Genomic DNA, 57,671 nt, shown 5'->3' with positions numbered 1-57,671 from the left:
TTAGCTAAAGAAATAGAGTAGTACTATGCGTAGTATAATTGAAATAATGATAATTTCAGATAATATGATAAATAAAAAAAGGGCTTTGCAAAGCCCTTTTTTTATTTATACGATTTCGGCACTAAGACCAGCTTCTAGCAATTGTGTGCACTGCGGTTTTAAATCGTCATACACACCTGTTTTAACAGTGCATTTACCTTTGTAATGCACAATAATAGAACACTGCTCAGCTTGCTCAGGAGTATGTTCGCATATTTTTATAAGCATATTAATAACGTGGTCAAAGGTATTAACCTCATCATTATATAATACAATTTCATTGTTTAAAGAGGTACTTTCTTCTACTAATACCTCTTCTAGAACTTCTTCTTTTGTACTCATATTCAATTGTTTTTATTCTAACTGCTAATTTACATATTTTAGCGCAACCCAATTATTACGTTGGTGTTTTTTTGTCAACGTTAATCCTTTTTCGGTACATGATGCATCAATAAAAGGGATGTCTTCTTCATAAAAACCACTTAAAAACAATGTTCCGTTAGGGTTAAGACAGTCAACATATTGTTGCATATCGTTAAGTAATATATTACGATTTATATTGGCAATAATAATATCATACTTTTTTTCTTGCAGTAAAGCTGCATCTCCTTCATAAACGTTTATTTCTTTACAATTATTACGTTCGGCATTCTCTATAGAGTTCAGGTAACACCAGTTATCTATATCAATAGCATCAATAGGACTTGCGCCTTTCATTTCGGCAAGTATTGCTAATATAGCAGTACCACAACCCATATCAAGGGTTTTTTTACCTTTCATTTCAGTCTCTAATATGTGCTGTATCATCATAAAAGTAGTTTCATGATGCCCTGTACCAAAACTCATTTTAGGCTCTATAACAATATCATACTGTACATCTTTCTTTTCATGAAACGGTGCACGTACATAACAAGTATTATCTACCTCGATAGGTTCAAAATTCTTTTCCCACTCTTCATTCCAGTTTACTTGGTCAATTTCTTCAAAGGTATATTCAATTTTAAAATCATCCGATTCTAGTATTTGAATATCATTTAGAATGTTTTCATCCCAGAGCTCTTTTTGTATATAAGCCGAAACCCCAGCGTCAGTCTCTATAAAACTTTCAAAGGGTGTTTCGCCAAGCTGCGCAATAAGTATTTCAACTCCTGGTTCTTTTGGGGTCACAGTAAAGTGATACCCTATGTATATGTTAGACATATTTTTATTTTTTGCAAAGGTAGTATAAGCTTTGCAAAAAATAATATTAAGTTTGCGGCAAAGTAAACACAACATGAAGAAATCGTTAATAATTATCTTGTTTATCTGCTGCTTTTCGGCTAATGCACAGGTAACTATTGAAAGAACAAAAACAAATAATGATATTAAATTGTCAGCGTTACCCTACTATAGTTATGGTAAAGGTTTAGGACTTACATCGCCAGATAGTCTTTTTCAATTTAATATCCGTTTCCGTATGCAAAATAGAGCTACTTATATGCAAAATGACGGAGAAGAATCTGCTGTAGATGCACAAATACGCCGTTTACGATTGCGTTTTGATGGCTACGTGGGAGATCCTCGCTTCCTTTACGCTATACAACTTTCATTTGCTCCTGGTGATGTAGGGCAAGTTCATGAAGGAGATAATGTAAATATTATTCGAGATGCAGTTTTCTTTTATCGACCTAATAAGCATTGGAGTATTGGTTTCGGGCAAACAAAATTACCAGGAAATCGCCAACGTATAAACTCATCAGGTGCATTACAACTTACAGACAGAACTATAAATAATGCTCGTTTTACTATAGACAGAGATTTTGGTGTACAGCTACATAACTTTAATGAGTATGAAGATAAGTTTTCATACAACTTTAAAGCAGCTATAAGTATGGGAGAAGGACGTAACTCAACCAGAGAGCCTGATAACGGACTTGCGTATACAGGAAAAGCAGAGTTTTATCCTTTTGGAGTGTTTAAAAAGAATGGAACTTATTTTGAAGGGGACCTTGCCAAAGAGAGCACGCCTAAATTACTTATTTCAGGGGCTTATCAATTTAACAATAAGGCAAGAAGAACACGTGGGCAATTAGGTAATGATCTTTTTGAAAAGCGCGATATGCAGTCGTTACTACTCGATGCTATGGTAAAATATGCAGGATGGTCTTTTCAAACGGCATATATGCAACGAGTAGCAGATAATCCTGTTACTGTAAACCCCCTTGATGATACAGATATTGAATATGCCTATACAGGGCATGGTTTTGATTGGCAGTTGAGTTATTTATTGCCAAGCAATTATGAGTTAATAGGTAGGTTTTCTACTCAAAAAGTAGAAGATGAGATACATTATTATACACCAGATACTAATCAGTATAGCGTAGGGGTTACTAAGTATATATGGGAACACTCATTTAAAATGCAGTTAGAATTTAGTATTAACGATCTTTCTTATTACGATGGTACTTCGGGACAAGATTGGTACACAAGATTTCAAATAGAAATAGGGATATAAAGCAACAACTATATCGTTATATTTTTCCTAAATTTGCAATGGTTTAATTAAGAGACACACTATGTTACAGGCAGAAAGCACTATTGTTACCAGTTTAGAAAATTATTTTGATAAATTCAGACAACATATTATTGGTATAGACCAAGAGTTTGAATCGCCATACGGTAAGCAAAAAATTATATATACTGATTGGACTGCCAGTGGAAGGCTTTACCGCCCTATAGAAGAAAAGATAATTAACGATTTTGGTCCTTTTGTAGCCAATACACACACCGAAACTACAGTATCTGGTACTGCAATGACTAATGCCTATCATGAGGCACGCCATATTATAAAAAAACACGTAAATGCTGGTGCAGATGATATATTGATTACCGATGGTACAGGTATGACTGGAGTTATCAATAAATTTCAGCGTATACTAGGGCTTAAAGTTCCCGAAAACCTGAGAGCACACACTAATGTACCCGAAGAGAAAAAACCTGTGGTTTTTATAACCCACATGGAGCACCACTCTAACCAAACTTCTTGGCTTGAAACTATTGCTAAAGTAATTGTTATACCTGCCTGTCCCGAAGGGCTTATTTGTCTTGACAGCTTTACAGCATTATTAGAAGAATATAAAGATCATACTTTAAAGATAGCTTCGGTTACTTCATGTTCAAATGTTACGGGTATTAAAACACCATACCATCAAATTGCAAAATTAATGCATCAATATAATGGTGTGTGTTTTGTAGATTTTGCCTGTTCAGCACCCTATGTGGCTATAGATATGCACCCTGAAGATGAAGACGAATCACTTGATGCTGTCTTCTTCTCTCCGCACAAGTTTTTAGGAGGTCCTGGTACATCGGGCGTAATGGTGTTTAATAAAAAGCTATATAAAAATATGATACCTGACCATCCAGGTGGTGGTACAGTAAGTTGGACAAACCCTTGGGGAGAACATAAATATTTTGATAATATTGAAGAGCGCGAAGATGGCGGTACACCTGGTTTTCTTCAGGTTATAAAAACAGCATTAGCTATACGCTTGAAAGAGCAAATGGGTATAGATAATATACTGAAACGCGAAAAGGAAATTACAGATTACATTTTTGCCGAATTGGGCGAAATAGATAATATAAATATACTAGCCCCTCAACATCATAACAGGCTTGGTGTTATATCTTTTTTTATAGATAATTTACACTTTAATTTAGGAGTAAAATTACTTAATGATAAGTTTGGTATTCAAACCCGCGGTGGTTGCAGTTGTGCTGGTACATATGGGCATTACTTACTACATGTAGACCAAGAAAAATCGCACTACCTGACAAACAAAATAACAGAAGGCGACCTTATACAAAAACCAGGTTGGATAAGAATGTCAATTCATCCTACTACTACTAGCGAAGAAATAGCCTATGTATGCAAAAGCATAAAAGAACTTGCTGCAAACCACGAGCTGTGGGTAGAGGACTATAAATATAACAGGAATACTAACGAGTTTGTACATAAAAACGAATCACCCGATGCTGTAAGTAATAGTATTAAGCAGTGGTTTGAGTTATAGGAGCAGGGTCGTTTTTACGATGTTTAAAACGTTTATGTGTCCATAAGTAATACTCAGGAGCTTCAAGTATTTGTAGTTCTAAGAGGCGTATAAACTCGTCTGTAATTTCAAAGTTAGGTACTTCTTTAGGATTCTTATTAAAAGGAATAAATTCGGCTTTATAATAACCTCGCTTTATTTTGCTACCTTTTACAAACATGATATTCATATCTAGTTTTTTAGCAAGCATCTCGGCACCTACGTGTACAGGAACTTCCATGCCAAAGAAATTAGTCCAGTGGGTAGCACTTTGTAGTTTTGGCGATTGGTCACTTAAAAAACCATAATAGCCCAATACACGATCACGTTTGTGTCGTAGCATAGCAGGAATAGTACTTTTAGTATCTATAAGCTCACCTTCAAACCTGCCACGTATTTTTCGCACCAGTTTATCAAAGTATTTATTACGTATGGTTTTATATATACCAAAACCTTTATGGGTAGTAAGCGATTTATTCATTACTAAAAGCCATTCATAACTAGCATAGTGTCCGCATATAAGTGCTATACTCTTACCTTTTTTCTCAAATTCTTCTACAAGTTCTATATTGTCAAACGTAAAACGTTTTTTCATTTCTTTTTCAGAGATAGTCATGGTTTTTACCATTTCTACAAGGGTATCACAAAAGTGACTATAAAACTTTTGTTCTATTTTTCGTCGTTCAGTAACGCTTAGATGGGGTAAAGTAAGTTCAAGGTTTTTTCTTACAGTGTCTTTACGATAACCTATTATACGATAAATAAGAAGGTAAAGTATATCAGATAAAAAATATAGTATCCTGAAAGGAAGTATAGAAATTAAATAAAAGAGTGGATATAAAAGTATATAGGCTAATAATTGCATTATTCTTTTTTGCAAATATAGTTTTTATTATTAATTAATCTTTTGTTATGATTTTTCCTTATTGTATTAAACAATCATTAGTTAAATTTACACAAAAATTTATTAAATGGGTGATATAGATATCTTTTTATTGTTGTTAATTGGGGCAAATGCCATTGTGAGCTACAAAGGATTTAATGATATACTTTTTTTTAGAAAGTATGAGTTTCATATAGGTAGTATTAGAGCAGGGGAGCAGTACCGCATGATAACCAGTGCTTTTTTGCACGGCGACATGATGCACCTTATCTTTAATATGCTTACGCTTTACTTTTTTGCACCAATAGTTATATACCATTTTGGTATATTTCCTTTTATACTTATTTATTTTGGTAGCCTTATAGCGGGTAGCTTGCTAACGCTATATTTTCATAAAAATGATTATAACTATCGTGCCATTGGGGCATCGGGTGCGGTTATAGGGGTTTTATATTCGGCTATACTATTAAACCCAACTATGAAATTGTACTTGTTTTTTGCTATACCTATCCCAGCATACCTTTTTGGTATAGGTTATTTATTATACTCTATATATGGTATGAGGGCAAAGAACGACAACATAGGGCATACCGCCCATTTTGGCGGAGCTATAGCAGGTTATCTTATTACGCTTGCTCGCGAACCAGAGATGTTACAGAATAATACATTAATGGTTGTTTTACTAGCCGTGCCTATCGCGTTACTCTTTATTTTAGCACGATCAGGAAAGCTGTAAGGTAAAACTGGTATAACTTTTGAAATTCATACTAAAAACACTAAATAAAAAACACTATGAAAAAAATTGTATTAGCCTTACTTGTTGTAACAAGTACCTATATGGGGGCACAAACGGTAGCTCAAAATGCACCGAGACAAATAAACGTATCTGGCGAAGGTAAAATAATGGTCGTGCCTGATGAGGCAGTAATAACTGTTGGAGTGACTAATAGCGGAACAGACGCCGCCGAAGTAAAAAAAGAAAATAGCATTGTTATAGACAAGGTAATAAAGTTCCTTAAAAAAAGTAAAATCTCTGAAAAAGACTATCAAACACAAAGGGTATACCTTAATCGAAATCAAGATTATAAAACAAAAAAATATTCTTTTACAGCATCACAAACAATGACTATTCATTTAAAAGACTTGTCTAAATATGATGAAATCATGATGGGGTTAACAGATGTAGGGATTAATAACATACAAGGTATTCAGTTTAAAACATCAAAGCAAGAGCAGTATGAAAGCGAAGCGCGTATAAAAGCTGTAGCAGATACTAAAATGAAAGCAGAAGAGTATGTAAAGGCTACTGATATGTATTTGGGATATCCGTTGGTAATTAGCGATAATACTCAAAATAACTCATATCCAAGACCTATGTATGCTATGGAAATGAAATCGATGGCAGGAGATATGGCGCAAGAAACACTTGCCGTAGGAGAAATAACTATAACTGCTAATGTTAGTATCACTTATGAAATAGAGTATTATGATATTAAGAAAAGATTAGATAGATACAGAGAAGCTAGAGAAGAATAGAGGCTGACGTGATAGCATAAAAAAATCCTGAACTATTTAGTTCAGGATTTTTTTATGTGTTGTATTTGCTCTGTTAGCGTTAAAACGTATAAACTGCACCAATAAGATTACCATTAAACGTTAATGATAATGATGTTTTGAGCGGCTTTTTGTTATTGTACTTTTCATCATATTTTCGGTCTAAGTAAATGTCTATTGCTTCTACTACAAAAAAGCTTGTAGCCCAGCTTAAAAAAACATCACTAGCCCAGTGCGCATCGGCATAAATTCTAGAAGCTCCTGGCACGATACCTACAGCGTAGATGCCTGCTTTTATCCAAATATTTTCAAACTGTTTTGCTATTACATGGGCATTTGTAAATGTTAGTACACCGTGCCCTGAAGGAAAAGAACGATATTTTGCACTCCCTCCAAAGGGACGAAAATGATTTTTCCCTAAATCAGACCCTGGTCTCGCTCTACCAACGGCAGATTTTGTTAATTGCTGCAAAAAACCCGTTGTGGTTGCTGCAGATATTAAAAGTACGCCTGTACGTCTTAATTTTGGGTTTTTGCTAAATAACCCTGTTAGGTATACTGCTCCCGTAAAACCATAGTTGTTTTGTGGGCTACCTGCATACCATCCGTAATTCAATAGTACATTAGGAACATCTTTTTTATGGTTTAAAAATTCTCGACGAATATTGTCGTCTACAAGATACAAACCATAGGTACTTGCAGCAACTCCTCCTAGTTTTAAAAAATCGTCTCCTTGCCAATGTAATGGTCTTGTATAGGTATACCCAGCAGCCTTAAATACATTTCCCATATCATAAGTAAAGTCTTGCCATATCGTTTTATCAGAACGGTCAGGAACAACAACGTTATTTTGCGCTATTAATAAACTTGGGGTAATAACGAGAAGTATATATATATAAAGTAGTTTATTCATGTTTTGTAGTTATATAAAGAGCACAAAGGTAATATTTATATCTTCTAAAGTTTATTATATTAAAAAAGGGAATCATCTTTACGATAATTCCCTTTTTGTGGGGAGAGCAGGATTCGAACCTGCGAAGGTTTCCCAGCAGATTTACAGTCTGCCCTCGTTGGCCGCTTGAGTATCTCCCCAATTTTAGGCTGTAATACTAGTAGAAGTATTCCCTAAATGCGGATGCAAATATACAGTTGTTTTTTTATTAAACAAATATAAATTTGCCTATTTTAGTAACTATTTTGTAACTTATTGTAGGTTAAATAAATAAAAAATCTCCCAGAGGAGATTTTTTATTTATGTTATATAGCTTTAGAAAATTACTCTCCTAAAAGTTCTTTTACTTTAGCTTTTAGTTCTTCGCCTCTAAGGTCTTTAGCGACTATTTTTCCGCTAGCATCTAATATAAAAGTAGCTGGTATAGATTGTACACCATATTGCTTAGCAATAGGATCTTCCCAGAATTTTAAGTTAGATATATGGCTCCAAGTAAGGTTATCATCAGCAATAGCTTTTTTCCATGCATCTGCATCTTTATCTAAAGATACTCCAATGATGTTAAGCCCTTTTTCGTGTAACTCGTTATACATAGCCACTACACTAGGATTTTCTTTTCTACAAGGTCCACACCATGACGCCCAAAAGTCGATAATGGTAACTTTACCCATAGCATCTTTTAGAGATACTGTTTTACCCTCTGGGTTAGGAGCAGAAAATTCAGGAGCTATATTACCAACGCTAGCAGCAAACATATCGCCAATTTCTTTACCTTCTTTTGTGTTTTTCACCTCATCATCAAGACCATCATATAGCTCTTTTATTTGTGCATCATCAAGATTTCTAGAGTTCATTAATCGCGGAAATATTAAAGCGTTAATGTAAGCTTTAGGGTTGTTTTTAATGAAGTCAACAGTGCTTTTTTCCATGTCATCAGCAATAGCTTTATACTCATCATTAAGTCTTTTCATTGCTACTGTATCATTCTTTTGGGTAGCTTCCATCATTAAAGGAGTATTATCAGCTTTAAATTTAGAAATTTCCTGATTTTTAGCCTTCATTGTTTTAGAGTACTCATAAAGTTTTTCATTGTTATATGTACCACCTTGAATAGAGTTATCTAAAGTGTCCTTATTTATGGCTATAGTAATCTTTCCGTTTTCTAATATTAAACTAGCTTTTTGATCAGGTATTCCTTCAAAGCTAAGAAAATGTAATGATGGAGCAGAAACAGTATCTTTAAAAATAAACCTTCCATTTTCTACTTTTACTGTATCTACAGGTGTAAAGCCTGTATATCCGCCTTGTTTTTCAAGTATTACATTTTTACCATCCATAGAGGCATCTGCAATAGTACCTGTAATTTCATATTCGTTTTCTGCTGGTTTATCACAGGATACAAAGGCTGCTGATAGAGCAAGAAATAAAAGAATTTTTTTCATAATTATTATGTTATTTTAGTGCTGCAAAAGTATTCAAAAATCGGATTGTTGCAGCTTCACCCGAAAATTAATTTAAAGTTTTATATTTTAAGCAGGTTCTACTGTGTTAAGAGTAGTTTTTACAGCTGTATTTTTTATACCTCCAAATCCTTTTTCTACATTAATCATATTATGATATCCTCTACCTTTTAGTATAGATGCCATAATAACAGAGCGGTAACCACCAGCACAGTGTATGTAAAAATCTTCTTCCTTAGGTACTTCTGCTAGCTGTTCGTTAACAAAGTCTAAAGGTATATTTAGAGCATCTAGTATATGTCCATTATTATATTCGCTTGGTTTGCGAGAATCTACTACTGTTATTTTATGCTTTGCATAGTTCTCTGCAAAAACTTCAGGAGTTATAGAGCGAACATTGTCAGTTTCATAGCCTACTGTTGTCCATACTGCTATACCACCATTAAGGTAGCCCAATGTGTTATCGAAACCTACTCTCGCTAATCGTGTTATAGCTTCACTTTCTTTCCCTTCGGGCGTTACTAATAGTAAGGGTTGTTTAACATCGCGTATTAAAGCACCCACCCATGGGGCAAAGCCACCATTAAGTCCTATAAATATACTACCAGGTATATGTTGTGCAGCAAAATCTATTTCTGTTCTTACATCAAGTATAATAGCTACTGAAGTTTCTGCCATGTTTTTAAACTCTTGCGGGTTTAACGCAGTAAGCCCTTTGTTCATTACAGTATCAAGACTATCATAACCTTGTATGTTTAGCATTACATTTTGAGGGAAATAAGCAGGTGGTGCACCCAGCCCATCAAGAAGCTCTGCTGTAAATTCTTCTTTGGTCATATTTGCGCGTAACGCATAATTTGTTTTCTTCTGGTTGCCCAGTGTATCAGTTGTTTCTTTGCTCATATTCTTACCACAAGCACTCCCCGCGCCATGGCTAGGGTATACTATAATATCATCGGGTAATGGCATTATTTTATTTCGCAAAGAGTCATACAAGTGTGATGCTAGCATTTCTTGAGTAAGCTCTTCTGTAAGTGCTTGTGCAAGGTCAGGACGACCTACATCGCCAATAAATAGCGTGTCACCTGTTATTATGCCATGCATTTCATTATTTTCATTTATAAGTAGGTAGCAGGTACTCTCTAGTGTGTGACCAGGAGTATGTATTGCTCTTATAGTATAGTTACCAACTTTAAACTCTTGCCCATCGGTAGCAATAATCGCTTCAAAATTAGGCTGCGCCGTAGGTCCATAAACAATCTTTGCACCTGTTTTTTGTGCCAAATCAATATGCCCTGATACAAAATCGGCATGAAAGTGCGTTTCAAATATATATTTTATGGTAGCATTATCTTTAGTAGCCTTATCTATATAGGGCTGTACTTCTCTAAGTGGGTCAAATATGGCAACTTTGCCATTACTCTCCAAGTAGTATGCTGCTTGTGCTATACAGCCTGTATAAATTTGTTCCAGTTTCATTTTTAACTTATTAATTGTAATAACTACAAATATATCAAAATCTACGGTGTCAAAAAGCCAAATAGAGGACTCCTTGTGATATTATAGTTTATTTAACTAAAACCAATCTTTGTTTTGTAGTTATAATTAACTTGTTTTTTAGGCAAGAATACAAGGTTGTATTGTGTATTATGTATTTTAACTAAGGTTGTAATTGTTTAAATTGAGGCAATGATAATTTTAACGTAGTATTATTAAAAAATTGTCAACAGGATGTATTAAGTTATCGTAAACTTGCTATATATTTGTGTGCTTTTTCGAAAGCTAAAAAACAGTATATCAACATAAGGTTGTAACTCAATAATTATGGCAACAGCAGTTAAGCCCCGAGTGGGCATGTATGAAAATGTTAAAAACCAGTTTGAGAAAGCCGCAGAGCTTATGGGACTGGATGAAAGTGTAAAGAAAATTTTATCGATCACCAATAACGAAATTGTTGTGCATTTTCCGGTAAAAATGGATAATGGGACAGTAGAGGTATTTACAGGATATCGTGTACAACACAATAATGCTTTAGGACCTTATAAAGGTGGACTAAGGTATCACCCAACGGTAGATATTGATGCTGCAAGAGCATTGGCTACTTGGATGACATGGAAAACATCGTTAGCAGGACTTCCTTACGGAGGAGGTAAAGGAGGTATTCAAATTGACCCAAAACAATACTCTCTATCTGAATTAGAAAGAATAACTAGAAGGTTTACTTATGCTCTTGGCGATAATATAGGGCCAGAGCACGATATACCTGCACCAGATGTTAATACTAATGCACAGATGATGGCATGGATAGCCGACACATATATGTCGACTAAATCACCATCAGAACGTTCTAAAAACCAACACGTAGTTACAGGGAAACCTGTAGGTTCTGGCGGGCTTGAAGGACGTGATAGAGCTACAGGTTTTGGAGTAGTGGTAACGCTTGAGTCTTGGGCTAAAGTAAAAGGAGTTACTCTTGAGGGGAAAAAATATATAGTACAAGGTTTTGGTAATGTAGGATACTGGGCTGCTCACTTTATGCACAAAAATGGTGCTATATTGGTAGGAGTACAAGATGCTACAGGAACAATATATAACCCAGAGGGTATAGATCCTGAGTCTTTATTTAGATACCAAACAGAAAATGCTACTATAACAGGATATGCAGGCAGTCAAGATTATGCATCAGATGCCTTTTTTGGTATAGAGTGCGATGTAATTATACCTGCTGCATTGGGTAACCAAATAACAGATGAAAATGCATCTAGTATTAAAGCACAGGTTATTGCCGAAGGTGCAAATGGTCCTGTAGATACTGATGGCGAAATAATATTGCTTGAAAGAGGTATTGATATGATACCAGATATATTATGTAATTCTGGAGGAGTTATTGGTAGTTACTTTGAATGGTTACAAAATCGTAATGGTGAGATATGGAGTATGGACGATGTTGTAGTTAAGTTGAGAAAAAAACTTGAAGATGCTTTTAACAAAGTTGTTACTACATCAGTACAATATCAAACCGATTGGAGAACAGCTGCCTATATCCAAGCATTAACACGTATAGAGATGGCATATAAGCAAAGAGGTATTTTCCCTTAATAGTTTAGAGTTGGCTATAAACATAATCAAAAAAGGTATCCTAATATATAGGATACCTTTTTTGATTATATTTGTTAGTACATCATACTAAACTAAAAGATTATGAAAAAAATAATTGTTCTAGTAATGTTTTTAGTAGGAGCAGTATCTTATGCTCAAGAACTACCTAATGTCCTTTCTTTGGCTGTAAAAAAAGGAGTAGCTTATACACCGCAGGTTACCGTTAATTTTTCTTTTTATAATGATAACTTTACTAAAGTGTTTGGTTACTATAATTACACATCAGATAATTTTGATTATGGTGAGCGTAATGTATATATTGGTTATAATGATAGGCTTTATTATAATGATAATCGACCATTACTTATTAATATGCAACAGGCAGGTATTGACTTAAATAATATTAATTATAATGGATGTCCTAATAGGGTTACGCTATCTCTTTTTAAATAATAAAAAAACTGCCCTCAAAAGTATCTAACTTTTTGAGGGCAGTTTTTATAATTTTTTATTGTTTTTTTATTTTCCTCCCATAAAATCATCGCTGCCTTCTCCTTGTTGGCTGCCACGTTGTTCTTTATCATTTTTCTTAGTATTAAAACGATAAGTAAACGATAGGGTTACTTGTCTTTCTCTCCATTGCATCTCGGTGTAAGAATCTACCTGAGCTAGACTAGAGTTAAGTTTTCTTTTTCTAGAGTTAAATATATCACTTACGTTAAGGCTTATGGTAGCACGTTCTTTAAGGACATCTTTACTTATAGCAGTATTAGCCGAAAATATTCCTTTATAATCACTTTGTGCATTTTTTCTTGGACCTCTATAGTCGGCGTTAAGTTGCCAATCTATTTTAAGAGGTAGGTTTACCTTAGAGTTTATACGTGTAAACCAACTATAGTTTGTGTTATCAAAGTTTTGTGTTACTACATCCCCTTGAAAGTCAGTATAAGTATAATCGCCATCTATTTCATTTCTAAAAAAGTTGAAGTTGCTATTTAATCTCCACCATCTGTATGGGGTGTAATTAATGTTAAACTCAAAACCAAAACGATATTCTTTAGCAAGGTTAATAGGAGTAGTTAGTATAACGGGTGTTCTAATATCGGCGCCATCAACAACCTCGACAACCTCATTGTTTTCGTCAATAATATCAGCTCCACCTACTGTTTGTGTTACAAAATCGCCCGATTCTCTACGTACAAACTGGAAAGAATCATTGGTAACATTAATATATGCTGAGGTACTAAATGTAATTTTATCCCATTTTTTAAGAAAACCTAAATCAAAGGCATCCGTCATAGATGGGTTAAGGTCAGGATTACCTGTAAAGATGTTTATGTTACTAGCAAGACTTGAAAAAGGGTTAATAAAACGCCCTCTAGGTCTGTTAATACGACGGCTGTAGCTTATACTAGCGCTTGTACCTTCGATAAACTCATAAGTAAGGAAAGCACTCGGGAAAAAGTTATTATATTTTTTATTGTTATAATTATCATTACTAAGTAGGTTTACTTCTATATCAGAGTCTTCCCAGCGTAATCCTAGTAAGTAGGAGAATTTCCCAAATTTAGAACCATATTGCATGTATAATGCATGTACATTTTCTTTATATTCTAATAAACTAGTGTAGTTAGGGTCTATAATCCAAGCATTGCTCTCTAGTGTTTCTGTTTTAGCATTTGTAGTAAGATCTACAAAGCTACCACGATATCCAGCCTCAAACTGGCTTCCTTCACCAAAAGGCAATACATAGTCTGCTTGTACTAAGCCTCGTTTTTCATCTTCATCATTAAGGGTTCTTTGGTAGGTGTTGTCAATATCAGGGGTTGTAGTACCTAGTACAACATCGTCTATCTGTGCTGTTTCATAATCAGTACTTTTTGCAAAAGAGCCATTTATACTAAGCTCATGCCCGTCTTCATTAAATTTCTTTACAAGGTTGGTAGAGAACTGAATGTTTTTGTCTTCTTCGTCCTCTAGGTTAAAACGATAGCGTGTTTTATCATATGTACCATCTGCAGTATAATAATCATAATAAGTGTCGGTTGGGTTATCACCGTTACTGTTTCTAAGGCTAATAGAGTTAGTCCATGTAGTACTTTTATTAAGAAATAAGTCCATACCAAAACTAGCATTATAGCCTTTACGTTTTCTTTCGTTATCTCTTTTTTCATTTACAAAGCTAGCTGTATTACCATCTTCATCAAAATATTCAGCATCGGTAAAATAATTACCTGGGCTATTTCTATAGTTATATCCTAAGTTAGAAAAAAGATTATAATTATCGCTCCTGTAGTTAAGGTTAGCACTAATGCCATGATTGTCAGGAATACCTGTACTAGCTACTATAGAACCATTAAAGCCATTGGCTTTTCCTTTTCGCAATACAATATTTATAATACCTCCGCCACCTTCAGCATCATAACGCGCAGAAGGATTGGTTATCACCTCAACCTTTTCTACAGAGTCGGCAGGTAATACACGTAAAACTTCAGCTATATTACTACCAGCAAGGCTAGATGGTCGTCCGTCTATTAATATAGTAACACTTTCGTTACCTCTAAGACTTACATTACCCTCTACATCTACGGTTACTGATGGTACATTATCTAGTACGTCGCTTACGCTACCACCTTTCACAATCATGTCTTTACCTACATTATATACTCTTTTATCGAGCTTAATATCTACAGTAGAGCGTTCGGCAACAATTTCTACTTCGTTTAGTAGTGTAGCATCAGGAGCCATTGCTGTAACACCTAGATTTATATTACTACTTACTTCTTTATTACTTATTACACTTGATTCGAATGAAATAAAATCAAACTTTATATTATATGTACCAGGTGGTACATCTATATTATATTCACCATTTACATCGGTAAGTCCACCGTTTACAGTTACATTGTCAGTTGTTTGTATGGTTACTGTTGCAAATTCAAGCGGTTGCTTTGTTTCTTGTTCTATAATTTTTCCTGTTATTTTTACTTTTCCTTGTGCAAAGGTAAAGGCAGATGACAGTACAAAAAGCAGTACAAGTACGGTATGTAATTTTTTCATGAAATATATATCGGTATAAATTTAGTCTTTAAGACTACAAAAACTGTAGCGGGTTTAAAGAGTTAATCTTAAAAGTTTGTTAAAGTATTGATTTGATATTCTCAGCAGGACGGGCTATTACAGCTTTATCGCCATTTATTACTATAGGGCGCTCTATAAGACTGGGATGTTGTACCATTGCATCAATAATAGCATCATCAGTAAGTTCTTGCCCTTTATATTGTTCTTTCCAGATGGCTTCTTTTTGCCTTACAAGGTCTATCGGGTTGATAGCTAGTTTTTTAATGAGTGTTGTAAGTTCTTGTTTGCTTAATGGTTCATTCAGGTATTTTACAACAGTAAAGGGTTTGTCTTGTAGTTCCAGTAATTGCAGTCCCTCACGAGATTTACTACACCTTGGGTTATGGTATATAGTTATCATATTTCTTTTTTTGCAAAGAAAACTATTAATAATCAAAATAGAAGTATATTAGTCCAATTCTAAGATTTAATTAACGAATGTATATAAAAAAGGCATACTCAGAGAATTTTGATTTTGTAAAATATCTACCTATACCTATAGTTTTTTTAGGACTTATTGTGTTAAACTATGCGGCGATAGCATTACTAAATATAGATGTAGAAGAGTTATTGCGCGAAGAGATTGCTAAAAAAGGAGCTAACAGGGTATTTATAGAAACTCTGTTACCTATGGCTGTGCTTTTAGGAGTATTATTACTATGGGTAAAATATGTACAAAAACAAAGTATAACGAGCCTTACAACTGCTAGGGAAGAAGTAGACTGGAAACGTATTTGGTTTTCGTTTGGGCTTTGGGGAGGTATTACAGCACTATTGATAGGTATTGCCTATGTAACAGCACCTGAAAACTTTGTACTTAACTTTAAGCCTATCCCTTTTGCCATACTAGCTGTTACCGCTATATTGATGGTGCCTTTGCAAACGAGTTTTGAAGAATACTTTTTTAGAGGCTATTTAATGCAGGGTATAGGTGTAGCTACCAGAAGCAGGTTGATACCGCTTATTATTACATCAGTACTTTTTGGTGTGATGCATATAGCAAACCCCGAAGTAGGTAAAATTGGTTATATACTATTACTCTATTATATAGGGACAGGTTTTTTATTGGGTATCATGACATTAATGGATGATGGTATAGAATTAGCACTTGGTTTTCATGCGGCAAATAATCTTATATCGGCATTATTGGTAACTTCTGATTGGACTGCTTTCCAGACAGATTCTGTATTAAAAGATATGTCTGAACCATCGGCAGGATTTGACATATTAGTCCCCCTTCTTATACTATATCCAATTCTTTTATTTATCTTTAGTAGAAAATATGGCTGGAGTGGCTGGAAAGAAAAACTTACTGGGCGTATTCGATTAACCGAAGATTAACCAAAATAATGTAACTTATGAACGAACCAAATTATCATTTTGTACATAATAGTTTTAAATTAAATGGTTTTCATCTTACTGAAAATGATTTGTGCCGAATAGCCTATAGCTTTATTAAAGAAGGACAACCTTATGAAAGAGCTGTAGGCGATTTTATATTGGATTGGTTTGATAATAACAATTTTATTACCATGCAAACCTCGGGGACAACAGGTTTGCCAAAAATGATACAGGTAGATAAACAGGCAATGGTAAACTCGGCACTTGCCACAGGGTTATTTTTTGACCTTGACCCTAAAATACAAGTATTACACTGTTTACCTACAGCTTATGTGGCTGGTAAAATGATGCTAGTAAGAGCTTTTATTTTAGGATGGGAGCTAGACTTAGTAGAGCCAACTACAAACCCTTTAGAGCGTGGAGATAAAATATACAATTTTGCTGCTATGGTACCTTTGCAAGCAGAACATTCTTTAGATAAACTGCATAGAGTAAAGAAACTGATATTAGGAGGAGCTAAGGTAAACCAATCATTATCAGAACAATTGAAGCAAGTACCTACAAAAATATATGAAACGTATGGTATGACCGAAACCATAACCCATATTGCTGCAAAAAGAGTAGGAGAGGAAGCCTTTACTGTACTGCCCAATGTAAATATAAGTCAGGATGACAGGGAATGTCTTGTAATAGATCCTTATGTACTATGCGATGAACCTGTAGTTACTAATGATATTGTTACTATAGTAAACGATGAACAGTTTATATGGATGGGCAGGTATGACAATGTTATTAATAGCGGAGGTATAAAGCTTTTCCCCGAGCAGATAGAAGAAAAACTTTCAGGGCTTATAGAAGGGCGTTACTTTGTAAAAGGTGTGCCAGATGAAAAATTAGGCGAAAAACTTGTACTGGTTGTAGAAGGCAGTACGTATGAAATTGATAAAAAAGTATTTTCGAAACTAAGTAAGTTTGAAAAGCCTAAAGAAATATTATTTATAGAGAAATTTACCGAAACACCTTCGGGTAAAGTAATACGCGATAAAAGTATGGCAGTAGCTTAAAGCTTCTCTACTTTTATATAAAACCTATTTTTAAGAGCTTCAATATCCTTGAGGCTCTTAGCTTTTACATCAATAGCCTGCCAGTTATTAGTACCATTAAGTCTTACTTCATTTTTATGAGTTATAATATCAACGGGCATAATAAAATTTTTTACATCCGTTTCCCAACGGTATTCAGGGCTACCATTATTCATACGTAATTGCAGTACAGGAATATTGGTGTAATTTAAATATTGCTCAAAAATAGGTGTAAGGTTTATACCGCTTTCTCTATTAAAAAAGGTAACTACGTTTTCACCATTTATAATTTGCTTTTTATAGGTGTTAGAGAAATTTAATAACATAGCCCACCATTTATCATCATCGTTAACAATATGGCGTATAGTGTTCAGCATTAATGCACCTTTGTAATACATATCGCTAGAGCCTTCTCTGTTAACGCCAAAAATACCAATTACAGGTTTGTCGTTCTGCACGTTCCTGCGCTGCCCGTTAATGTACTTCATGGCTTTGTCATAGCCATAACGACACTCTACATATACGGTTTCTGAATAAGTGGTAAAACCTTCATGAATCCACATATCGGCAACATCTGTACTGGTAATACTATTGCCAAACCATTCGTGTCCGCTTTCGTGTATGGTAATAAAATCAAACAGCATCCCTATACCCGAATAGGATAAATCCATACCTCTATAGCCTTTTTTATAATTGTTTCCATAAGCAACAGCACTCTGGTGTTCCATACCCAAGTACGGAGTTTCTACCAGCTTGTAACCATCTTCATAAAAAGGATATTTCCCGAATTTAGCTTCAAAACATTCTATCATTGGTTTTACCTCTTCAAAATGCTTGCGTGCTTTTTCTTCATTATCTTTTAGTATATAATAGTCTAAATCTAGTCCGTTGAGGTTATCATGTATATGAGCATAGTCAGCAATATTTACTGTAATGTCATAATTGTTTATCGGGTTTTTTACCTCCCAGTCCCAGCGGGTATAACCATTACCTAAATCCTCGCTGCCTGTAAAACGTCCATTACTTACATTCATCAATCCATTCGGTACGGCTACTTTTATAGTAGCGCCATTATCAGGTTCATCCGTTTGATGGTCTTTTACAGGATACCATAGGCTTGCTCCCGTACCTTGCACCGCAACACCTACCCATGGCTTACCCTGATTGTCTTTACTGAAAACAAATCCGCCATCCCATGGGGCATTACGAGCCACTATAGGAGTACCACTATAATAAAAACGGACTTTCTCGGTATTGCCTTTTTTTAATTCTTTAGGGAATGTTATAAAAATAGCATCATTATCTCTTTTATATACTAGCTTTTTGGTATCATAAATAATGCTATCAACCTGCATATTTTCAAATAGGTCAAGCTGAATACGTTTTGTACTTTCAATCACTTTAAAGGTTATATTGTTATACCCACTAATGTATCTTTTATCAGGATTTACAGTTATGTTGAGGTCATAGCGTTGCACATCAAAGCTGGTGCGTTCAGATCGTAAACCGCCCTGTAAACTGTCGCGCCTTGTGATGGTTTGTGCATTTACAGTAAGTGCAAATGACAGAAGCAAAAATAAAGCACCGAATATCTTCATACTATTGTAACATTTAAATAAAAAACCTGCTGAAAGAATCAGCAGGTTAATATATGAAATTTTATTTTCTTGTAATTAAACCTGTATAACACCTAGGTTAAATTTCTTTTCAATAGGAGCATGGTCGGCAGCTTCTATCCCCATAGATATCCATTTACGAGTATCTAGTGGGTCAATAATGCCATCTGTCCATAGGCGTGATGCTGCATAGTATGGCGATACCTGGTCGTCATAACGGGCTTTTATTTTATCAAAAAGTTCTTTTTCTTTAGCTTCATCTACTTTTTCGCCTTTTGCTTTTAATGATGATGCTTCTATCTGCATTAATACTTTGGCTGCCTGTGTACCACCCATTACGGCAAGTTCGGCACTTGGCCATGCAAATATTAGTCGAGGGTCGTATGCCTTACCACACATAGCATAGTTTCCTGCCCCATAGGAGTTCCCTATTACAACGGTAAACTTAGGTACTACCGAGTTACTAACGGCATTTACCATTTTAGCACCGTCTTTTATAATACCGCCGTGTTCTGACTTGGAGCCTACCATAAATCCTGTAACATCTTGTAGGAATACAAGTGGTATTTTCTTTTGGTTACAGTTGGCTATAAAGCGTGTAGACTTATCGGCACTATCAGAATAGATAACACCACCAAATTGCATTTCTCCTTTTTTAGATTTTACCACTTTACGTTGGTTGGCTACAATACCTACTGCCCAGCCATCTATACGGGCATAGCCTGTAATAATGGTTTGTCCGTAACCAGCTTTATATTCTTCAAAATCACTATTATCTACTAAGCGTTTAATGATTTCCATCATGTCATACTGCTCGTTACGCGCCTTTGGTATAATACCATATATGTCTTTTTCTTCTAGAGCAGGTTTTTCGGCTTTTATACGATTGTAACCTGCCTTGTCATAATCACCTATTTTATCTACTATGTTTTTTATAGTATCGAGAGCGTCTTTATCGTCTTTAGCTTTATAGTCGGTTACTCCTGATATTTCGCAATGTGTAGTGGCACCGCCCAAAGCTTCGTTATCGATGCTTTCGCCAATGGCTGCTTTTACAAGGTAGCTACCAGCTAAGAAAATACTTCCTGTTTTATCTACTATAAGTGCTTCATCACTCATTATAGGTAAGTATGCACCACCTGCTACACAGCTACCCATTACAGCAGCTATTTGGGTTATACCCATACTACTCATTATGGCATTGTTACGGAAAATACGCCCAAAATGCTCCTTGTCAGGGAATATTTCATCTTGCATTGGTAAGTAAACTCCTGCGCTATCTACAAGATAGATGATAGGCAGTCTGTTTTCCATAGCTATTTCCTGAGCGCGTAGGTTTTTCTTCCCTGTTATCGGGAACCATGCACCGGCTTTTACAGTAGCATCATTAGCCACTACCATACATTGTTTACCTTTAATGTAGCCTATTTTTATCACTACACCACCTGATGGGCAGCCACCGTGTTCGGCATACATACCATCGCCAACAAAAGCTCCTATCTCTATACTCTTACTGTCTTTATCTAAAAGATAATCAATACGCTCGCGGGCTGTCATTTTGCCTTGTGCGTGCAGTTTTGCTATTCTTTTTTCGCCACCACCCAGTTTTACCTGCGTTAGTCTGCGTTTCATTTCAGACACTAAAAGTTTGTTATGATCTTCGTTTTTGTTGAAGTTAATATCCATGGTATAATGCTAAGTTTTATTGATACTGTACTATTGGAGCGCTAAAATACGAAATCGTTTGATATTTGATATGATATAGTAACTGTACTTACAAAAAATATATATTGGCTTGTTGTAAAAAAAAAGAGCAACACAAGTGTTGCTCTTTTTTGATATATAATTATGTGGTTAATTAAAATCCTAAGAAAATTAAAAGGTCTCTACGTATTGCTACATTTACTGTAGAAGCCAATATTAAAGATATTATTAAACCTATAGATGCAAATAAAAAGTCTTTACCTATCATTCGCATTGCTTTTGTTTTGTGTTTTTTACCTTTTTTAAGTCGTGCAAGGTTTATGGCAATTTCACGTCCGCCTATAAGTCCTAAGAAAACCCATGTAGTACTCATAGGTACAGTACTAATAAATAGCTTGTAAATAAGTATAAGCGCATAGGTGAAATCGATAAGTGTTGCAGCTCTTATATCAGAGATACGTGCTTTTTCACTTACTACTTTCTGAATTTTATCTCCTCTAAGGTAAAATAGCAATCCAAGTCCTAAGAATATTATTAAACTAAAAGCAACAAACTGCCCTGTGCCAAGTCTACGAGGTAAGAACACTGCTATATTAGCACCATCTTGCATTACCCATACTGACCATAGTAAACCACTTACTAACCATTGACCTACTACCCACATAGGATGTATTTTTCGGCTTTTAAACTTTTTACGGATATACTCATACCCAAAGTACCATACTATTAATGATGCTATAAAGGCTATAAAGTAGCCCGATACACTTTTGCCTATCATTGATACAATACCACTCGATGAGGAGCTAAAGACACTTAGCATTAAAAATGTAGTAGATACAGGCATTCTTAATCGCGTAAGTATAAGTAGCACTAAAGGTGCCATAAGCATGAAAAACGAGAAGTTTTCTGGATGAGGAAATTTACTATTTCCGTCAGAGTCTAAAAGACGTTGATAAGTAACATCTCCATCATAAATAACCCAGCTTATGGTAACTGTTATTAAAAATAAGGATCCAACATAAATCCAGAGCAAATACCATTTTTTGTCTTTGTTACTTTCTATAAATGTTCCTAAAGACTGTATACTATCATTAGACACTGTTGCATAGGCTGCAATAAGAAAACCAATCCACATTGCTATTTGTGGTTGCCCATAAAATACTGCGCTAAGTATAAAAACAATTAATATTAAAATTAAAAAATACTTTTCATTAGAAAGTCTACCAAGTAGACTAGGGGAAGGAATTGATTTTTTTTTGTGTTTCATTTTTATTAATGGAGGTTTAAACGCACTGCAAAAGTATACTACAATGCTTTTTATACCTTAAAATCATACTTTAATTAATTGTTAAGCGATGCAAATATTGTAAAATATTCTGGTTTTTTCTATTAAGGTTCATATAAACTGCTATTTAGTGTTTTGTTAAGTAACATGAATTTACTTTTCGGCTTTATTTTTTCTTTAAACAACACTATTTAGGTAACCTTTAGTTTAATATTATTTAACCATTTGATAACATTGCATAGTTACCTTTGCCACCATAAAATAACGTAAATGTCTATAAATAACATATTTCAATTTCTTGTTCCGAAAGACAAGAAATTTTTCCCATTATTTGAGCAAGCAACCCAAAATTTAGTGTTACTGGCAGAGAAAATGCACGAAGCAGTAAACACACCAAAAGAAGATAGAGAAGCGTTTTTGATGGAGATAGAACGTCTTGAAAGCGTAATAGAAGGCATTGCTCATCAAACTAATCTTGAGCTTAGTCGTAATTTTATAACTCCTTTTGATAGAGAAGATATACATGCACTTATATCGGCTATAGATAACGTGGCAGATTATATGTATGGTGCAGCAAACAGGATGCGTTTGTATCAGGTAGAAAAAATTACCAAGTCAATAAGAAAAATGACAGAGATAAATCTTGAAGCATGTCAACTTATTCAACTTGCTGTTGCCGACTTAAAAGGTATGAATAACCTAAAGGGGATAGCTGATATATGTAAGCGAATATATAAGCTAGAAAGTAAATCGGATAATGTATTTGATAAAGCAGTAGCTGATATTTTTGAAAATGAAACAGATGCTATAAATGTCATTAAATATAAAGAAGTGCTTGCAGCCCTTGAAACAGCAACCGATAAATGTAAGGGTGTAGCCAATGTTTTAGAGTCTATAGCTGTAAAGCATTCATAAAAACCACTTTTCAACCCGTTATTCATGACGTTACTTATAATAATTATATTTTTAGCCCTTGCTTTCGATTTCATTAATGGTTTTCATGATGCGGCTAACTCTATAGCGACTATAGTTGCCACAAAAGTACTTACTCCTTTTCAGGCAGTACTTTGGGCTGCTTTTTTTAATTTCTTGGCTTACTTTATTTCGCGATATTGGATAGGTGAGTTTAAGATTGGTAATACCATTGCAAAAACTGTTAGTGAAGATTTTATAACGCTCGAAGTTATTTTAGCAGGTATTATAGCCGCTATTACATGGAATCTTCTTACTTGGAAACTAGGTATTCCATCTTCATCCTCACATACACTTATAGGTGGTTTTATGGGAGCAGCATTAGCACATGCTTTTACTGTTGATGGAGCTGACTTGAACACTGTAGTAAATTATGCTAAAGTAATACCTATTATACTGTTTATATTTATGGCGCCATTAATAGGTATGATAGTCGCCTATTTTATAACAGTATTGATATTAAATATCTGCCGAAAGGCGAACCCGTCTAAAGCTGACAAATGGTTTAAAAGATTACAACTAGTATCATCAGCACTGTTTAGCCTTGGGCATGGTGCTAACGATGCACAAAAGGTTATGGGGATTATTGGAGCTGCTGTTATATATTATCATACACAAATAGACCCAATGGTAGAATATAAAACTGCTGCCGACCCGTTTAAATATTTTGTAGAACATTGGGGGTGGGTACCGTTTACCAGTTTTGCAATGATCGCGCTAGGTACTATGAGTGGCGGTTGGAAGATTGTAAAAACTATGGGTACTAAAATTACCAAAGTAACATCTTTAGAGGGGGTTGCTGCCGAAACAGCAGGGGCTATCACGCTATATACTGCCGAGCATTTTGGTATTCCTGTATCTACTACACATACTATTACTGGTTCTATAATAGGAGTTGGTATTACTAAAAGGGTATCTGCTGTACGTTGGGGGGTAACCATTAGCCTGCTTTGGGCATGGATACTAACCATACCAGTATCGGCAATAATTGCAGCACTACTGTACTATATAATATCTCTTTTCTAGATAAAGTTTTACTTCACATAAATTAAGCTTCCCGATATATCATCGGGAAGTTTTTGTTTATAGATACTATAATTGCTATTTGTTTAACTACTTGTTTGTTTTTTTGTTAAAATATCATTTTTAGCTTTCTAAAAAAGTAATATTATTATAATTAAACGCAAGGTTGACCGATTTGTGCTATTGATTGACCGATTTATGCTATTCTATAACGTTGTAGCTAACTAAATTTGAATAAACAAACAAGTTAAAGACAATAATTATGAGTAATTTAGTTAAAAGACCGGAGTTTAAAGATAAGTATGATAATTTCATTGGAGGTAAATTTGTGCCCCCTGTAAAAGGAGAATATTTTGATAATGTATCGCCAATAGATGGTAAGGTATTTGCCAAGGCAGCTCGTTCTACTAAAGAAGATATAGATTTAGCACTAGATGCTGCGCATAAGGCTTTTGAAACATGGGGAAAAGCATCGGCAGCTTATAGAAGTAATGTTTTAAATAAAATTGCAGATGTAATAGAAGCCAACTTAGATTATCTTGCAGCAGTAGAAACTATAGATAATGGTAAAGCAGTAAGAGAAACTCTTGCAGCCGATTTACCTTTATGCATAGACCACTTTCGTTATTTTGCAGGAGTAATTCGTGCCGATGAAGGTACTATCTCTGAGCATGACGAAAATACTGTAAGTATAGCATTGCATGAACCTATTGGGGTTGTAGGACAAATTATCCCTTGGAACTTCCCGTTACTTATGGCTACCTGGAAAATAGCACCTGCCATTGCTGCTGGTAACTGTACCATAGTAAAAGCAGCCGAGCAAACGCCTGTGTCTATTATGATACTTATGGACTTAATAAAAGATGTAGTTCCTGCGGGTGTAATTAACGTAGTAAACGGCTTTGGTATAGAAGCAGGTAAACCACTAGCAACATCACCTAGAATTGCTAAAGTATCTTTTACAGGAGAGACAACTACAGGTCGCTTAATTATGCAATATGCTGCCGAAAATATCATACCATCTACAATGGAACTTGGTGGTAAATCGCCAAATATTTTCTTTAAATCGGTAGCAGATGCAGATGATGACTTTTTTGATAAAGCTGTTGAAGGTGCGGTAATGTTTGCGCTTAATCAAGGAGAAGTTTGTACTTGTCCATCACGAATTTTAGTGCATGAAGATATCTATGATAAATTCATGGAGCGTGTTGTAGCCCGTACCGAAGCTATAAAAATTGGAAACCCATTAGATTCCACTGTAGCAATGGGCGCACAGGCAAGTAATGACCAATATGAAAAAATACAATCGTACCTAAAAATAGGAAAAGAAGAAGGTGCAGAGTTGCTAACAGGTGGCGATGTCAATAAATTAGAAGGCGAACTTGGCGGAGGTTATTATATTCAGCCAACTATTTTTAAAGGACATAACAAAATGAGAATATTTCAGGAAGAAATATTTGGTCCTGTAGTATGTGTAACCACTTTTAAAACAGTAGAAGAAGCTATAGAGATAGCTAATGATACACTTTATGGTTTAGGAGCAGGGGTATGGACACGCGACGCTCATGAGCTATACCAGGTGCCACGCGCTATACAAGCAGGTAGGGTATGGGTAAATAATTATCATGCTTATCCTGCACATGCACCGTTTGGAGGATATAAAAAATCTGGTTTTGGTAGAGAGAATCATAAAATGATGTTAGAACATTACAGACAGACTAAAAACATGCTAATATCATATGATAAAAAGAAATTAGGCTTCTTCTAATATATTTTGTCTGACAAAGCTGTCCTGAAAGGGACAGCTTATTTTTTTATATCTTTAATACAATCTAAATCAATAAATTATGTTACCTAAAACGATGAAAGCTGCGGTAATTCGCGAATTTGGCAAACCATTACAAATAGAAGAAGTAGCAGTAAAGAGACCTGGTAAAAACCAAATATTAGTAAAAGTTATAGCTAGTGGTGTGTGTCATACCGATTTGCATGCTGTAGAGGGCGATTGGCCAGTAAAGCCTAAAATGCCACTTATACCAGGGCACGAAGGTGTGGGTTATGTAGTAGCTGTAGGACCAGATGTTAATAATGTAAAGGAGGGCGATGCTGTGGGTGTACCTTGGTTATACAGTACTTGTGGTTGTTGCGACTATTGTATAACAGGTTGGGAAACGTTATGTGAAACGCAAGAAAACGGTGGCTATAGTGTAGATGGCGGTTTTGCCGAATATGTAATTGCTGATGCACGCTATGTAGGGCATTTACCTTCAAACGTTAACTTTCTAGAAATGGCACCTATACTTTGTGCAGGAGTTACGGTATATAAAGGACTTAAAGAAACTGAAACCAAACCGGGCGAATGGGTTGCTATTTCTGGCATAGGTGGGTTAGGTCATGTGGCGGTACAGTATGCTAAGGCTATGGGTATGCATGTAGCTGCTATTGACGTAGCTGATGATAAACTAGACTTAGCTAAAAGACTCGGCGCAGACTTGGTAGTAAACGCCAAAGAACAAAATCCAGGCGAGTATCTTAAAAAAGAAACTGGAGGTATGCATGGTGCTCTGGTTACTGCTGTTTCACCAATTGCATTTAAACAAGGACTTGAAACATTAAGGCGAAAAGGTACTATGGCATTAAACGGTTTGCCTCCGGGTAATTTTGATCTGTCTATATTCGATACCGTGCTAAATCGTATAACTATTAGAGGTTCTATTGTAGGAACGCGAAAAGACCTTCAGGAAGCAATACAATTTGCTGTTGAAGGTAAGGTAAAAGCTAATGTTACTGCTGCTAAACTAGACGATATAAATGATGTGTTTGATAAAATGAAAAAAGGACAAATAGATGGGCGTATGGTGTTACAAATAGCAGATAAGTAAAAACACTATTTAAATAATACAGCCGTTGGTTTCAACTTGTGATATACTGAGACCTGCGGCTTTTTTTAAATTTTTAATACTAAAAAATAATAGATGTATAAAAGAGTAGATGTAACAGATAAAGCAATAGAACTAATAAACGAACTTAAAGAAAGACATGGTGAGTTAATGTTTCATCAAAGTGGTGGATGTTGCGACGGGTCGCAACCCATGTGCTTTTCGAAAGGAGAATTTAAAATAGGAGATAGCGATGTATGTTTAGGAGATGTAGAAGGATGTGAATTTTGGATGAGTCGCGACCAGTTTGAATATTGGAAACACACGCACTTAACTTTAAATGCTACTCAGGGCAGGGGAGCAAGTTTTTCGTTAGAGATACCTACAGGCAAAAGATTTATAATAGAATCGCGACTTTTTACTGAGGTAGAACAGGATAACTTAGAGCCTTTACGATTTAAAGAGAATTAAAATATTTATTAAAAATTTTTTATGTCTGAATTTTCAAGCCATTTAGGTGTGTTAAATGTTTTAGCGTGAGGGTGTTGTTGGAAAATATGACGAAGGATTCTCATTGAGTTGTAGCCTTTTTTAACTAGATCAATACGCTTTTGGGTATAATTTTTGTCATATTTATTTTCTATTATCTTATGTGCAGGGCTTTGACGTTCTTTTCTTATATCTTTAAAAATCTTAAAAAGATTCTTTAAATCATTATCGTTACTTGATTTAAATTGACTTGAAATCCATTCTTCAAAAAGCCTGATTGTTCCTTTAGGTTTTCTCTCAACAATTCCGTTTCCTAATTCTTCTAAATCAAACAACTCAACTTTATTTTTAAAAAAATCTTTATTTAGATTTTCAGACATCATTTTGTCTAAAAGCAACACAAAATCAGAATAATTTTTAGATGTAGGGCTTAAAAAATATGTAAACTCTCGCAGACGTTTTTCTTCATTAAATTTTTTTAATAATAATGGTTTACTAAATATAAACTGACTTAAGTCATAAAGGCAGTTTAGTTCACCAATAAAACCATTAAAAATTGAGTATGAAGTATTCCAATTACCTAAAACTATATTGTCATGATATTCCTTGAGTACCTTACAAGCACCTCCTATTTCTTTAGTTTTCCAATATGTTTGATGATCAGGTGTTAAGTCTTTTAAATACCTTAAATAAACAGCTATTATTCTGTCATTATTCGTGCCAAATGCTAATCCAAATGTATTTAAAAAAATTTGATCTTCCTCTCTTAAATGAGGGGTGTCTTGTTCATCATGAGTATGAATTATGCTACCAGAATAATCTTCAAATTTGAAGTCATATCTCGGGTCAGTAATGTAACGATCCAAAACATCCATTTCAAAAAATACAGGTTCTAAATGAGGCTCTGCTAAAGCCAATCTTTTTGAGTACTCCGCCCTTTCAAAATCCTTTAAATCCCTATTTTTAACTAAATACTCTTTTGAGGGATATAAGCATATTGGAAATTCAGTATTTTCACTTTCAATGGTAAAATCTCCAAATTTTGAATAAGAAATTTCGATTAATTTTGCATCTTCTAGAATCTGAATTTGTATGTTTTGTGGATAATGTTGAAACCCAATTATATTCGGGTTTGTACTTGACTGTATAGATACTTTATCTTCATTCACTAATTCTTTTATAGTTTCGATGGAGCTTATGTAATCAATATTTAAGTTTTTAGAAATTTTCCTTAAAGGAATTCCATTGAAATCATTAGAGTCTATGAAAAAATTATAGACTATATCTAATATATTTTTTTTCAAAGCTTAGTTGTTGATGTTAAGTATTTGATATTGCTTTGGTGTAATACCTTCGTGTTTTTTAAATATCCTGATAAAATAATTACAATCATCAAACCCAGCAAGAAAACATACTTCGTTTACCTGCATACTTGGGTTTTTTAATAGTTGTTTCGCTTGTTTTATTTTTTCATTTAAAATAAACTCTATGGGACTCATACCCAACTCTCTTTTAAAATACCTGTAAAAGGATGTAGTACTCATACAGGCTTTATTACTGAGTTCTTTTAGTGTAATAGTACGGGTTATATTTTTCCTGATATATTCAGCAATATAATGTATAGGACTATCAGTTACCATATCTTTTTCTTGATCTATAGCAATTACAGTTTGGGTTTGAATAATACGTACAATAAGTTCCTGTAAAGCTAAGTCGGCTAAAGCATCTTTAGTTACCGATGTGCTCATGCATTCACGTATGAGTTTATTTATAGTAGCGGCAAGCTCCGTGTTATTATAAAAGAAATAATTATCATGATTTAGTTTCCAATCTATACCTTCCTCTTTTGGGTATCGCTCATTTAAAAAATGTAGTGTTTCACTTATTTTATTATTATCTATAGCTAAGGCTAGGCATTGCGTAGGGTTTTTAGAAGATGCCTCAGGGAAATCTATTTTCATCTCTACATTTGAGGGTACAACTACCGTCTCTCCTGGTAAGTATTCAAAAGCGGGATCGTCAAAAAGGTGCATTACTTTTTTGCCACGCAGCATACTGGTTACGACTAAATCATTAAACTTTAAGGGAACTAATAATGATTCCTGGTAGGTTTCAAATAGGTTTAGTTCACAGTTGTCTAAAGAGTATACAGTACGGTTCTCAACAAGTGTTTTTAATGATTTTTCTCGAGATAATGCAGGAGTATGCAATAACGCCTTATTATGGTTCATAATAGTAACTTAATTAGGGTATTAAGTTAACAATTATTAACCTCTTAAAGAAATTTTGAGACGTAATTTATAAAGAACTAGGATAGGTAGCAAGCCTTACCCTAGTATTCATGATGCATTATAGCCTCATCCTTTTTATAAGCTATAGGTAATGATATGATAAACGAAGTACCTTTATCTTTACCATCACTTATTGCGCTTATAGTACCGTTGTGCAACTCTATAAAGGATTTTGATATTGATAGTCCTAGTCCGCTTGAAGTTTCTTTTCCAGTAGGCTTAGAGCTAAGTTTTGCAAACTTGGTAAATAATTTTTTCATATCATCGTCATCAAGTCCTTGCCCTTCATCGCGAACTTCTATTTCTACTACTTCATCAATTTTTCGAGCCATTATACTAATAGTAGCTCCTTTGTATGAATATTTTATGGCATTACTTACTAAATTGTGCATCACATCAGATATTTTAGCCTTATCAGCATTAATAGTAGGCAGATTGCATTCGCAATTTAGTTCTATTGATTGTCTTTTTCTACTAGCAAGTAACTCGAAGTTATTCAGTGTTTTAGTAAATACTTCATTTAGATCTACTGGTTCTATAGCTAGTATTACGTCACTGTTTTCTTCTTCTTCAGATTGTTTTAAAAGATCGGCAAGTTTACTTTGTATTCTAGAAACAGACGATTTTATCATTGTCGTCATTTTATCTTTCTTACTAATATCTTTAATAAGTATATCATTTGCTAAGTTTATAGAAGCAAGCGGATTTTTAATTTCATGTAACGCAATATTCATTAAGTTTATTTGCGACTTAATACCTTTATTATAGCGTAGCTTATTTTCTAGTTTATCGATTATGATTCTAGATAAAGTCTTTAACATTCCCAATTGTTCTTCTGTAGTTTCTCTTGGTATAGAGTCTACTACGCATATAGTACCCATATTATGTCCTTCAGGCGACTTTAAAGGTGCGCCTGCATAAAAACGTATACCTCCTTTTTCACTAACATAGGGGGTTTCCATTAAATGCGGATGTTTGTAAGTGTCATTAAACACGGTAACTTTATCGTGTAATATGGCAAGGCTGCAAAGACTATGTTTGCGGTCTACTTCGTTAAACGGAAGACTGCTTAGGTTTGATTTAAAAAACACCCTTTCTTCATCTACAAATGAGATAAAGGCATTAGGAACACCAAATATTTGCGATGCTAGCAAAGCAATATTATCGAAAGTGTCTTCGGAGTGCGTGTCTAGTATTTGATACTCACGCAGCTTTTCAAGTCGTCGAGACTCGGTTTCCGGAATAAAATTTAGTGTGCCTAAAATCATTTAGTTTAGAGATAGATTTTTTAGTGAGATACTATGTTTAGTAAACCTTGTACCAAAATACAATATTTTTTAACATTAAAAACATTTATGTTAAAAAGAACACCCTAAAAACATTGTCTAAAAAAATTATAATTGCTTTTAGGATGTCTACTGTATTTAAGTTTAATAGTATATAAAAGTTTTATTCTTCTTCTTTTTGCCCCATCATCATGAGGTATGCTTTTAGGAATTCGTCAATGTTTCCATTCATGATACCCTCTACATCGCTGCTTTCGTGGTGCGATCGTACATCTTTAACTAATTTATAAGGATGCATGACATAGTTACGAATTTGAGAACCCCATTCAATTTTCATTTTTCCTGCTTCTATTTCATCGCGTACTGCTTGTCGCTTTTTAAGCTCAATTTCATACAATTGCGATTTTAAAAGCTGCATTGCTTTTGTTTTATTATCTAGCTGTGAACGTGTTTCGGAGTTTTCGATAATAATACCCGTAGGGTGGTGGCGCAGCCTTACAGCTGTTTCTACTTTATTAACGTTTTGCCCACCAGCACCGCTAGATCTCATGGTTTCCCATGTAATGTCTGACGGGTTTATTTCAATTTCGATAGTATCATCTGCTAATGGATATACATATACTGATGCAAATGAGGTATGACGTTTTGCATTACTATCAAAAGGAGAGATACGCACCAAACGATGTACACCGTTTTCTCCTTTGAGGTACCCAAAAGAGTAATCGCCCTCAAACTCAAGTGTTACCGTTTTTATACCAGCAACCTCACCTGCCTGATAGTTAAGCTCTTTTATTTTATAGCCTTCTTTTTCGCCCCACATCATATACATACGCATAAGCATTGCAGCCCAGTCACAACTCTCTGTACCACCAGCACCCGCTGTTATTTGTACTACAGCACTCAGACTATCGCCTTCGTCAGATAGCATATTTTTAAACTCAAGAGCTTCTAGGTGAGTAATAGTTTGTTGGTATTGGTTATCAAGTTCTTCCTCGGTGGCGTCACCTTCACGAAAAAACTCGTACATAACTTGTAGCTCTTCGCCTAATGCGTTAGCTTTTTCATAATCGTCTACCCATTTTTTCTTAGAACGTAGTTCTCTTACAAGGCGTTCTGCTTCTTTAGTATTGTTCCAAAAATCGGGAGCAAAAGTTTTTTCTTCTTCGTTGGTAATTTCTATTAACTTCCTGTCGATGTCAAAGATACCTCCTCAGCGCACCAAGGCGCTCCATAATACCTTTAATTTGTTCGGTATTTGTCATAAATAATGTAGTTTTGTGGTTGCAAAAGTAAGCTATACTTTCGATACTATGGAAATAAATTTAGTAAGTGATACTGTAACCAAACCCAGCCATGAAATGCTACAGCAAATGTTTCGTGCAAAAGTGGGCGATGATGTTTATAAACAAGACCCTACAGTAAATGAGCTTGAAGAGGCTATTGCTGATTTGTTTGGTATGGAGGCTGCTTTATTCTTTCCGTCGGGCACTATGGCAAATCAAGTTGCTATAAAGTTACATACTAATCCTGGCGATCAATTAATTTGCGACAAATGGGCACACGTTTATAATTACGAAGGCGGCGGAGCTTCTTTTAATAGCGGAGTATCATGTTGCTTGCTTGATGGCGATAGGGGCATGATAACTGCTGAGCAAGTAGAAGTTGCTATAAACCCACCTGATTTTTACCATAGCCCGCTTACTAGTTTAGTATGTATTGAGAATACTACTAATAAAGGCGGTGGCGCTTGTTATGATATAGAAACACTTGCTGCTATAAAAGAGGTGTGTAGTAAGCATAACCTTGGCTATCATTTAGATGGTGCGCGACTTTGGAATGCATTAGTAGCCAAAAAACAACACCCTAAACAATTTGGAGAATTGTTCGATACTATATCGGTTTGTCTTTCTAAAGGGCTAGGTGCTCCTGTAGGTTCAGTGCTTATAGGTGATAAAGAAACAATGCATAGGGCTTTGCGCATCCGTAAAATACTGGGTGGCGGTATGCGTCAAGCAGGATATCTTGCAGCAGCAGGTTTATATGCACTACAACACAATGTAGGTAGGCTAGAAACCGACCATAAGAGAGCTAAACAACTAGGCGAAGTATTGCAGCAATGCGAATGGGTAGAAAAAGTAGAACCTGTAGAAACAAACGTGCTAATATTTTCTGTTAAATCACAGTATAGCGAAGCGGTTGTTATAGAAAAATTAAAACAAAAGAGCATCTTTATAAGCGGTATGGGTAAAGGCAAATTGCGTATTGTTACCCACCTAGATTATAAAGAGGTAATGCACCAATATGTAATGGAATCGTTGAGTAAACTCTCTTTTTAGATAATAGACATAAGCCATTAGCCAATAGTAGAAAGCACAACTGTCATTGCGAGGAGGCACGACGAAGCAATCTAAAAAAGATTGCTACGCTCCGTTTCACTGCGCTCGCAATGACAGTTATTTCTTCTTATAGCTTTTATAAACGATATTATCTAATGGCTTTTACCTAATATCTAATTAAGAAAACATATCCATTCCTGGTATGTTTGGCATACTTTCTTTAGTTACCGCACTAAGTTCGGCTTCGTTTACGGCTGTAGCTTTTTCTATAGCTTTATTCATTACAATCACAAGATAATCTTCTAGTTGCTCTTTGTCTTCTAGTAAACTATCGTCAATAGCTATAGTTTTAACTTGCCTGTTAGCAGTAAGTGTTACTTTTAGTAGCCCGTCGTTACTCTGTTCATCTACGAGTACCGTGTCTAGTCTTTTTTTAGTTTCTTCTATTTTTTGCTGGGTTTCTTTAATTTTACCCATCATGCCCATCATATCTCCAAACATTTTTACGAATTTTATTAATTAATATGCAGCAAAAATATTAAATTGCATGGTTATACACTAATCTAGTAAATAGAATGAAGAAAGTCTTACTTATAAGTTGTGTTTGTATTATTTTTGCCTGCAATCAGGAAAACAAAAATAAATCAATGACAGAAACACAAACGCCTCCAACGGCAGCCATTAAACCTAAGAAACTTGAAAAACATGGCGATGTACGTATTGACAATTATTATTGGCTTAATGAAAGAGAAGATCCTGAAGTAATAGACTACCTGAATAAAGAAAACGAGTACTATGAAAAGATGACTGAACATACTAAAGCGTTCAGAGAAGATCTTTTTACAGAAATGAAGAGTAGGATAAAAGAAGACGATTCATCTGTTCCTTACTACTATAATGGTTATTACTACATTACCCGCTACGAAAAAGGCAAAGATTATCCTATATATTCGCGTAAAAAAGGCAACCTTGATGCTAAAGAAGAAATAATGTTTGATTGTAACGAAATGGCAAAAGGACATTCATACTTTCAGCTTGGCGGTCTTAATGTAAGTGAAGATAATAAATGGGTAGCTTTTGGTGTAGATACCGTATCGCGCAGGCAATACACCATACAAGTAAAAAACTTACTTACTAACGAGATACAACCTGTAAAAATAGAAAACACTACAGGAGGATCTACTTGGGCAAACGATAATAAAACACTTTTTTATACTCGTAAAGACCCTGTTACCCTACGTTCAGAGAAAGTTTATAATCATAAGTTAGGCACATCAACAACTGATGATAAAATAATATATCATGAAGAAGATGATACCTTTTCTGTATTTGTGTACAAAGAAAAATCTAAAAAATATTTAGTTATAGGTAGTAGTAGTACACTTACTACCGAGTTTAGAACGCTTGATGCTAATAAGCCAGATGGTGATTTTAAAGTATTTCAGCCTAGAGTTAGAGGGTTAGAATATCACATTTCGCATTATGCCGATAAGTTTTATATTGTTACAAACAAAGATAAAGCGACTAACTTTAAGTTAATGGTTACTCCAGAGACCAATACAGGTATGGATAACTGGACAGATATGATACCCCACCGTAAGGATGTATTAGTAGAAGATATAGATATCTTTAAAGATTATTTGGTAATCTCTGAGCGTTCTAATGGTTTAAGTAAAATAAGAATACACCCTTGGAAAGGAGAGGAATATTACCTGCCTTTTGAGAGTGAAACTTACACGGCAGGTACATCGGCAAATCCTGATTTTAATACAGATGTATTACGTTACAGATATCAATCGTTAGCTACACCATCTTCAGTTATCGATTTCAATATGAAAACGCAAGAAAAAGAAGTTATGAAAGAGCAGGAAGTACTAGGTGGTACTTTTGACAAGAATAACTATGTAGAAGAGCGTGTTTGGGCTACTGCCGATGATGGTACAAAAGTGCCTATCTCTATGGTATATAGAAAAGGTATCGAGAAAGATGGTAGCAATCCGTTCCTATTATATGCTTACGGTTCGTATGGAGCATCTATGGATCCTTATTTTTCATCAGTAAGACTTAGTTTACTAGATAGAGGTTTTATTTATGCTATAGCCCACATAAGAGGAGGAGAAGACCTTGGGCGCGAATGGTATGAAGATGGTAAATTATTAAAAAAGAAAAATACATTTACTGATTTTATAGACTGTTCTAAATTTGTAATCGCCGAAGGTTACACTTCAAAAGAGCATTTGTATGCCGAAGGAGGCTCGGCAGGAGGATTGCTTATGGGGGTAGTTGTAAATATGGCTCCACAATTATATAATGGAGTTATAGCTCAAGTACCTTTTGTAGATGTTGTAACAACAATGTTAGATGATAGCATACCACTTACTACAGGAGAATATGACGAGTGGGGTAACCCTAACGAAAAAGAATCGTATGATTATATGAAATCATACTCTCCTTATGATAATGTAACTGCTCAAGACTACCCTAATATGTTGGTAACAACAGGGCTTCATGACTCACAGGTGCAATATTGGGAGCCTGCTAAATGGGTAGCTCGTTTAAGAGCGTTAAAAACAGATAATAATGTATTATTCCTCGATACTAACATGGAAGCAGGACATGGCGGAGCTTCAGGGCGATTTGAAGCCTTAAAAGAAGTTGCCAAAGAATATAGTTTTTTGTTAGATTTAGAAGGAATTAAAAAGTAATTAAAATTTTTTTGTTAGCTTTGCATGGTTTTGAGGTTACTAAAATTTATGCACAGTGTACCTTGATTAACTTATTTTTTATGAAAGAAGAAATAAAAGCCTATAATAATGTATTGGAATTAATTGGTAACACACCGCTGATTAAAATCAATAAAATTACAGAAGGATTAGAAGGGAATTTTTTTGCGAAAGTAGAAGCTTTTAATCCGGGCCATTCAACCAAAGACAGGATTGCATTATACATTATTGAGGAAGCCGAAAGAAGAGGCATCCTAAAACCGGGAGATACTATTATAGAGACTACCTCGGGCAATACTGGTTTTAGTGTGGCAATGGTAAGTATTATTAAAGGTTACGACTGCGTTTTGGCAGTAAGCTCTAAATCGTCGAGAGATAAAATTGATATGCTACGTGCTATGGGGGCAAAGGTTTATGTTTGCCCTGCAAACGTATCGGCAGATGACCCTCGCTCTTACTACAATGTAGCCAAAAGGCTTCATGAAGAGACTAAGGGATCTGTATATATCAATCAATATTTTAACGACCTTAATGTTGATGCTCATTACAATACTACTGGACCAGAAATATGGGAACAAACCAATGGGAAAATTACCCACCTTGTAGCCTGTAGTGGTACAGGAGGTACTATATCTGGAACAGCTAGGTTTTTAAAAGAAAAAAATCCTGATGTAAAAATCCTTGGTGTAGATGCTTTTGGTTCTGTACTTAAAAAATATCATGAAACTAAAGAGTTTGATAGCAAAGAAATTTATCCGTATAGAATAGAAGGTTTAGGAAAAAATCTTATACCTACGGCTACAGATTTTGATGTTATTGATAAGTTTATAAAGGTATCTGATGAAGATAGTGCACATGCTGCAAGATATATAGCTAAGACCGAAGGTCTTTTTGTAGGTTATACCAGTGGTGCAGTTTTACAAGCGGTAAGACAATATGCTGAAGAAGGAGAGTTTGACGCTACCAGTAATGTAATATTAATATTCCCAGATCACGGTTCACGCTATATGAGTAAAGTATTTAGTGACGAATGGATGAATGAACAAGGCTTTTTTGACAGTGTTAACCTTGAAGCTGCTCAAAAAATTGAATTTATAAAATAAAACACACACTTATCATCATACAAAACCATCCTGAAAAGGATGGTTTTTTGTTTTACTATAGTTAGTTTAGATTATTACTATATAAAAAAGAACCACCCAATTAGGTGGCTCTTAGCAAAGTGAAACATAAAATCAAAACAACTTAAACTCGCTCGATCTTATTTTTTGAATGATGATTATTTTTTGATTTACATTGTGTTTCTTTACATTTTAACCCATTTTATATCTCCGTATATTGATTTGATATAAATATTATTACCACCATCACTACCATACTGACCTATATAATGCGATTTGAAGTTTTTATCACTTTTTGAGGTATATTTAAAGCCTCCTTTGTCACCGTTTACATCTCCATATTCTAATAATAGCTCAAAATTAAAACTGTAATTAGGTGTATATTTAATTATTGCATCTGAATAGGAAGCATCAATGCTTATGTTTTTTACTGTTTTGTCTATGTTTATTACTACATCGCCATAGGCTACACTAATATCAATTAGTTTTTCTAGCTTTTTAATACTAAAATCGGAGTACTTAGATTTTCCGATAACATTTACTGACCTTCCTATCATTACATTTCCGTAGCCTGAACTATAATTAAGGTTTGTAACATTATCAATCTTAATATCAGAATATTCCCCCTTCAGTTCTATATTTTCACCTCTTTCTATACCTATATCAGAGTATTGAGTTTTTATACTACCTTCTTTTACATAGCCTATTTTAGAGTTATCGCAGTATTGTATATTTATAGAGTTATTGGTACTGTTTAATTCCTCAATATCAAGTATACCATATTGGCATTTAATCATTGTTTTACCATAAATTTTGCCTAGCGTTATCCCGCCATATATATTGGTTAGGTTTATACTGCCATTTTTAGGGATTTTTATAGTATAATTTATTTCCATACTAATACTACCACTATATCTACCTATTTTTGTTTCTGCTTTTACAGCACTTATAGTAGCCTCTAAGTCTACTTCTATACTGTTGAGTCTTTTGTCTACATTACTCTCTCTATTACCGCTAACAGTTATTACTACATCAATAGCAGTTTTGTTTTCATTCCAAGTAGTTACATAAATGTTTCCGTATTTGTTGTTTACAAACAATGCCGCATCAGCGTTTACACTATATGTTTTACTTATCTTTTTTTCTTTTTTGTATTTTCCTTTATGTTCTCCTGCTATCATAGCAATAGGTGCTATAAGTAACAGCAATACTACTTTAAGCGTTATTGTTTTCATAATGTCTATTTTTTATTTTCTGGGTGTTTTCTATTTGTGTTAATACTCTTTCTAAGAATGATATCCTTGTTTGTAAATTGGTTATCATTGCATGTATTATTTTTTTATTTTCACCTTTTTCTTTAAGCTCTAGTATCAGTTTATTATAGTCGCTTTCTAACAAATCCATCTGTACCATTGCGTCTTGTACTATTTTTTTTGTTTCGGGAGTACTTTCGCGCTCTATCTTTGTCATTTCACTTTTAATGATAGAAGCAAAGTAAAGTTGGGTTTCTTTTACCTCTGGTGATAGTTCGGCAGTTTTAGGCTCTTCGGGCTGATAGGTTACAAAAACACCAAGTAGTATGGCTATAGATGCTGCAATAGGTACAATTATTTTTGTCCATGCTATCGTTTTCTTCTTCTTAGGTTTATTTTCTAACCGTTGCATAAAACGTAGTTCATGTCCGTCTGCTGGTTTTTCAGTATCCCAATCATTCTTTAGTTGACTAAATAACTGTTCGAGATTATCTTTTTCGTTTTTCATTATACATTCAATTTTTTTAGCAGACTTTCTCGTGCTCTGCTTATTGTTGTGCGGCAGTTTCCTGCATTTATATTTAATATCTCACAAATCTCTTCTTGGTCGTAACCTTCTATATATAACAAGGTGAGTATTACTCTATAACTCTCTTTTAAATCGTTAATGGCTGTTTTTACCTGCCCTAATTTTATTGATGAAAAATCTAAGTCTTCATTGTATGTTTCAGTATCATCTTCTACTTTATAAAGTACTTGTTCTATAGGAGGCACAGCTTCTTTGTTTATTTTTTTATAACTGTCAAGGCTATGGTTAATCACTATTCGTTTTAGCCATGCTCCAAATGTTACTTCTCCTTTAAACGAATCTAATTTTGTAAAAGCTTTTAAAAATGCTTCTTGCATAATATCTTCTGCCCAATGACTGTCTTTAACAATACGTAGCGCAATGTTGTACATCGCCTTATAGTAAGCGTTATACACCTCATATTGTGCATTACTATTGCCTTTTTTGCAAAGAATAATAAGTTCATTTATTTCGGTAGTGGCGGTTATCAACTCTTAAGGTTTCTATTTATTATAATGACAGTATAGTATATAAAATGTTACAGTTTAGTATAAAAATAATTAAATTAATCGCTGTAAAACACAAAAAAAGCCGCCTTATAAGGGCAGCTTTATACTATTAAGATTTGTGGTCTAAGTATTATTCTTGCATAGAGTGATATACATTCATAACATCATCATCTTCCTCTATTTTTTCTAGTAGCTTTTCTACATCGGCAACTTGGTCTTCGTCAGTTAGTTCTTTAGTAACTTGTGGTATTCTGTCAAAACCAGAAGAAAGTATCTCTAATTCTCTGTTTTCTAATTCTTTTTGTATAGCACCAAAACTTTCAAAAGGGGCATACATTACAATACCGTCTTCATCTGCAAAAATTTCTTCTACACCAAAGTCTATCATTTCCAGTTCAAGTTCTTCTACATCTTGTCCTTCGGCAGGAATACGGAAATTACAGGTATGATCGAACATAAACTCTACAGAGCCTTGTGTACCCATTGTACCGTTACATTTATTAAAATAACTACGTATGTTGGCTACAGTACGATTATTATTATCAGTAGCAGTTTCTATAAGTATAGCAATACCGTGTGGTGCATAACCTTCAAATAGTACTTCTTTATAGTTTGCCGTGTCTTTATCAGATGCTTTTTTAATGGCACGCTCTACATTATCCTTAGGCATATTAGCAGCCTTCGCATTTTGTATTACAGCCCTAAGCCTAGCATTACTCTCAGGGTTTGGTCCACCTTCTTTAACTGCAATTACAATATCTTTTCCTATTCTTGTAAACGTTTTAGCCATTGCCGACCAACGTTTCATTTTCCTAGCTTTTCTAAATTCGAACGCTCTTCCCATAATTAATTTGTTTGCAGCACAAAAATAAACTTATTCATTGTTTTTTCAAAAACAATTGCGGTTGATTTTTGTAGTATTCTTAATGCTTTTTCATGTTTATAAGGTCATTTACTATATTTAGTCCCTCATATACATAACGGTCAGTTTTAAGTGATTTTTCTTTATATTCATTTATGCTTTTATGAAAATCATCAGTAGCTATAATTTCTTTAGATGAATTTGATATTGCATTTATATTAAAGTCATTTTCTTTGGTTGTAAGTAGGTTTATTTCACTCCACAATTCATCCATAGCATGTACATCGTCGAAAATAGCATCAAATGTTATAGGTAAAGGAGCTTTAACATCATCATATAAAGTATTTATACGTTTGTTGATAGCCTTTATTGCTATAAAAGAGGTATCTGTAGCTAATCTTTCCTTGCTCATAGCAATAACTTTATTTAATGCCATATCGGGCATTTGCCTAAATTTTAGTTTTACATTTAGGGTGTCATTTTTTATCGCAGTAGGATAGGTACTTTCTCTGGGTAAGAACTTTTCAAAAAAGTCAGGTAAAGGTACATCGGGTACAATACCGTTATATTGGCTGCTTTTTCCTGTAATACGGTAAAACTTATCTATAGTAACTTTTACAAAATCTTGGTTGTTTGATTTTGCATTCAATGGTAATATAGTTTGCATACTGGCTTTACCCATAGTAGTATTACCTACTATTACAGCTCTTTTGTAGTCTTGCATAACGCCTGCAAAAAACTCACTTGCCGAAGCCGAAAAGTTATTTACCACCACCACCATAGGACCATGGTATAACATACCACGATTATAATCTTTTATAATATTATTATAACCGTTTTTGTTTGACATTATACTAAGCGGACCAAAGTTAATGAACATTCCTGCCATATTTATTACCTCATCTATAGAGCCACCTCCATTATATTGTAAATCTATTATAAGCCCTTGTATATTTTGTTCTTTGAGTTTTAAGACCTCTTTAGCTACGTCTTCAGCACAACCTTTAAGATTAGTATTATCAAAAGCCGAATAAAAACTAGGTATTTTTATGTACCCAATAGGGTTAGTATCTCCCAGTATGTAACTATACACACTGTGATCTTCTGATTTCATTATTTGTTTTTCGAGTTCAACCGAGTAGATTGTTCCGTCTTTTTTACGCAATGTGATTTTTACGTTTTTATAATTGTCAGAGAAAACAATATCATTTATAGCTTCCATTACAGCACATGATACAGAATATGCTTTATCATTGGCAGTAAGTTCTAAAATTTGATCGCCTTTATCTATCTTATACGTTTTATAGGCAGGACCTCCTGGCACAACCTCTTCTATTATAATTTCTTCTTTCTCATTTCGACTTACATATAATCCTAAAGAGTATTTCTCTGAAGAGACACCTGATATGAAACTACTTTTTTCGCTATAATTAAAGTAAGTAGAGTGTGGGTCAAAATAATTGCAAAACACCGAAAAAAAGCGATTATACATACTATCATCAAAACCTTCGGTAGGCTCTAGTAGAGCATTTATTTTACATAAATAAGATTCTGTTATTTTATCTTTAGACTGTTTACCTAATTCTGGCAATAAGGTTTTTAAAGAGTCTTTATTTTTGCCCAGTTTAGCTACGTCTTCAAGTACATCGAAAATCATTTTTTTACGGAGATACTTTTTTATTTTACCAGCTTCTGTATTATAAGGATAAGCTTTTTTAGAATAAAATATAGTATCGGTAGTACTATAGGGGAGGTTAGAGGCTGTAAGTTCCTCTATCATTTTTTTGTTACGATTAAGTGCTTTTTTATAAGTAGTGATAAAATCGTCAAAAAAAGAACAGTCTTTATTTTTTAGATGATCGTCTAGCTTATATTTATGCAGTGCCAGCTTGTCATAATCTTCTTGTAAGAATAGTGTATGATTATCGTCAAGCTGTTCCATTACTGTATTAAAAACATAAACCGACAGACTATCGTCTATCGGTTTAGGGTCAAAATGCCGTGATTGCAGCACATTATTTACTTTAGAAAAAACATCACACGCTTTCTCATAATTTTGTGCTTTTGTGTTAAGCGAAAACAATAAAGCAAGTGCGATAAATTTTTTCATAGGCATTATTTTTTATAAAACGGAAGCTTCACCACTTTTGCGGGAATATCTTTCTTTCGTATTCTTATGTATATTTCGCTATCTACAGCAGTATATGCTACTGGTACATAGCCAAGACCTATACCTTTACTAAGTGAAGGCGACATAGTACCCGATGTTACTATTCCTATTACATTTCCATCTTTATCAGTAATTTCATAGTCATGTCTTGGTATTCCTCTTTCAGTTAACTCAAAAGCTACTAGTTTGCGGGTTACACCCTCTTCTTTTTGCTTTTTAAGCGCTTCGGCATTGGTAAAGTCTTTTGTAAATTTAGTTATCCAGCCTAGTCCTGCTTCTAGTGGCGATGTGGTATCGTTAATATCATTACCATACAAGCAAAAGCCCATTTCTAGACGTAGAGTGTCACGAGCAGCAAGTCCTACAGGTTTAATACCATAAGAAGCTCCTGCTTCAAAAACTTTCTTCCAAATTTGCTCTATTTCAGTGTTCTTGGCATAGATTTCAAAACCACCACTACCAGTATAACCTGTAGCCGAAATAATAACATGTTCTACACCTGCAAAATCTGCTACTTCAAAATGGTAGTATTTTATAGCTGCAAGATCTACAGATGTAAGCGATTGCATTGCCTCTACAGCTTTAGGACCTTGTATAGCTAGTAACGAATAATCTTCAGAGATATTACGCATTGTTGCATTCATATCATTTTTACTCGAAATCCAGTTCCAGTCTTTCTCTATATTCGAAGCATTTACCACAAGTAAATACTCATCGTCTTTAATACGATAGATAATAAGGTCATCTACAATTCCGCCATCTTCATTTGGCATACAAGAGTATTGTGCACGACCTACGGTAAGTACCGATGCATCATTACTCGCTATTTTTTGTATCAAGTTTAGCGCATTTGGTCCTGAAATTAGAAACTCACCCATGTGCGATACATCAAAAACACCAACACCGTTTCTTACGGTTTCGTGTTCAATAGTTACTCCTTCATATTGTACAGGCATATTATAACCTGCAAATGGTACCATTTTGGCACCTAGTGCTTCGTGAATGTGCGTAAGCGCAGTATTTTTCATTGCGTTTGTTTATAATTGAGTTTTATGATGCTAAATTATTGAAAAACTTACTTTAAAAATAATGAATAGCTGATAATATTTAATTATATCGGATAAAATCATATTTAAAATAGTGATATCCTGTTATTATATAATAATTTTATAGAATTAATACACACTTAATCATGAAAATTTTTGGAGCTTCCGAAGTTAGAAAAGCAGACGAAATTACGATACAAAATCAGCAAATAACCTCTACTGATTTAATGGAGCGTGCTGCTACGCAAGTATATTTATGGTTAAAGCAGGAGTTTCCTGATAAAGAAACGCTGTTTCATGTTTTTTGCGGGCAAGGTAATAATGGTGGTGACGGACTGGTAATAGCTAGACTACTGAAACAGGATAATTATAATGTAATGCTCAATATTGTAGAAAGCGCAGGGAAACCATCGGCAGATTTTTTAATAAATTTTGAGCGCGCAAAAGAAGTAGGTATAACTAATAACAATAAAGAAAATGACCAATACACAAAAGGCAAATTAGTTATTATAGATGCTATTTTTGGTATAGGGCTTACCCGTGAACCTGATGAAGCTGTGAAAATGATTATTAATCAAATTAATAATAGCTCGGCGACTGTAGTAGCGGTAGATGTACCTTCGGGAATGTTTTTGGACAAAAAAACCGAAATAGCAGTACAGGTAGATTATGTACTTACTTTTCAGTTTCCTAAACTCGCATTCTATTTATCGGATAATTATAAGTATTCTAAAACTATAAAAATACTAGATATTGGTTTAGATAAAGAGTTTTTAGACACTACTACATCACATTATCATCTTATTGATAGGGCAGAAGCCCTAAAAAGATACAAACCATTATTACCTTATGCACATAAAGGCACACAAGGACATGTGCTGATAATTGGGGGGAGTTATGGTAAAATAGGAGCGGTATGCCTTTCTACTAAAGCAGCGTTAAAAACAGGTTGCGGGCTGGTTACTGCTTATATACCTGAATGCGGATATGAAATAATGCAAAGCTACTTTCCTGAAGCGATGGTGTTGACAGATGGCGAGAGGGAGATAGAAAAAATAGATTATGATATAAAACCAAACGCCATTAGTATTGGTGTGGGAATAGGGCAAAATCCCAAAACACAAAAAGCACTACATAATTTTCTTAAAAAGAATACTATACCGTTAGTAATAGATGCCGATGCGCTCAATATGATTTCGGGGAATAAAGATTGGCTTACATTAATACCACAAAACACAATAGTAACGCCGCACCCGAAAGAACTGGAAAGACTACTAGGGAATTGGGAAGATGATTTTGATAAACTAGAAAAATTGAAGAGTTTTTCTAAAAAGCATAATGTTATTATAGTAGCTAAAGATGCCCGTACTCTTGTGGTACAAAGAGATGATGTTTATATAAATACAAGTGGTAATGCTGCTTTGGCAACAGGGGGGAGCGGCGATGTGTTGGCTGGTATTATTACCTCGCTTTTAGCACAAGGATACGCTCCTGTTTCTGCTGCTATTTTTGGCGTTTATTTGCATGGGTTAACTGCTGATGTAGCTGTTAAAGAAATTAGTGGCCAGTCATTTATAGCATCAGATATTATTAAATATCTCAGTAAAGCATATAATAATATTGTGCCGCAAGTCTAAATAAATGAAAAATTGCTAAAAAAGTTGTTTTTTAATTGAGGAATAGTGAATTTTGCCCCTTTAAACAACTCTTAAAATGGAAACCATACATTATATAAGCTCCGATATATTATCTCTTGAAAAAGTACAACACATCCTTTCTCAGGATATGAAACTAGCACTCTCTGAGGAAGCTAGAGTAAATATCCAGAAATGTCGTACCTATCTTGACAATAAAATGAAGGAGCATGATGAACCTATATATGGTATAAATACTGGATTCGGTTCGCTATGTGATGTAAAAATATCTAATGACGATCTTTCTAAACTGCAAGAAAATCTTGTAAAATCGCATGCCTGTGGTACCGGCGATGAAGTACCTGAAACCATTGTAAAAATAATGCTATTGCTAAAAATACAATCGTTGAGCTACGGTCATTCGGGTGTACAATTACAAACAGTAGAGCGATTAATTGAGTTTTATAACAATGATATACTTCCTGTAGTTTACACCTTAGGATCATTAGGCGCATCGGGTGATCTTGCCCCATTAGCACACCTTTCGCTACCATTATTAGGTGAAGGAGAGGTAAATGCCGATGGATTTCGTCAGCCAGCGCATAAAATACTCGAAAAAATGGGCTGGGAGCCTATAGTGCTGCAATCTAAAGAAGGTTTGGCTCTATTAAACGGTACACAGTTTATGGCAGCCTATGGTGTTTATGTATTACTAAAATCTATAAAATACTGCTATTTAGCCGATGTAATAGGAGCAATATCTTTAGAAGGATTTGATGGGCGTATAGCACCATTTAATGAGTTGATACACATGGTACGCCCGCACAAGGGACAAATAGTTACTGCAAGACGTTTTAATGAATTACTAGAAGATAGTGAAATTATTGCCCAGCATAAAAAACACGTACAAGACCCTTATTCTTTCCGTTGTATACCACAGGTACACGGAGCCACAAAAGACACTATAGACTATGTGAAAAAAGTGTTCCGTACAGAGATTAACTCAGTTACCGATAATCCAAATGTATTTGTGTCAAGTGACGAAATTATATCGGGTGGTAACTTTCATGGACAGCCTTTGGCGTTAACGCTAGACTTTTTAGGCATTGCCCTTGCAGAGCTAGGTAGTATATCTGAAAGACGTACATATCAGCTTATTTCAGGATTGCGTGGTTTACCGCCTTTCTTGGTAGCTAACCCAGGGCTAAACTCAGGGTTTATGATACCACAATATACTGCTGCAAGTATTGTAAGCCAAAACAAACAGCTGGCAACACCAGCAAGTGTAGATAGTATAGTATCATCTAACGGGCAGGAAGACCATGTGAGTATGGGGGCAAATGCAGCGACTAAAACGCTTAGAATTATAGAAAATTTAGAGCGTATATTGGCTATAGAGTTAATGAACGCTTCTCAAGCATTAGAGTTTAGGAGACCTTTAAGATCTAGTGTCTTTATAGAGATGTTTATAAAATCGTATCGCGAAGAAGTGCCGTTGGTAGAAGAGGATAGAATATTACATTATGATATAGAAAATACAATAGCTTTTCTTAACAATTTACAACTTGACGAAAGTATAACAGAATAAATAAAAAAGAGGGACTTAAAAATCCCTCTTTTTTTTACTATTAATTATAGCTTGTATTCGGACTTTAGTAATGAATAGATAACAGAATCTTCCATAACACCAGTAGTTTTATTTCGATAATGTTCTCGCAAATATCCTTCTTTTACAAAGCCTGATTTGTCTAATAGTTTTATAGATGCAGCATTGTTAGGGCTTGCCATAGCTTCAATTCTATACAGTTTCATAACATCAAAACCATATTGTAATACAGCGGGTAACACTTCACTCGTATAGCCTTTTTTTTTATGGCTGTCGTCAAAAAGCATGTAGCCAATTTCGGCTCTATTATGGTCAGTATACCAAGTATGGTAACCGCACCAGCCTATAACTGTATCTGTATCGGGTTGTAATAGAAAAAAATGTAGAAAAGACCTGTTATATGTTGTAACTCCTTTATTATAATTTTCTCTTTCTTTCTCAACCTCTGCATCGGTTTTAATCCCGAAAAAGGCTTTTATAGTAGCATTATCATAATTGTCATAAACGTAACTGTAAACCTCAGGGGTTACAATGCGTAGCTTTAGTCTTTTTGTACTGATTTCTTTAAACTTCATTTTCTAAATAATAAAATTCTGCATAGAGTATTTTAATCCTCTTCTTTTATTATAAAAACTTCATCTCTACGTTTAAACTTAGGGCTGTTTGCTACCCGTACAAGTTGTACATAAGAAGTATCTGTTTTAGGCGTTATTTGCACCGTCATAGTACCCAGTTTTAATATCTCTTTATTCTTTTTAATTGTAGCAGGAGTAGGGGTAACGGTATAGGTACAGCTATCAGTCCATTTTATGGCAAAATCATAAGATTTATCCTGTGTGTCTTCCATTTTTTCGATTTGCTTATTACCTTCACGGATAATAATGCATACACGATTGGTTTCTTTATCTGTAAACTTGAAAGTACCATTTTTAAAATCAGCGCAATTACTTTGACTGTATATTGATAAAGAACTTAAAAGTAAACATAAGAGTAGTGTAATTTTCAGTTTCATCAGCAATTTTTTTAATTTTTATATACTTTAATTTTATACAACCTACGCTATAGTAAGTAAAGGCAGTATAATTTTTATAAAAGATAAATTGAAATCAGCCCAGCAACGGAAGGTACAGTTTGTACATACAATATTGTTTTTTGTACGGTAGCAGCACCATACATTCCTGCTACGGCAACACAGCCCAAAAAGAAAGTTGCAACATTGATGCTCCAATCGCTATTTGTAATAAATAACGACCATATTAATCCAGCTGCTAAAAAACCATTGTATAGCCCCTGATTGGCAGCCATAGGTTTTGTTGCGGCAAATAATTCGGGCGGAAATTTTCTGAAAACCTTTTTAGCCTTTGTCATCCAGCCAAACATTTCTAGCCATAATATATAGATATGTACAATAGCTATGATGGCAATAATTATTTTAGATAACAAAGGCATAGGCTGTAATTATTTATTTTATCGCACCATCTTAAAGTTTTTCTCTATAGCACGTATCATTTCGGCAGCAATATCTTTTTCAGTAGCTCCTTCTATCCCTTCAAGTCCAGGAGAAGAGTTTACTTCAAGGAGTAAAGGTCCCTTTGCAGATCGTATAATATCTACACCAGCCACTTTAAGATTCATAGCTTTAGCTGCTTTTATGGCAATTCTTCTTTCTTCTACAGTAGCTTTTATTATAGATGCAGTACCCCCTAAGTGAATATTAGCTCTAAATTCGCCAGGCAATGCTTCTCGCTGAATAGAGGCTACTACTTTACCGTCTATAACAAAAAGGCGTATGTCTTTACCATCGGCCTCTTTTATAAATTCTTGTACTAATATGTTTGCATTAAGGCTTTTAAAAGCATTAATAACACTCTCGGCAGCTTTTTTAGTTTCAGCAAGTACTACGCCTTTACCCTGTGTGCCTTCTAATAGTTTTACGATAAGCGGAGAACCGCCTACCATTTTTATAAGGTCGTTAGTATCAAGAGGAGAATTGGCAAATCCTGTAGTAGGTATATCTATACCGTTATTTAACAGTAATTGTAATGAATACAGTTTATCACGCGATTGCGTTATTGCAGTAGCCGAGTTAAGACAATATACTTTTAATGCCTCAAAATGACGTGTAAGTGCACAACCATAAAACGTCATGCTAGGGCGAATTCTAGGTATAACAGCATCAAAATCATTCAATACTCTACCACCACGGTAATGAATCTCTGGAGTGTCGGCATCGAGTTTCATGTAACAGTATTTCAAGTTCAAGAAATGCATTTCATGCCCTCTTGCTTCTCCTGCCTCCATAATACGCTTATTGCTGTATAGCTCAGGGTTACTAGCAAGTAGCCCAATACGAAGCCCTGTACGAACCTCTTCGTTTTTCTCGTAATATTCTTTTAATTTTTCTGCCGTAGGCTGTCCTAATAAGTATTTTTGTTCAGGGTCAACCAATATGCGCCCACTCATAGCTTCGCGCCCTAATAGCATCCTGAAACCCATTGAGTCTCTATTTGTTAAAGTAAGCTCTACATCCCAACTTAATTCTCCTACTTTAATTTCAGATTTTATTACATAGCGTTTTTCACGGTAACCACTAGAGCTTTTTACAATACGCTTGTCTACTAGTGGAGCCTCGCAATGTATTACAGTTCGAGTATTACTCTGTATTGGGTTAACATCAAATTTGACCCAATCTTCTTCATTTTTTACAAACGGGACTATATTAATAGCATGCAGGGCAGAAGTCTTTGCTCCCGAATCAACACGCGCTTTAATAGTGGGTATATTAAGCTCAGGAAAAGCACACCACTCTTCACTCCCTACAATTACTTTATCTAACATTTTATATCAAGATTATTCAAACTAAAGTACTATTTTTTTTTATAGAAAAAAGGAAACATGATTTTTTTCTATAAAAATTATTAATTACTAAACATTAATAAAAAATCCTCGAAAACTATTGCCTTCGAGGATTTTTTGCTGTGATAGCTTAGTTGCTTATTATTCAGCAGGTTTTTCTGCTTTTTTTACTGTAACAACAAGTTCTTTTGCATCTTCATCAAGATCCATAAATATCTGGTCGCCACTAGCTATTTTAGATGTGATAATCTCTTCTGCTAATACATCTTCCACATATTTTTGTATGGCTCTTTTTAAAGGTCTTGCTCCATATTGCTTATCAAATCCTTTTTCGGCAATAAAGCTCGTTGCCTTTTCTGATAGCGTTATATTGTAGCCAAGACTTCTTATTCTATCATAAAGTTTTTCAAGCTCTATAGTGATAATAGAATCGATATCTTCTTTTTCAAGCGGATTAAATACTATAATATCATCTATCCTATTAATAAACTCAGGAGCAAAGGTTTTTTTCAATGCTGCTTCTATAACACCTTTGGCATAATCGCCAGCCTGTGCCTTTTTGGCAGATGTACCAAAACCTACACCTTGCCCAAAGTCTTTTAACTGTCTTGCACCAACGTTAGATGTCATTACTATAATAGTATTCCTAAAATCTATTTTTCTGCCAAGACTGTCTGTAAGATATCCATCGTCAAGTACTTGTAGTAACATGTTAAACACATCTGGGTGTGCTTTTTCTATTTCATCAAGTAATACTACACAATACGGTTTTCTTCTTACTTTTTCGGTAAGTTGTCCGCCTTCTTCATAACCTACATATCCTGGAGGTGCGCCCACAAGACGCGATATGGCAAATTTTTCCATATACTCACTCATATCAATACGTACTAACGCATCTTCAGAGTCAAAAAGTTCTTTGGCAAGTACTTTAGCTAACTGGGTTTTACCCACACCTGTTTGTCCTAAAAATATAAAAGAACCAATAGGTTTATTAGGGTCTTTAAGCCCTGCACGATTACGTTGTATTGATTTAGAAACCTTGTTTACAGCTTCATCTTGCCCAATAACTTTACCTTTTATAAGCTCAGGTAGTTTTGCTAGTTTGTTACTTTCTGTTTGTGCTATACGGTTTACAGGTATGCCTGTCATCATGCTTACTACATCGGCAACATTGTCTTCGGTAACGGTAACACGATTGTTTTTAGAGTCTTCTTCCCACTGCTCTTGTGCTATGGCAAGGTCTTTTTCAATGCGTTTTTCGTCATCACGAAGTTTAGCAGCTTCTTCATACTTCTGCTTTTTAACTACAGAGTTTTTTAGCTCACGTACTTCTTCAAGTTGTCTTTCAAGGTCAAGTATTTGTTTAGGAACATCAATATTAGTAATGTGCACCCTAGAGCCTGCCTCATCAAGCGCATCAATAGCTTTGTCTGGCAAGAAACGGTCACTCATATACCTGTTGGTTAGCTTTACACAAGCCTCTATAGCTTCGTCTGTATAAGTAACACTATGGTGGTCTTCATACTTGTTTTTAATATTATTAAGTATGGTAATTGTTTCTTCTACCGATGTAGGTTCAACAATTACTTTCTGGAAACGTCTTTCCAGTGCACCATCTTTCTCTATATACTGTCTATACTCATCTAGTGTAGTAGCACCAATACATTGAATTTCGCCTCTTGCTAATGCTGGTTTAAACATATTGCTGGCATCTAGCGAGCCTGTAGCACCACCTGCACCTACTATAGTATGTATTTCGTCTATAAAAAGAATTATGTCGTCATTCTTTTCTAGTTCGTTCATTACAGCCTTCATACGCTCTTCAAACTGCCCACGATATTTAGTACCTGCTACAAGACTAGCAAGGTCTAATGTTACTACACGCTTGTTAAAAAGAATACGAGATACTTTCTTTTGTATGATGCGTAGTGCAAGACCTTCGGCAATTGCCGATTTACCTACACCAGGTTCACCAATAAGTAATGGGTTATTCTTTTTACGTCTACTAAGTATTTGCGATACACGTTCAATTTCTTTTTCACGCCCAACTACAGGGTCTAATTTTCCTTCCTCGGCCATTTCTGTAAGGTCACGACCAAAGTTGTCTAATACAGGAGTTTTAGACTTTTTGTTTGTTTTTGAGCTAGAAGAAGGATTAGTAAACGAGCTTTCACGCATACTGTCATCCTGTCCTGCATCATCATTAAATGATTCTGCACGAGGCAGGTTTTCGAGATAATCTTCTTCGTTTGATGTCATATTGATAAATTCTTCTTTAACAGTTTCGTAATCAATTTTTAGTTTGTTTAGCAATTTGGTTGTAGGGTCATTTTCGTTACGCAGTATACATAGTAGTAAATGAGCCGTACTTATAGCTGTACTCTGGAAAACCTTAGCTTCTAGAAACGTAGTTCGCAGTGCTCTTTCTGCCTGTCGTGTTAAGTGCAGGTTTTTTTTATCATTGCGCTCCGCATTAGGATTTGCAGGGCTTAATATCTCTACTTTTCTGCGTAAATGATCCAAATCAACTGAAATACCGTTTAATATGGAGATAGCTTTGCCGTTGCCATCTCTCAGGATACCCAGCATTAAATGTTCCGTACCAATAAAGTCATGACCTAACCGTAAAGCCTCTTCTTTACTATAAGTAATTACGTCTTTAACTCTTGGTGAAAAATTGTCATCCATAGTATGCATTTGAATAATGTAAATATAAGTATTTACATAAGATTTTACAAAAACCGTACCTATACAAAGGTACTGTCATGCTAATTGACAAAAAAAACATCATAAATGAAAATATTTTATCATTACTTTATTAACTGTTTGAGGTATAATTAATGTTAATAAATCGATAAAAAATTTTAATTAAAGCCTTATGAATGCTAATAAAATTGCGTATATTGGCACGTTTTGTAATAATATAAAATCTTAATATAACTACTTATGGCTGAAGGAGAAAAGTTAATCCCAATTAACATTGAAGACGAAATGAAGTCAGCCTACATTGATTATTCAATGTCGGTAATTGTTTCAAGGGCGCTTCCTGATGTTAGAGATGGCTTGAAACCCGTACACAGAAGAGTACTTTACGGAATGAATGAATTAGGTGTTTACTCTAACCGTGCCCATAAAAAATCTGCAAGGATTGTGGGAGAGGTTTTAGGTAAATATCACCCACACGGCGATACATCTGTATATGATGCAATGGTGCGTATGGCACAAGAGTGGAGCTTACGTTATCTATTAGTAGATGGGCAAGGTAACTTTGGTTCTGTAGATGGCGACAGCCCTGCTGCTATGCGTTATACTGAAGCAAGGATGCGTAAAATATCAGAAGAAATAATGGCTGATATTGATAAAGAGACCGTAGACTTTCAATTGAATTTTGATGATACGTTATATGAGCCTACAGTAATGCCTACACGAGTTCCTACTTTACTTATAAACGGAGCATCGGGTATTGCAGTTGGTATGGCTACTAATATGCCACCACACAACCTTACAGAGGTTGTAGATGGTACATTGGCTTATATTGATAATAGCGATATTGAGATAGATGAACTGATGAATTATATTAAAGCCCCTGATTTCCCTACAGGTGGTGTAATATATGGTTATGACGGTGTTCGCGAAGCCTTTAAAACAGGTCGTGGAAGAGTTGTAATGCGTGCGAAGGTAAGCTTCGAGGAGGTAGATGGTAGAGAGTGTATCATAGTTACCGAAATACCTTATCAGGTAAATAAGGCAGAGATGATTAAGAAAACTGCCGAAATGGTTAATGAAAAGAGGATAGAAGGTATTGCTAATATTCGTGATGAGTCGGATAGAAAAGGTATGCGTATCGTTTATATTCTTAAGCGTGACGCTGTGCCTAATGTAGTACTTAATACATTATATAAATATACACAACTACAATCGTCATTTAGTGTAAATAACATTGCTTTGGTAAAAGGCAGACCGCAAATGCTTAACCTAAAAGACCTGATTCACTATTTTGTAGAACACAGGCATGATGTAGTTATAAGAAGAACGAAATTCGATCTTCGTAAAGCAGAAGAAAGAGCACATATATTAGAAGGGCTTATTATAGCTTCAGATAATATTGATGAGGTTATTCGTATCATTAGAGGTTCTAAAGATGGAGAAGAAGCTCGTGCTAACTTAATTGAGCGATTTAAACTTTCAGAAATTCAGGCACGTGCTATTGTAGAGATGCGTTTAAGGCAACTTACAGGGCTAGAGCAAGATAAGCTAAGAGCAGAATATGAAGAAATCATGAAATTGATTGCTGAATTGAAAGCTTTATTAGCAAGTAAAGAGCTTAGAATGGAGCTTATCAAAGAAGAACTTATCGAGATAAGAGATAAGTATGGTGATGAACGTCGTTCGGAGATAGAATATGCAGGAGGTGATGTAAGTATAGAAGACCTTATTGCTGATGAAAGTGTGGTAATTACTATTTCGCATGCAGGTTATATAAAACGTACACCACTTAGTGAGTACAAAACACAAAATAGGGGAGGCGTAGGACAAAAAGGTGTGGCTACCCGCGACCAAGATTTCTTAGAACACCTATTTGTAGCGACAAACCACCAGTATATGCTTTTCTTTACACAAAAAGGGAAATGTTTCTGGATGCGTGTTTACGAAATTCCAGAAGGAACTAAAACAAGTAAAGGACGTGCTATACAAAACCTTATTAATATAGAAAGTGATGATAAGGTAAAAGCATTTATTTGTACGCAAGATCTTAAAGACGAAGAGTATACTAATAGCCATTATGTAATTATGGCTACCAAGAAAGGTATAGTTAAGAAAACATTATTGGAGCAGTACTCTCGCCCAAGGCTTAACGGTATTAATGCAATAACCATTCGTGAGGATGATGAGTTACTAGAAGCAAAACTTACTACAGGTGAAAGCCAAGTAGTACTTGCAGTAAAATCGGGTAAACTAGTTCGTTTTGAAGAAGGTAAAACGCGACCTATGGGTCGTAACGCATCAGGTGTTCGAGGTATTACGTTACAAGATGATAACGATGAGGTAATTGGTATGGTATCTGTAAATGATATGAATAGCGAAATACTTGTGGTATCTGAAAAAGGATATGGTAAACGTTCTAGTCTTGAAGATTATAGAATAACCAATCGTGGAGGTAAAGGTGTAAAAACACTTAATATAACCGATAAAACAGGTGCTCTTGTATCAGTAAACAGCGTTACAGATACAGATGATTTAATGATTATAAATAAATCAGGTTTAACGATAAGAATGGAAGTTGCAGACCTTAGAGTAATGGGGCGCGCTACACAAGGAGTACGTCTTATAAATATAAAAGGAAACGACTCTATTGCTGCAGTTACTAAAGTGATGCGTGAGGAGGAAGCTGTAGAAGAGGCTGTTGGTGAAGCTTTAGAAGGAGAAGAAACCGATAATGACGTAACAGGAGCTATAGACCCTAATACTGAAAATACAGAAGAAACTAACGAAGAACAAGAATAATTTAAACACACAATTATGAAAAAATACCTAATAGCAGCATCTTTATTGCTTTCTGTAAGTGTTTTTGCTCAAAAAGACGAATTAAAGGCTTTAAGAAAGATGTCTCGCGATGTATTTCCTGAAGCAAAAGATTTTAACGACTATAAAAGTCAATTAAGTGCGCTAGAATCTAAAATTGGTGCAGCCGATGAGGAACAAAAGGCAGATTATTATTATTATAAAGGAGTTTATGGTCTTGCACAAATGAAAGCTAATAAAGCTAGTGCAAAGACATATCTTGATCCTACAATTGAGAGCTTTAATAAGGTAATAGAGTTGGAAAGTGGAATGAAGAAGAAGAAGCACTCAGAGCAAATAAATAATATGTTTTATCCTGAGTTGAGAAGTGAGCTGATAAATGCAGCATCAGCATTAGGTAAACAGCAAAAGTATAAAGAAGCTTATCCGTTATACGAGAAAGTATATAGAATAAGCTCGAAAGATACAGTATACTTATATAATGCTGCTGCTTATGCTGTAAATAGCCAGCAATACCCAAAAGCATTAGAGTATTATAAAGAACTACAACAAGTTGGTTTTACAGGAACTGTACTTAACTATACTGCTAAAAACCCTAAAGGTGAAGTAGAGTATTTTGGGGATAAAAAAGTAAGAGATCTTTATGTAGCTCAACAATCTTACACAGAGCCTGCTATATACCGTGAGGAGTCTAAAAAAGGTGATATTATTAAAAATATAGCTTTAATATATATTAACCAAGGAGAGAAAGAAAAAGGAATGGCAGCACTTGCAGAGGCTAAAAAAGCTAACCCTGATGATACTTCTCTTTTAATGGCTGAAGCACAGATTTATCTTGAAGCTAAAGATTATGAAAATTATAAAAAAGCAGTAACCCAAGTATTAAATCAAGGTTCTCAAGACCCTAATTTATATTTTAATTTAGGTGTTACGAGTTCTAAATCAGGACAAAATGAAGAGGCTACTTTATATTATAAAAAAGCCATAGAGCTTAAACCTGACTTTGTAGAGGCTTATCAAAACTTAGGGATATTACAGCTTGAAGGAGAAGATGCTATTGTTAAAGAGATGAACGATCTTGGTACATCTAGCAAAGAAATGAAGCGCTATGATGCTCTTAAAAAGCAAAGAGATGACATGTACAAGCAAGCAGTTATTTATCTTGAAAAAGCACATGAAATAAAGCCTGAAGATGAGAATATAAAAAATATATTAGGTACTTTATACCAAGGACTTGAAATGATGGATAAATACAAAGCACTAAAAGCAGAGTAATTATTTACATAAGTTATTTATACTAAAAATGCCCTTACAAATATTTGTAAGGGCATTTTTTATGATTGTAAATAATAAAGTTACCTTAATTGTGCACCTGCATTTTTTTCAAGGTTTGTTCTTATTTTATTCATACTCTTATCAATTTGCTCATCAGTAAGCGTTTTATTATTGTCTTGTAGTATAAAGCTAACAGCATAAGATTTTTTACCTTCAGGAAGATTTTTACCCTCATATACATCAAACAAGTTAATGTCTTTTAGTAAAGATTTTTCTGTTTGCCTTGCAATAGTATATATACTCTCAAAAGAAGTATTAGTATCTACCAATAGCGCCAAGTCACGACGAACTTCTGGAAATTTAGAAATTTCACTATACTTAATTTTTACAGACACAAGTTTAATAAGCGCTCCCCAATTAAAATCGGCAAAGAAAACCTCTTGTTTTATATCAAATTCTTTAAGAATACCTTTTTTAATAGTTCCCATTTCTACTATTACATCTTTACCTATCGTGTAAGCAAAGCCTTCAGCAAAAACATCATTAGTTAATGGTTGAGTTTGTGTTTTAGTTACACCAAGTCTTTGCAGTACCATATCCACCATACCTTTAAACATAAAGAAATCAGATGCTTTTTGTGGTTGTGTCCATGTTTCAGCTAAACGATTACCTGTTACAGTAAGCGTAAGGTGTTTGTTTTCATCATAACCTGATGGTAGCTTGTGGTACGTTTTTCCAAACTCAAATAATTTTAAGTCGGCACGTTTTCTATTAATGTTAAAAGACACAGCTTCTAATGCGCTAAATAGTAATGATTGTCTCATTACCGAAAGGTCGCTACTTAGCGGGTTTAGCATCATTACGTTAAATTCTTCTTTCAGGTTTTCAGAAAGCTTTACATACTCAGGGGTAGTAAGTGAGTTTGCCATCATTTCATTAAAACCTAATGCAACCAATTGATTAGCTACAATATTTTGCAGCTTATAATCTTCTGTACGCGTAGCGTTAGATATAGATGCGTTTAGCTTTTGAGTAAAACTAATG

At 34.7% G+C, this 57,671-nt stretch carries 48 protein-coding genes and 1 tRNA gene (1 of these 49 running past the window's edge); 20 read left to right on the top strand and 29 right to left on the bottom strand.

Features of this window, described 5'->3' with window-relative positions:
- Positions 1–105: 105 nt before the first annotated feature.
- Both DVK85_RS11700 and prmA read right to left on the bottom strand, forming a co-directional pair.
- Positions 106–381, bottom strand: a complete 276-nt coding sequence (locus DVK85_RS11700; RefSeq protein WP_114678613.1) for an ATP-dependent Clp protease adaptor ClpS — start codon at positions 379–381, stop codon at positions 106–108.
- 24 nt (positions 382–405) lie between these two features.
- On the bottom strand, positions 406–1,239 hold the full coding sequence (gene prmA / locus DVK85_RS11695) for a 50S ribosomal protein L11 methyltransferase (RefSeq protein WP_114678612.1): 834 nt from the start codon (positions 1,237–1,239) through the stop codon (positions 406–408).
- A 73-nt stretch (positions 1,240–1,312) separates the two neighbouring features.
- On the opposite strand from prmA, the gene DVK85_RS11690 reads away from it, so the two are divergent.
- Complete coding sequence (locus DVK85_RS11690; protein WP_114678611.1) at positions 1,313–2,533, top strand: porin; 1,221 nt, start codon at positions 1,313–1,315, stop codon at positions 2,531–2,533.
- Between the two features lie 61 nt (positions 2,534–2,594).
- Entirely contained in the window at positions 2,595–4,091 is a 1,497-nt protein-coding gene (locus tag DVK85_RS11685) for an aminotransferase class V-fold PLP-dependent enzyme (protein WP_114678610.1), read from the top strand.
- On the opposite strand, the gene DVK85_RS11680 is transcribed toward DVK85_RS11685, so the two are convergent.
- Positions 4,069–4,989 carry a lysophospholipid acyltransferase family protein gene (locus DVK85_RS11680; RefSeq protein WP_317048214.1) on the bottom strand — a complete coding sequence of 307 codons (921 nt, stop codon included), beginning with the start codon at positions 4,987–4,989 and terminating at the stop codon, positions 4,069–4,071. The two genes, DVK85_RS11685 and DVK85_RS11680, sit on opposite strands and share 23 nt — an antisense overlap.
- A gap of 91 nt (positions 4,990–5,080) precedes the next feature.
- Between DVK85_RS11680 and DVK85_RS11675 the strand changes: the two genes are divergently transcribed.
- Both DVK85_RS11675 and DVK85_RS11670 read left to right on the top strand, forming a co-directional pair.
- Positions 5,081–5,728: a rhomboid family intramembrane serine protease gene (locus tag DVK85_RS11675; RefSeq protein ID WP_394338154.1), complete on the top strand. Its 648-nt coding sequence runs from the start codon at positions 5,081–5,083 to the stop codon at positions 5,726–5,728.
- Between the two features lie 56 nt (positions 5,729–5,784).
- The gene (locus DVK85_RS11670; RefSeq protein ID WP_114678608.1) at positions 5,785–6,528 is read left to right on the top strand and encodes an SIMPL domain-containing protein; all 744 of its coding nucleotides are present in this window, start codon (positions 5,785–5,787) and stop codon (positions 6,526–6,528) included.
- Positions 6,529–6,607: 79 nt separating this feature from the next.
- Here the strand turns inward: DVK85_RS11670 and DVK85_RS11665 are convergent, their stop codons facing one another.
- From DVK85_RS11665 to DVK85_RS11650, 4 genes are all read right to left on the bottom strand, one after another.
- Entirely contained in the window at positions 6,608–7,459 is an 852-nt protein-coding gene (locus tag DVK85_RS11665) for a phosphatase PAP2 family protein (protein ID WP_205431357.1), read from the bottom strand.
- Positions 7,460–7,557: 98 nt separating this feature from the next.
- Positions 7,558–7,638 (bottom strand) — tRNA-Tyr (locus tag DVK85_RS11660).
- Positions 7,639–7,821: 183 nt separating this feature from the next.
- Positions 7,822–8,940 carry a redoxin domain-containing protein gene (locus DVK85_RS11655; protein ID WP_114678607.1) on the bottom strand — a complete coding sequence of 373 codons (1,119 nt, stop codon included), beginning with the start codon at positions 8,938–8,940 and terminating at the stop codon, positions 7,822–7,824.
- Between the two features lie 87 nt (positions 8,941–9,027).
- Positions 9,028–10,437 (bottom strand): MBL fold metallo-hydrolase, encoded by a 1,410-nt coding sequence (locus DVK85_RS11650; protein WP_114678606.1) that lies wholly within the window; start codon positions 10,435–10,437, stop codon positions 9,028–9,030.
- Between the two features lie 345 nt (positions 10,438–10,782).
- Here DVK85_RS11650 and DVK85_RS11645 point away from each other — a divergent pair, with 345 nt between their 5' ends.
- Both DVK85_RS11645 and DVK85_RS11640 read left to right on the top strand, forming a co-directional pair.
- On the top strand, positions 10,783–12,057 hold the full coding sequence (locus DVK85_RS11645) for a Glu/Leu/Phe/Val family dehydrogenase (protein WP_114678605.1): 1,275 nt from the start codon (positions 10,783–10,785) through the stop codon (positions 12,055–12,057).
- 102 nt (positions 12,058–12,159) lie between these two features.
- On the top strand, positions 12,160–12,510 hold the full coding sequence (locus DVK85_RS11640) for a hypothetical protein (RefSeq protein WP_114678604.1): 351 nt from the start codon (positions 12,160–12,162) through the stop codon (positions 12,508–12,510).
- A gap of 66 nt (positions 12,511–12,576) precedes the next feature.
- Here DVK85_RS11640 and DVK85_RS11635 read toward each other — a convergent pair whose 3' ends face one another.
- Together DVK85_RS11635 and arsC are read right to left on the bottom strand one after the other, a co-directional pair.
- The gene (locus DVK85_RS11635; RefSeq protein WP_114678603.1) at positions 12,577–15,117 is read right to left on the bottom strand and encodes a TonB-dependent receptor domain-containing protein; all 2,541 of its coding nucleotides are present in this window, start codon (positions 15,115–15,117) and stop codon (positions 12,577–12,579) included.
- Between the two features lie 79 nt (positions 15,118–15,196).
- Positions 15,197–15,538 carry an arsenate reductase (glutaredoxin) gene (gene arsC / locus DVK85_RS11630; RefSeq protein ID WP_114678602.1) on the bottom strand — a complete coding sequence of 114 codons (342 nt, stop codon included), beginning with the start codon at positions 15,536–15,538 and terminating at the stop codon, positions 15,197–15,199.
- Between the two features lie 77 nt (positions 15,539–15,615).
- Here arsC and DVK85_RS11625 point away from each other — a divergent pair, with 77 nt between their 5' ends.
- Positions 15,616–16,518: a CPBP family intramembrane glutamic endopeptidase gene (locus tag DVK85_RS11625; protein ID WP_114678601.1), complete on the top strand. Its 903-nt coding sequence runs from the start codon at positions 15,616–15,618 to the stop codon at positions 16,516–16,518.
- Positions 16,519–16,535: 17 nt separating this feature from the next.
- Positions 16,536–17,582 (top strand): AMP-binding protein, encoded by a 1,047-nt coding sequence (locus DVK85_RS11620; RefSeq protein WP_114678600.1) that lies wholly within the window; start codon positions 16,536–16,538, stop codon positions 17,580–17,582.
- Here DVK85_RS11620 and DVK85_RS11615 read toward each other — a convergent pair.
- The 3 genes from DVK85_RS11615 to DVK85_RS11605 all read right to left on the bottom strand — a co-directional run bounded on the left by DVK85_RS11615 (position 17,579) and on the right by DVK85_RS11605 (position 22,187).
- The gene (locus DVK85_RS11615) at positions 17,579–19,198 is read right to left on the bottom strand and encodes a M1 family metallopeptidase (RefSeq protein ID WP_114678599.1); all 1,620 of its coding nucleotides are present in this window, start codon (positions 19,196–19,198) and stop codon (positions 17,579–17,581) included. The two genes, DVK85_RS11620 and DVK85_RS11615, sit on opposite strands and share 4 nt — an antisense overlap.
- 75 nt (positions 19,199–19,273) lie before the next feature.
- Positions 19,274–20,902 (bottom strand): acyl-CoA carboxylase subunit beta, encoded by a 1,629-nt coding sequence (locus DVK85_RS11610; RefSeq protein WP_114678598.1) that lies wholly within the window; start codon positions 20,900–20,902, stop codon positions 19,274–19,276.
- Between the two features lie 172 nt (positions 20,903–21,074).
- Positions 21,075–22,187 carry an SLC13 family permease gene (locus DVK85_RS11605; protein ID WP_114678597.1) on the bottom strand — a complete coding sequence of 371 codons (1,113 nt, stop codon included), beginning with the start codon at positions 22,185–22,187 and terminating at the stop codon, positions 21,075–21,077.
- 288 nt (positions 22,188–22,475) lie between these two features.
- Between DVK85_RS11605 and DVK85_RS11600 the strand changes: the two genes are divergently transcribed.
- The 5 genes from DVK85_RS11600 (at position 22,476) to DVK85_RS11580 (ending at position 27,550) form a co-directional block, all read left to right on the top strand.
- Positions 22,476–23,120, top strand: coding sequence for a DUF47 domain-containing protein (locus DVK85_RS11600; protein ID WP_114678596.1), 645 nt, complete (start codon positions 22,476–22,478; stop codon positions 23,118–23,120).
- Between the two features lie 24 nt (positions 23,121–23,144).
- Positions 23,145–24,203 (top strand): inorganic phosphate transporter, encoded by a 1,059-nt coding sequence (locus DVK85_RS11595; protein ID WP_114678595.1) that lies wholly within the window; start codon positions 23,145–23,147, stop codon positions 24,201–24,203.
- Between the two features lie 259 nt (positions 24,204–24,462).
- Complete coding sequence (locus DVK85_RS11590) at positions 24,463–25,968, top strand: aldehyde dehydrogenase family protein (RefSeq protein ID WP_114678594.1); 1,506 nt, start codon at positions 24,463–24,465, stop codon at positions 25,966–25,968.
- A 79-nt stretch (positions 25,969–26,047) separates the two neighbouring features.
- Positions 26,048–27,082 carry an alcohol dehydrogenase AdhP gene (gene adhP, locus DVK85_RS11585; RefSeq protein WP_114678593.1) on the top strand — a complete coding sequence of 345 codons (1,035 nt, stop codon included), beginning with the start codon at positions 26,048–26,050 and terminating at the stop codon, positions 27,080–27,082.
- 93 nt (positions 27,083–27,175) lie between these two features.
- A complete protein-coding gene (locus DVK85_RS11580) occupies positions 27,176–27,550 on the top strand; it encodes a DUF779 domain-containing protein (RefSeq protein ID WP_114678592.1) in 375 nt (124 codons plus the stop codon).
- Between the two features lie 8 nt (positions 27,551–27,558).
- Here the strand turns inward: DVK85_RS11580 and DVK85_RS11575 are convergent, their stop codons facing one another.
- The 4 genes from DVK85_RS11575 to prfB form a co-directional block, all read right to left on the bottom strand.
- The gene (locus DVK85_RS11575) at positions 27,559–28,872 is read right to left on the bottom strand and encodes a hypothetical protein (RefSeq protein ID WP_114678591.1); all 1,314 of its coding nucleotides are present in this window, start codon (positions 28,870–28,872) and stop codon (positions 27,559–27,561) included.
- Positions 28,873–28,875: 3 nt separating this feature from the next.
- The gene (locus DVK85_RS11570) at positions 28,876–29,799 is read right to left on the bottom strand and encodes an AraC family transcriptional regulator (protein WP_114678590.1); all 924 of its coding nucleotides are present in this window, start codon (positions 29,797–29,799) and stop codon (positions 28,876–28,878) included.
- Between the two features lie 101 nt (positions 29,800–29,900).
- Complete coding sequence (locus DVK85_RS11565) at positions 29,901–31,127, bottom strand: GAF domain-containing sensor histidine kinase (protein WP_114678589.1); 1,227 nt, start codon at positions 31,125–31,127, stop codon at positions 29,901–29,903.
- 181 nt (positions 31,128–31,308) lie between these two features.
- A protein-coding gene (gene prfB, locus DVK85_RS11560) for a peptide chain release factor 2 (RefSeq protein ID WP_114678588.1) occupies positions 31,309–32,407 on the bottom strand; the annotation gives its coding sequence in 2 pieces (ribosomal slippage) (positions 31,309–32,343 and positions 32,345–32,407; 1,098 coding nt in all).
- Positions 32,408–32,455: 48 nt separating this feature from the next.
- Between prfB and DVK85_RS11555 the strand changes: the two genes are divergently transcribed.
- Positions 32,456–33,481, top strand: a complete 1,026-nt coding sequence (locus DVK85_RS11555; RefSeq protein ID WP_114679056.1) for a threonine aldolase family protein — start codon at positions 32,456–32,458, stop codon at positions 33,479–33,481.
- A 177-nt stretch (positions 33,482–33,658) separates the two neighbouring features.
- On the opposite strand, the gene DVK85_RS11550 is transcribed toward DVK85_RS11555, so the two are convergent.
- Positions 33,659–33,982: a YbaB/EbfC family nucleoid-associated protein gene (locus DVK85_RS11550; RefSeq protein WP_114678587.1), complete on the bottom strand. Its 324-nt coding sequence runs from the start codon at positions 33,980–33,982 to the stop codon at positions 33,659–33,661.
- Between the two features lie 74 nt (positions 33,983–34,056).
- Here DVK85_RS11550 and DVK85_RS11545 point away from each other — a divergent pair, with 74 nt between their 5' ends.
- Both DVK85_RS11545 and DVK85_RS11540 read left to right on the top strand, forming a co-directional pair.
- A complete protein-coding gene (locus tag DVK85_RS11545) occupies positions 34,057–36,186 on the top strand; it encodes a S9 family peptidase (protein WP_114678586.1) in 2,130 nt (709 codons plus the stop codon).
- Between the two features lie 80 nt (positions 36,187–36,266).
- Positions 36,267–37,307, top strand: a complete 1,041-nt coding sequence (locus DVK85_RS11540) for a PLP-dependent cysteine synthase family protein (RefSeq protein ID WP_114679055.1) — start codon at positions 36,267–36,269, stop codon at positions 37,305–37,307.
- Between the two features lie 203 nt (positions 37,308–37,510).
- Here the strand turns inward: DVK85_RS11540 and DVK85_RS11535 are convergent, their stop codons facing one another.
- The 6 genes from DVK85_RS11535 to gcvT form a co-directional block, all read right to left on the bottom strand.
- Complete coding sequence (locus DVK85_RS11535; protein WP_114678585.1) at positions 37,511–38,560, bottom strand: DUF4097 family beta strand repeat-containing protein; 1,050 nt, start codon at positions 38,558–38,560, stop codon at positions 37,511–37,513.
- Positions 38,541–39,086: an anti-sigma factor gene (locus DVK85_RS11530; protein WP_114678584.1), complete on the bottom strand. Its 546-nt coding sequence runs from the start codon at positions 39,084–39,086 to the stop codon at positions 38,541–38,543. The genes DVK85_RS11535 and DVK85_RS11530 overlap by 20 nt, the downstream gene beginning before the upstream one ends.
- On the bottom strand, positions 39,086–39,637 hold the full coding sequence (locus DVK85_RS11525; RefSeq protein ID WP_317048213.1) for an RNA polymerase sigma factor: 552 nt from the start codon (positions 39,635–39,637) through the stop codon (positions 39,086–39,088). The genes DVK85_RS11530 and DVK85_RS11525 overlap by 1 nt, the downstream gene beginning before the upstream one ends.
- A gap of 148 nt (positions 39,638–39,785) precedes the next feature.
- Positions 39,786–40,499 carry a YebC/PmpR family DNA-binding transcriptional regulator gene (locus tag DVK85_RS11520; RefSeq protein ID WP_114678583.1) on the bottom strand — a complete coding sequence of 238 codons (714 nt, stop codon included), beginning with the start codon at positions 40,497–40,499 and terminating at the stop codon, positions 39,786–39,788.
- A gap of 79 nt (positions 40,500–40,578) precedes the next feature.
- On the bottom strand, positions 40,579–42,627 hold the full coding sequence (locus DVK85_RS11515) for a S41 family peptidase (RefSeq protein ID WP_162845325.1): 2,049 nt from the start codon (positions 42,625–42,627) through the stop codon (positions 40,579–40,581).
- A gap of 5 nt (positions 42,628–42,632) precedes the next feature.
- Positions 42,633–43,715 (bottom strand): glycine cleavage system aminomethyltransferase GcvT, encoded by a 1,083-nt coding sequence (gene gcvT, locus DVK85_RS11510; RefSeq protein WP_114678581.1) that lies wholly within the window; start codon positions 43,713–43,715, stop codon positions 42,633–42,635.
- 164 nt (positions 43,716–43,879) lie between these two features.
- On the opposite strand from gcvT, the gene DVK85_RS11505 reads away from it, so the two are divergent.
- Both DVK85_RS11505 and hutH read left to right on the top strand, forming a co-directional pair.
- Positions 43,880–45,370: an NAD(P)H-hydrate dehydratase gene (locus tag DVK85_RS11505; RefSeq protein ID WP_114678580.1), complete on the top strand. Its 1,491-nt coding sequence runs from the start codon at positions 43,880–43,882 to the stop codon at positions 45,368–45,370.
- Between the two features lie 76 nt (positions 45,371–45,446).
- Complete coding sequence (hutH, locus tag DVK85_RS11500) at positions 45,447–46,955, top strand: histidine ammonia-lyase (protein ID WP_114678579.1); 1,509 nt, start codon at positions 45,447–45,449, stop codon at positions 46,953–46,955.
- Between the two features lie 44 nt (positions 46,956–46,999).
- Here hutH and DVK85_RS11495 read toward each other — a convergent pair whose 3' ends face one another.
- The 5 genes from DVK85_RS11495 to DVK85_RS11475 all read right to left on the bottom strand — a co-directional run bounded on the left by DVK85_RS11495 (position 47,000) and on the right by DVK85_RS11475 (position 52,517).
- On the bottom strand, positions 47,000–47,548 hold the full coding sequence (locus DVK85_RS11495) for a GNAT family N-acetyltransferase (RefSeq protein ID WP_114678578.1): 549 nt from the start codon (positions 47,546–47,548) through the stop codon (positions 47,000–47,002).
- 32 nt (positions 47,549–47,580) lie between these two features.
- Positions 47,581–47,985 (bottom strand): hypothetical protein, encoded by a 405-nt coding sequence (locus tag DVK85_RS11490; protein ID WP_114678577.1) that lies wholly within the window; start codon positions 47,983–47,985, stop codon positions 47,581–47,583.
- Between the two features lie 74 nt (positions 47,986–48,059).
- Complete coding sequence (locus tag DVK85_RS11485; protein ID WP_114678576.1) at positions 48,060–48,422, bottom strand: DUF1304 domain-containing protein; 363 nt, start codon at positions 48,420–48,422, stop codon at positions 48,060–48,062.
- Positions 48,423–48,440: 18 nt separating this feature from the next.
- Positions 48,441–49,811, bottom strand: coding sequence for a 30S ribosomal protein S6--L-glutamate ligase (gene rimK, locus DVK85_RS11480; RefSeq protein WP_114678575.1), 1,371 nt, complete (start codon positions 49,809–49,811; stop codon positions 48,441–48,443).
- Between the two features lie 159 nt (positions 49,812–49,970).
- A complete protein-coding gene (locus tag DVK85_RS11475; RefSeq protein WP_114678574.1) occupies positions 49,971–52,517 on the bottom strand; it encodes an ATP-dependent Clp protease ATP-binding subunit in 2,547 nt (848 codons plus the stop codon).
- A 258-nt stretch (positions 52,518–52,775) separates the two neighbouring features.
- On the opposite strand from DVK85_RS11475, the gene gyrA reads away from it, so the two are divergent.
- Together gyrA and DVK85_RS11465 are read left to right on the top strand one after the other, a co-directional pair.
- Positions 52,776–55,334, top strand: coding sequence for a DNA gyrase subunit A (gyrA, locus tag DVK85_RS11470; RefSeq protein ID WP_114678573.1), 2,559 nt, complete (start codon positions 52,776–52,778; stop codon positions 55,332–55,334).
- A gap of 15 nt (positions 55,335–55,349) precedes the next feature.
- Positions 55,350–56,627 (top strand): tetratricopeptide repeat protein, encoded by a 1,278-nt coding sequence (locus tag DVK85_RS11465; protein WP_114678572.1) that lies wholly within the window; start codon positions 55,350–55,352, stop codon positions 56,625–56,627.
- An 80-nt stretch (positions 56,628–56,707) separates the two neighbouring features.
- Here the strand turns inward: DVK85_RS11465 and pheT are convergent, their stop codons facing one another.
- A protein-coding gene (gene pheT, locus DVK85_RS11460; protein ID WP_114678571.1) for a phenylalanine--tRNA ligase subunit beta crosses the window boundary here: on the bottom strand, positions 56,708–57,671 show its 3' portion. Its footprint extends 1,460 nt past the window's final position; 964 of the gene's 2,424 nt are visible here — the last part of the coding sequence; the start codon falls outside the window, past its right edge; it ends in the stop codon at positions 56,708–56,710.

Source organism: Flavobacterium arcticum, from assembly GCF_003344925.1.
Taxonomy (GTDB): Bacteria; Bacteroidota; Bacteroidia; order Flavobacteriales; family Flavobacteriaceae; genus Flavobacterium; species Flavobacterium arcticum.
Note: the sequence above shows the minus strand (reverse complement) of the source record. Positions and strands in the feature narration are given on the sequence as shown.

Excerpts from the sequence above, each read along its gene's own strand:
- DVK85_RS11700 (WP_114678613.1), bottom strand. The coding sequence starts at position 381 with ATGAGTACAAAAGAAGAAGTTCTAGAAGAGGTATTAGTAGAAGAAAGT.
- prmA (WP_114678612.1), bottom strand. The coding sequence starts at position 1,239 with ATGTCTAACATATACATAGGGTATCACTTTACTGTGACCCCAAAAGAA.
- DVK85_RS11690 (WP_114678611.1), top strand. The coding sequence starts at position 1,313 with ATGAAGAAATCGTTAATAATTATCTTGTTTATCTGCTGCTTTTCGGCT.
- DVK85_RS11685 (WP_114678610.1), top strand. The coding sequence starts at position 2,595 with ATGTTACAGGCAGAAAGCACTATTGTTACCAGTTTAGAAAATTATTTT.
- DVK85_RS11675 (WP_394338154.1), top strand. The coding sequence starts at position 5,081 with ATGGGTGATATAGATATCTTTTTATTGTTGTTAATTGGGGCAAATGCC.
- DVK85_RS11670 (WP_114678608.1), top strand. The coding sequence starts at position 5,785 with ATGAAAAAAATTGTATTAGCCTTACTTGTTGTAACAAGTACCTATATG.
- DVK85_RS11665 (WP_205431357.1), bottom strand. The coding sequence starts at position 7,459 with ATGAATAAACTACTTTATATATATATACTTCTCGTTATTACCCCAAGT.
- DVK85_RS11655 (WP_114678607.1), bottom strand. The coding sequence starts at position 8,940 with ATGAAAAAAATTCTTTTATTTCTTGCTCTATCAGCAGCCTTTGTATCC.
- DVK85_RS11650 (WP_114678606.1), bottom strand. The coding sequence starts at position 10,437 with ATGAAACTGGAACAAATTTATACAGGCTGTATAGCACAAGCAGCATAC.
- DVK85_RS11645 (WP_114678605.1), top strand. The coding sequence starts at position 10,783 with ATGGCAACAGCAGTTAAGCCCCGAGTGGGCATGTATGAAAATGTTAAA.
- DVK85_RS11640 (WP_114678604.1), top strand. The coding sequence starts at position 12,160 with ATGAAAAAAATAATTGTTCTAGTAATGTTTTTAGTAGGAGCAGTATCT.
- DVK85_RS11635 (WP_114678603.1), bottom strand. The coding sequence starts at position 15,117 with ATGAAAAAATTACATACCGTACTTGTACTGCTTTTTGTACTGTCATCT.
- arsC (WP_114678602.1), bottom strand. The coding sequence starts at position 15,538 with ATGATAACTATATACCATAACCCAAGGTGTAGTAAATCTCGTGAGGGA.
- DVK85_RS11625 (WP_114678601.1), top strand. The coding sequence starts at position 15,616 with ATGTATATAAAAAAGGCATACTCAGAGAATTTTGATTTTGTAAAATAT.
- DVK85_RS11620 (WP_114678600.1), top strand. The coding sequence starts at position 16,536 with ATGAACGAACCAAATTATCATTTTGTACATAATAGTTTTAAATTAAAT.
- DVK85_RS11615 (WP_114678599.1), bottom strand. The coding sequence starts at position 19,198 with ATGAAGATATTCGGTGCTTTATTTTTGCTTCTGTCATTTGCACTTACT.
- DVK85_RS11610 (WP_114678598.1), bottom strand. The coding sequence starts at position 20,902 with ATGGATATTAACTTCAACAAAAACGAAGATCATAACAAACTTTTAGTG.
- DVK85_RS11605 (WP_114678597.1), bottom strand. The coding sequence starts at position 22,187 with ATGAAACACAAAAAAAAATCAATTCCTTCCCCTAGTCTACTTGGTAGA.
- DVK85_RS11600 (WP_114678596.1), top strand. The coding sequence starts at position 22,476 with ATGTCTATAAATAACATATTTCAATTTCTTGTTCCGAAAGACAAGAAA.
- DVK85_RS11595 (WP_114678595.1), top strand. The coding sequence starts at position 23,145 with ATGACGTTACTTATAATAATTATATTTTTAGCCCTTGCTTTCGATTTC.
- DVK85_RS11590 (WP_114678594.1), top strand. The coding sequence starts at position 24,463 with ATGAGTAATTTAGTTAAAAGACCGGAGTTTAAAGATAAGTATGATAAT.
- adhP (WP_114678593.1), top strand. The coding sequence starts at position 26,048 with ATGTTACCTAAAACGATGAAAGCTGCGGTAATTCGCGAATTTGGCAAA.
- DVK85_RS11580 (WP_114678592.1), top strand. The coding sequence starts at position 27,176 with ATGTATAAAAGAGTAGATGTAACAGATAAAGCAATAGAACTAATAAAC.
- DVK85_RS11570 (WP_114678590.1), bottom strand. The coding sequence starts at position 29,799 with ATGAACCATAATAAGGCGTTATTGCATACTCCTGCATTATCTCGAGAA.
- DVK85_RS11565 (WP_114678589.1), bottom strand. The coding sequence starts at position 31,127 with ATGATTTTAGGCACACTAAATTTTATTCCGGAAACCGAGTCTCGACGA.
- DVK85_RS11555 (WP_114679056.1), top strand. The coding sequence starts at position 32,456 with ATGGAAATAAATTTAGTAAGTGATACTGTAACCAAACCCAGCCATGAA.
- DVK85_RS11550 (WP_114678587.1), bottom strand. The coding sequence starts at position 33,982 with ATGTTTGGAGATATGATGGGCATGATGGGTAAAATTAAAGAAACCCAG.
- DVK85_RS11545 (WP_114678586.1), top strand. The coding sequence starts at position 34,057 with ATGAAGAAAGTCTTACTTATAAGTTGTGTTTGTATTATTTTTGCCTGC.
- DVK85_RS11540 (WP_114679055.1), top strand. The coding sequence starts at position 36,267 with ATGAAAGAAGAAATAAAAGCCTATAATAATGTATTGGAATTAATTGGT.
- DVK85_RS11535 (WP_114678585.1), bottom strand. The coding sequence starts at position 38,560 with ATGAAAACAATAACGCTTAAAGTAGTATTGCTGTTACTTATAGCACCT.
- DVK85_RS11530 (WP_114678584.1), bottom strand. The coding sequence starts at position 39,086 with ATGAAAAACGAAAAAGATAATCTCGAACAGTTATTTAGTCAACTAAAG.
- DVK85_RS11520 (WP_114678583.1), bottom strand. The coding sequence starts at position 40,499 with ATGGGAAGAGCGTTCGAATTTAGAAAAGCTAGGAAAATGAAACGTTGG.
- DVK85_RS11515 (WP_162845325.1), bottom strand. The coding sequence starts at position 42,627 with ATGAAAAAATTTATCGCACTTGCTTTATTGTTTTCGCTTAACACAAAA.
- gcvT (WP_114678581.1), bottom strand. The coding sequence starts at position 43,715 with ATGAAAAATACTGCGCTTACGCACATTCACGAAGCACTAGGTGCCAAA.
- DVK85_RS11505 (WP_114678580.1), top strand. The coding sequence starts at position 43,880 with ATGAAAATTTTTGGAGCTTCCGAAGTTAGAAAAGCAGACGAAATTACG.
- hutH (WP_114678579.1), top strand. The coding sequence starts at position 45,447 with ATGGAAACCATACATTATATAAGCTCCGATATATTATCTCTTGAAAAA.
- DVK85_RS11495 (WP_114678578.1), bottom strand. The coding sequence starts at position 47,548 with ATGAAGTTTAAAGAAATCAGTACAAAAAGACTAAAGCTACGCATTGTA.
- DVK85_RS11490 (WP_114678577.1), bottom strand. The coding sequence starts at position 47,985 with ATGAAACTGAAAATTACACTACTCTTATGTTTACTTTTAAGTTCTTTA.
- DVK85_RS11485 (WP_114678576.1), bottom strand. The coding sequence starts at position 48,422 with ATGCCTTTGTTATCTAAAATAATTATTGCCATCATAGCTATTGTACAT.
- rimK (WP_114678575.1), bottom strand. The coding sequence starts at position 49,811 with ATGTTAGATAAAGTAATTGTAGGGAGTGAAGAGTGGTGTGCTTTTCCT.
- DVK85_RS11475 (WP_114678574.1), bottom strand. The coding sequence starts at position 52,517 with ATGGATGACAATTTTTCACCAAGAGTTAAAGACGTAATTACTTATAGT.
- gyrA (WP_114678573.1), top strand. The coding sequence starts at position 52,776 with ATGGCTGAAGGAGAAAAGTTAATCCCAATTAACATTGAAGACGAAATG.
- DVK85_RS11465 (WP_114678572.1), top strand. The coding sequence starts at position 55,350 with ATGAAAAAATACCTAATAGCAGCATCTTTATTGCTTTCTGTAAGTGTT.